This is a genomic window from Autumnicola musiva, assembly GCF_031846585.1.
Lineage (GTDB): Bacteria > Bacteroidota > Bacteroidia > Flavobacteriales > Flavobacteriaceae > Autumnicola > Autumnicola musiva.
In genome coordinates this window covers 1-57,671 of record NZ_JAVRHK010000013.1, presented here as the reverse complement: position 1 = coordinate 57,671, position 57,671 = coordinate 1, and the positions used below count along the sequence as shown (strand labels likewise).

The 57,671-nt window shown below is 38.1% G+C and carries 35 protein-coding genes and 5 pseudogenes (1 of these 40 running past the window's edge); 29 read left to right on the top strand and 11 right to left on the bottom strand.

Annotated elements, in window-relative coordinates; translation table 11 throughout:
- A protein-coding gene (locus tag RM539_RS15100; RefSeq protein WP_311504250.1) for a DUF2490 domain-containing protein crosses the window boundary here: on the top strand, positions 1 to 137 show its end. It extends 217 nt beyond the left edge of the window; only the last 137 of its 354 coding nucleotides appear in the window; the start codon falls outside the window, past its left edge; its stop codon occupies positions 135 to 137.
- On the opposite strand, the pseudogene RM539_RS15095 reads toward RM539_RS15100, so the two are convergent.
- The 3 genes and pseudogenes from RM539_RS15095 to RM539_RS15085 all read right to left on the bottom strand — a co-directional run bounded on the left by RM539_RS15095 (position 26) and on the right by RM539_RS15085 (position 2,229).
- Positions 26 to 1,505, bottom strand: a pseudogene (locus RM539_RS15095) (phosphoenolpyruvate carboxykinase (ATP)). The gene RM539_RS15100 and the pseudogene RM539_RS15095 overlap by 112 nt on opposite strands.
- Before the next feature lie 81 nt (positions 1,506 to 1,586).
- On the bottom strand, positions 1,587 to 1,877 hold the full coding sequence (locus RM539_RS15090; RefSeq protein WP_311504249.1) for an SLC13 family permease: 291 nt from the start codon (positions 1,875 to 1,877) through the stop codon (positions 1,587 to 1,589).
- Positions 1,861 to 2,229 (bottom strand): SLC13 family permease, encoded by a 369-nt coding sequence (locus RM539_RS15085; protein ID WP_311504304.1) that lies wholly within the window; start codon positions 2,227 to 2,229, stop codon positions 1,861 to 1,863. Before RM539_RS15085 ends, RM539_RS15090 begins: the two co-directional genes overlap by 17 nt.
- Here RM539_RS15085 and RM539_RS15080 point away from each other — a divergent pair.
- From RM539_RS15080 to RM539_RS15065, 4 genes and pseudogenes are all read left to right on the top strand, one after another.
- Positions 2,139 to 2,729: pseudogene (locus RM539_RS15080) on the top strand (DUF6920 family protein). The gene RM539_RS15085 and the pseudogene RM539_RS15080 overlap by 91 nt on opposite strands.
- Positions 2,730 to 2,862: 133 nt before the next feature.
- The gene (locus RM539_RS15075) at positions 2,863 to 3,495 is read left to right on the top strand and encodes a Crp/Fnr family transcriptional regulator (protein WP_311504248.1); all 633 of its coding nucleotides are present in this window, start codon (positions 2,863 to 2,865) and stop codon (positions 3,493 to 3,495) included.
- 126 nt (positions 3,496 to 3,621) lie between these two features.
- Positions 3,622 to 4,306: pseudogene (locus tag RM539_RS15070) on the top strand (sulfite exporter TauE/SafE family protein).
- 357 nt (positions 4,307 to 4,663) lie between these two features.
- Positions 4,664 to 6,001, top strand: coding sequence for an MBL fold metallo-hydrolase (locus RM539_RS15065; protein WP_311504247.1), 1,338 nt, complete (start codon positions 4,664 to 4,666; stop codon positions 5,999 to 6,001).
- Positions 6,002 to 6,144: 143 nt separating this feature from the next.
- Here RM539_RS15065 and RM539_RS15060 read toward each other — a convergent pair whose 3' ends face one another.
- From RM539_RS15060 to RM539_RS15045, 4 genes are all read right to left on the bottom strand, one after another.
- Positions 6,145 to 6,501, bottom strand: a complete 357-nt coding sequence (locus tag RM539_RS15060; RefSeq protein ID WP_311504246.1) for a BLUF domain-containing protein — start codon at positions 6,499 to 6,501, stop codon at positions 6,145 to 6,147.
- Between the two features lie 677 nt (positions 6,502 to 7,178).
- The gene (locus RM539_RS15055) at positions 7,179 to 8,393 is read right to left on the bottom strand and encodes a PQQ-dependent sugar dehydrogenase (RefSeq protein WP_311504245.1); all 1,215 of its coding nucleotides are present in this window, start codon (positions 8,391 to 8,393) and stop codon (positions 7,179 to 7,181) included.
- Between the two features lie 941 nt (positions 8,394 to 9,334).
- The gene (locus RM539_RS15050) at positions 9,335 to 10,903 is read right to left on the bottom strand and encodes a hypothetical protein (protein WP_311504244.1); all 1,569 of its coding nucleotides are present in this window, start codon (positions 10,901 to 10,903) and stop codon (positions 9,335 to 9,337) included.
- A 339-nt stretch (positions 10,904 to 11,242) separates the two neighbouring features.
- A complete protein-coding gene (locus RM539_RS15045; RefSeq protein WP_311504243.1) occupies positions 11,243 to 12,799 on the bottom strand; it encodes a sulfatase family protein in 1,557 nt (518 codons plus the stop codon).
- A 160-nt stretch (positions 12,800 to 12,959) separates the two neighbouring features.
- Between RM539_RS15045 and RM539_RS15040 the strand changes: the two genes are divergently transcribed.
- On the top strand, positions 12,960 to 14,156 hold the full coding sequence (locus tag RM539_RS15040; protein WP_311504242.1) for an aldose epimerase family protein: 1,197 nt from the start codon (positions 12,960 to 12,962) through the stop codon (positions 14,154 to 14,156).
- A 12-nt stretch (positions 14,157 to 14,168) separates the two neighbouring features.
- Here the strand turns inward: RM539_RS15040 and RM539_RS15035 are convergent, their stop codons facing one another.
- The gene (locus RM539_RS15035; protein ID WP_311504241.1) at positions 14,169 to 18,215 is read right to left on the bottom strand and encodes a two-component regulator propeller domain-containing protein; all 4,047 of its coding nucleotides are present in this window, start codon (positions 18,213 to 18,215) and stop codon (positions 14,169 to 14,171) included.
- 186 nt (positions 18,216 to 18,401) lie between these two features.
- Here RM539_RS15035 and RM539_RS15030 point away from each other — a divergent pair, with 186 nt between their 5' ends.
- From RM539_RS15030 to RM539_RS15000, 7 genes are all read left to right on the top strand, one after another.
- The gene (locus RM539_RS15030) at positions 18,402 to 20,120 is read left to right on the top strand and encodes an arylsulfatase (RefSeq protein ID WP_311504240.1); all 1,719 of its coding nucleotides are present in this window, start codon (positions 18,402 to 18,404) and stop codon (positions 20,118 to 20,120) included.
- Positions 20,121 to 20,132: 12 nt separating this feature from the next.
- Positions 20,133 to 22,451: a glycoside hydrolase family 2 protein gene (locus tag RM539_RS15025; RefSeq protein WP_311504239.1), complete on the top strand. Its 2,319-nt coding sequence runs from the start codon at positions 20,133 to 20,135 to the stop codon at positions 22,449 to 22,451.
- Positions 22,452 to 22,474: 23 nt separating this feature from the next.
- Positions 22,475 to 23,689 carry a hypothetical protein gene (locus RM539_RS15020; RefSeq protein ID WP_311504238.1) on the top strand — a complete coding sequence of 405 codons (1,215 nt, stop codon included), beginning with the start codon at positions 22,475 to 22,477 and terminating at the stop codon, positions 23,687 to 23,689.
- Between the two features lie 29 nt (positions 23,690 to 23,718).
- Entirely contained in the window at positions 23,719 to 26,805 is a 3,087-nt protein-coding gene (locus tag RM539_RS15015) for a SusC/RagA family TonB-linked outer membrane protein (protein WP_311504237.1), read from the top strand.
- Positions 26,806 to 26,815: 10 nt separating this feature from the next.
- Positions 26,816 to 28,294, top strand: a complete 1,479-nt coding sequence (locus RM539_RS15010; protein ID WP_311504236.1) for a RagB/SusD family nutrient uptake outer membrane protein — start codon at positions 26,816 to 26,818, stop codon at positions 28,292 to 28,294.
- 199 nt (positions 28,295 to 28,493) lie between these two features.
- Positions 28,494 to 30,356 carry a hypothetical protein gene (locus RM539_RS15005; protein WP_311504235.1) on the top strand — a complete coding sequence of 621 codons (1,863 nt, stop codon included), beginning with the start codon at positions 28,494 to 28,496 and terminating at the stop codon, positions 30,354 to 30,356.
- 126 nt (positions 30,357 to 30,482) lie between these two features.
- Positions 30,483 to 30,617 carry a hypothetical protein gene (locus RM539_RS15000; protein ID WP_311504234.1) on the top strand — a complete coding sequence of 45 codons (135 nt, stop codon included), beginning with the start codon at positions 30,483 to 30,485 and terminating at the stop codon, positions 30,615 to 30,617.
- A gap of 87 nt (positions 30,618 to 30,704) precedes the next feature.
- Here the strand turns inward: RM539_RS15000 and RM539_RS14995 are convergent, their stop codons facing one another.
- Positions 30,705 to 31,226, bottom strand: coding sequence for a hypothetical protein (locus tag RM539_RS14995; protein ID WP_311504233.1), 522 nt, complete (start codon positions 31,224 to 31,226; stop codon positions 30,705 to 30,707).
- Positions 31,227 to 31,813: 587 nt separating this feature from the next.
- Between RM539_RS14995 and RM539_RS14990 the strand changes: the two genes are divergently transcribed.
- From RM539_RS14990 to RM539_RS14975, 4 genes and pseudogenes are all read left to right on the top strand, one after another.
- Positions 31,814 to 32,761, top strand: coding sequence for a hypothetical protein (locus RM539_RS14990; RefSeq protein ID WP_311504232.1), 948 nt, complete (start codon positions 31,814 to 31,816; stop codon positions 32,759 to 32,761).
- Between the two features lie 1,111 nt (positions 32,762 to 33,872).
- A complete protein-coding gene (locus tag RM539_RS14985) occupies positions 33,873 to 34,124 on the top strand; it encodes a hypothetical protein (RefSeq protein ID WP_311504231.1) in 252 nt (83 codons plus the stop codon).
- Positions 34,061 to 34,576: pseudogene (locus RM539_RS14980) on the top strand (hypothetical protein). Before RM539_RS14985 ends, RM539_RS14980 begins: the two are co-directional and overlap by 64 nt.
- Positions 34,563 to 36,305 (top strand): sulfatase family protein, encoded by a 1,743-nt coding sequence (locus RM539_RS14975; RefSeq protein WP_311504230.1) that lies wholly within the window; start codon positions 34,563 to 34,565, stop codon positions 36,303 to 36,305. Before RM539_RS14980 ends, RM539_RS14975 begins: the two are co-directional and overlap by 14 nt.
- A 58-nt stretch (positions 36,306 to 36,363) precedes the next feature.
- On the opposite strand, the gene RM539_RS20210 is transcribed toward RM539_RS14975, so the two are convergent.
- Together RM539_RS20210 and RM539_RS20135 are read right to left on the bottom strand one after the other, a co-directional pair.
- Positions 36,364 to 36,585 (bottom strand): hypothetical protein, encoded by a 222-nt coding sequence (locus RM539_RS20210; protein ID WP_489752682.1) that lies wholly within the window; start codon positions 36,583 to 36,585, stop codon positions 36,364 to 36,366.
- A 36-nt stretch (positions 36,586 to 36,621) separates the two neighbouring features.
- Positions 36,622 to 36,795 (bottom strand): annotated as a pseudogene (locus RM539_RS20135) (IS21 family transposase); the annotation flags it as partial.
- Between the two features lie 312 nt (positions 36,796 to 37,107).
- Between RM539_RS20135 and RM539_RS14970 the strand changes: the two are divergent.
- From RM539_RS14970 to RM539_RS14915, 12 genes are all read left to right on the top strand, one after another.
- Positions 37,108 to 37,836 carry a GntR family transcriptional regulator gene (locus RM539_RS14970; RefSeq protein ID WP_311504229.1) on the top strand — a complete coding sequence of 243 codons (729 nt, stop codon included), beginning with the start codon at positions 37,108 to 37,110 and terminating at the stop codon, positions 37,834 to 37,836.
- A gap of 277 nt (positions 37,837 to 38,113) precedes the next feature.
- Positions 38,114 to 40,483 carry a GH92 family glycosyl hydrolase gene (locus RM539_RS14965; protein WP_311504228.1) on the top strand — a complete coding sequence of 790 codons (2,370 nt, stop codon included), beginning with the start codon at positions 38,114 to 38,116 and terminating at the stop codon, positions 40,481 to 40,483.
- Between the two features lie 95 nt (positions 40,484 to 40,578).
- Positions 40,579 to 43,602: a SusC/RagA family TonB-linked outer membrane protein gene (locus RM539_RS14960; RefSeq protein ID WP_311504227.1), complete on the top strand. Its 3,024-nt coding sequence runs from the start codon at positions 40,579 to 40,581 to the stop codon at positions 43,600 to 43,602.
- A gap of 11 nt (positions 43,603 to 43,613) precedes the next feature.
- Positions 43,614 to 45,185: a RagB/SusD family nutrient uptake outer membrane protein gene (locus RM539_RS14955; RefSeq protein ID WP_311504226.1), complete on the top strand. Its 1,572-nt coding sequence runs from the start codon at positions 43,614 to 43,616 to the stop codon at positions 45,183 to 45,185.
- The gene (locus RM539_RS14950) at positions 45,185 to 46,417 is read left to right on the top strand and encodes a SusE domain-containing protein (protein ID WP_311504225.1); all 1,233 of its coding nucleotides are present in this window, start codon (positions 45,185 to 45,187) and stop codon (positions 46,415 to 46,417) included. Before RM539_RS14955 ends, RM539_RS14950 begins: the two co-directional genes overlap by 1 nt.
- Before the next feature lie 10 nt (positions 46,418 to 46,427).
- Positions 46,428 to 47,633, top strand: a complete 1,206-nt coding sequence (locus RM539_RS14945) for a glycoside hydrolase family 76 protein (protein WP_311504224.1) — start codon at positions 46,428 to 46,430, stop codon at positions 47,631 to 47,633.
- Positions 47,634 to 47,639: 6 nt separating this feature from the next.
- Positions 47,640 to 49,409 (top strand): class I mannose-6-phosphate isomerase, encoded by a 1,770-nt coding sequence (locus RM539_RS14940; RefSeq protein ID WP_311504223.1) that lies wholly within the window; start codon positions 47,640 to 47,642, stop codon positions 49,407 to 49,409.
- A 229-nt stretch (positions 49,410 to 49,638) separates the two neighbouring features.
- Positions 49,639 to 50,547 (top strand): ROK family protein, encoded by a 909-nt coding sequence (locus RM539_RS14935; protein WP_311504222.1) that lies wholly within the window; start codon positions 49,639 to 49,641, stop codon positions 50,545 to 50,547.
- The gene (locus tag RM539_RS14930) at positions 50,547 to 51,698 is read left to right on the top strand and encodes an MFS transporter (RefSeq protein WP_311504221.1); all 1,152 of its coding nucleotides are present in this window, start codon (positions 50,547 to 50,549) and stop codon (positions 51,696 to 51,698) included. The genes RM539_RS14935 and RM539_RS14930 overlap by 1 nt, the downstream gene beginning before the upstream one ends.
- Positions 51,699 to 51,842: 144 nt before the next feature.
- Positions 51,843 to 53,267 carry a glycoside hydrolase family 125 protein gene (locus tag RM539_RS14925; protein ID WP_311504220.1) on the top strand — a complete coding sequence of 475 codons (1,425 nt, stop codon included), beginning with the start codon at positions 51,843 to 51,845 and terminating at the stop codon, positions 53,265 to 53,267.
- A 34-nt stretch (positions 53,268 to 53,301) separates the two neighbouring features.
- Complete coding sequence (locus RM539_RS14920) at positions 53,302 to 55,503, top strand: GH92 family glycosyl hydrolase (RefSeq protein WP_311504219.1); 2,202 nt, start codon at positions 53,302 to 53,304, stop codon at positions 55,501 to 55,503.
- 235 nt (positions 55,504 to 55,738) lie between these two features.
- Positions 55,739 to 57,559, top strand: a complete 1,821-nt coding sequence (locus tag RM539_RS14915) for a glycoside hydrolase family 2 protein (protein WP_311504218.1) — start codon at positions 55,739 to 55,741, stop codon at positions 57,557 to 57,559.
- Positions 57,560 to 57,671: the final 112 nt, after the last annotated feature.

Sequence of the window (57,671 nt, the reverse complement as noted above, 5' to 3'; positions counted from 1 at the left end):
TGCAATATCCTGTTTACAGAAAACTTTATGGGACAGCCTTTGATGAAGTTTTTATCATGCTGGAAAAGCCGTATTTCAACCAAAACCGTTTACACCTGGGAATTGGATATGGGTTTAGCCCTGCTACAATCTCTTGAGTAGCTTTAGCTGCGAATTTTTCAAAATTAAGATGGAAGAAATGAGCCAGTTGAATGGCCTTTTGAATATATGCTTCTTTCTGAAGCCATGTGTTGATCGGGTTTAACATTTCAGAAGGTACCCCATGACAATATTTAGGCACTTTTAAACCGAATATTGGATGTGTTTCATAATCGACTTCCTGTAAACTACCTCTCAGTATTTCTGAAATCATGCTGCGGGTATATCTCAGCTTAATTCTCGAGCCTACATCATAAGGGCCGCCGCTCCAGCCTGTTTCAGTAATTCCCGCTTCAGTTCGGACTACTTTGGCGGTGTAGCCTGAAATAAAATGATAAGCGACCTGGCCTGGAGTGAGTTTTGAGACTGGCGGGAGTACTCCAAAAGCATCGCAGGTAAGAAAGAAAATATTTTTCGGATTTTCAGCATAAGAATTTTCCTGGATATTTTTAATATGATCTATTGGATAACTTACTATCGTGTGTTGGGTAATACTGCTGTCAAAATAGTCAACTTCTCCGGTTCCTTCATTAAAAATTATATTTTCAAGAAGTGCTCCCGGTTTAATGGCGCGGTAAATGTCCGGTTCGTTTTCTTCAGTCATACCAATGACCTTGGCATAACAACCACCTTCAAAATTAAATATCACATCATTCGGGGTCCAGCCATGTTCATCATCCCCTATCAGCTTTCTTTCGCGATCTGCGGAAAGTGTGGTTTTCCCGTACCGGAAAGCCCAAAGAAAATAGCCGTGTCACCGTCTTTTCCAACATTGGCAGAGCAGTGCATAGGAAGTACATCTTTTTCGAGAGGAAGAATAAGGTTCAATGCTGAAAAAATATCCTTTTTCATTTCTCCCGTATATGCAGAGCCTGCCACAAGGACAATTTTGTGGTGAAGTTAAGAATGCTGAAGTTGCCCTGGCGAAAACCGTATTTTTCAGGATTTTCTTCAAAGTATTTAAGAGCACATAAAACCAGCCAGTCTTCTTCAAAATTTTCCAGTTGTTCTTTATTCAACCTCAAAAACATGTTCTTTACAAAGAAGTTGGACTAGGGATATTCGGTAGTGGTTCTTACGTCCAGCCGGTATTCGGGATACGCACAAACATATCCGTCATGCACGTAAATTTCATTGCCTGAAAGATAAGCGGCCACTCTGTCATACAACAAATCAAAATTTTCGGGGGAAATGGGTTTGTTTATTTTCCCCACCAGACTTTGCTTGTGTAATCGTCCTGAACGAGAAACCTGATGAGATCTTCCGGTAAACCTCCCTGTATTTACAGCAAGAGGCCATTCTCTGTTTCTCTGCCCATTTCTTTTTTGATAGTGATTTTCTGAAGTTCTTCTCCGCTGAGATTCCACTGTATCACGTTATCCTTAAACCATACTTTTTAAGATTTCTGGCTTTTGGTTGGTTGAGAACATTTTCCATAATAGTTTATTTTAATATGGCCAGATTACCGGAACCAGTAGAATGGTGGTGGCAAACATTATTAAAAGCAGGGGAACTCCTACTTTAAAGTAATCCACAAATTTATAGTTGCCTGCAGACATTATCATGGCATTGGTAGGTGTGGCCACAGGGGTAAGACAGATAGTAGAAGCGCTGATGGCAACAGTTATTAAAAATAGTGCCGGTGAAACATCTAAAGTGGTAGAGGCAATAAGTGCAATTGGTGCCATCAAAATGGCAGTGGCAGAATTGCTGATCGTCTGGCTAAATAAAGAAGTCACTAAAAAGAACCCGGCCAGCAGAGCTGTTGGATGTATTTGCCCCCAGACTCTCTACAAGTGCCCCCGCGGTAATTTGTGCCAGGCCGATTTTTTCCAGTGCAGCACCCATTGGAATCATAGCGGCAATCATTACCACACTTGTCCAGCTAATATTGCTATAGCTTTTGGTAATGGGAACACAACCGGTCAACATCACCACTCCCGCACAAACTAATAATGGATTTACCAGGTGTAGTTCGGAAATGGCTAAGAAATAGCGGAATGGTTGGAAAAGAAGAAATAAAAACTGTTTATCTGGAACAAGACGCACAAATGTTGATGAAACCCCAACAGAAAGAGTGGAGTCAGGCAATTGCCAAACAATATTTCACTACTGACCCACCTGCTTTTAACTGGTCTGTTAAATTAAAAATGAATCCATTAATTAATGTGACCGGGAGAGATAAATTTTGAAACGGAAAGGGGGAAATGACAATCAAAATGTTTTCTTTTATTCCCGTTGTAAACGCAGGAAATAATGAAAAAGTAAATCAGGCAACATTACAGCCATAATTGGCTGAAATTGTTTGGTTTCCATTTGCCGCTTTGAGTCCTTATATAAGTTGGAATCCAATAAATAATAATTCTGCCCAGGCAACAATGGTTTATAATGGAACAACTGGTTCAGGTGTTTTCTATTCTGATCTAAGCGGTAATTTTCAAAAGTTCGTAGCCATGCGTTATAAAGATGCTAAACACACTATGCCTAAAGAATATACTGTTTCTATGATCAAAAGTGAAATGCAAAATGGAATGAAAATATCCGTGGATTGTAAGGTGAGTTGGTTATTAGAAATTAAAGATTGGACGTAGTTACAACTAAGGATAAAAAATATAAAGTATAACATAAAGTAAAAGCCGGTGGCTAATAGCAAAGATAATACTGGTTTTTTTGTAGTTTCGGGAAACCGATTATATCATGTAACTTCAAATTTTAAAGCAAATTATGTCACAAGAATTGAAAGAGGCTTATGGTTTTATTTTTGAAGAAGAACTAATAGCCGAAATTGAAAAGATCGGTATTCTAAAATCGGTAAAGGAAGGTGACATTATTATAGATATTAATGATTATATCAAGGCCATGCCTTTGTTATTGCAAGGAGCTATTAAAATTCTACGTGAAGATAAAGAAGGCAATGAATTGCTTTTGTATTTCCTGGAACGAGGCGATACTTGTGCGCTCACCTTATCTTGTTGTCTTGGAGAGACTAAAAGTGAAGTGAGGGCGGTAGTTGAAAGAGATACATCTTTTATTATGGTCCCTATTGCCAAAATTGAAGATTGGACAGTTAAATACAAAAGCTGGAGGAATTTTGTTTTTGAAAGTTACCACTCAAGACTTACTGAAATGCTTGAGACGATAGATACACTGGCTTTCATGAATATGGATGAACGTTTGTTGCGTTATCTTCAGGATAAAGCGAAGATTAATCAAGCTGAAAAACTTCAGGTTACTCATCAGCAGGTGGCCTATGATTTAAATACATCACGCGTGGTCATTTCAAGGCTTCTGAAGAAGCTGGAATTGGAGGGCAAAATTCTCCTCCAACGAAATCACATTTTGGTTTATGATCTTTAATCAGTAGTTCTGTAACTTTTGTTACTGTCGGGGAAGAGGTGCCAGATTACTTTTGCTTCAGAAATAAGAGACACTTTGGAAGTATTAGATTTTCTGGGCCTGATTGGAGGTGGTTCCATTCTTACCATGCCAGCACTCGTCTATCTATTATCAATAAATCCAGTCACAGCAACCGCTTATTCCTTATTTGTAGTGGGGGCCTCTTCTCTGGTAGGAGCGGTTAATAGCATGAAAAAAATTGGTGGATTTTCGAACTGCCACAGTATTTGCCATTCCTGCTTTTATGGCTGTTTATACCCACGAGAAAGTTTTTAATTCCTGCAATTCCGGAGCGCATATTCACTCTCGGGGGCTTTGAGTTAACAAAAGCTATTGGGATTATGTTATTTTTTGCTGTCATTATGATTTTTGCTTCTATCTCCATGGTAAAAAGCAATAAAAAGAAAGAACTACAGGAGACAAGGGTACAGTATAACTTTTTCTTTATTGTTCTTGAAGGTTTTGGTAGGAGTATTGACAGGAATTGTTGGAGCTGGTGGCGGATTTTTAATTATTCCTGCCCTTGTTTTGTTGACCAAATTACCTATGAAAAAGGCAGTGGCGACTTCTTTGCTTATCATAGCAGTGAAATCCCTTTTAGGATTTATAGGAGATATTCAAAACCTCAAGATGGGGCTTTCTTATAGTTTTTACTGGTCTGTCAAAACTGGGAATATTTGTTGGAGGATACCTTAACAGATTTATTGATAGCGAAAAACTTAAAAAAGGTTTTGGCTGGTTTGTCCTGGTAATGGGAATTTATATTTTCTGAAAAGAGATGCTGTGATTTTGTTTCAGAAAAGGTAGGAAGTACTATATGAATAATATAAATATTATTCCTGATTGTGAATTTGAATAGTGACAGCATGGATAGATTTTAACTGCCACAATAGTATGAGATTGGCTGAAATCCATACATATTCTAAGATTATTTAACCTATGCCTGATCTGCGATGTGAACATAGGAATGATAGGAGTGAACTCGTGCAATTAAATTTGCAGAAGATATCAATATGTAACAAATGTTACTGTATAATGCACTCTATGCAAGTATTTTTGCATTAAGAATCTTGAGGAGGGATTGGAAAATTAATCCTCATTTTGAAAATCAATATAAATCGGTGAAAACATGGAAATAGAACAATTTAAAGATGAATCATTAGCACACTACTCCTATGCCATAGTAAGTGAAGGAGAGATGGCTTTAATTGATCCTAGTCGAAACCCCAGGCAATATTATAAATTTGCAGAAGAAAATAAAGTAAAGATTGTAGCGGTTTTCGAGACTCATCCCCACGCCGATTTTGTGAGCGGTCATTTACAAATTCATCAGGAAACAGGAGCTATTATATACGTAAGTGAAAAAGTGGGAGTAAACTATCCTCATGAACCTTTTGACGAAGGAAATACTGTTACAATAGGAAAAGCAATCATTAGCCCCTTGCATACTCCCGGGCACTCTCCTGATAGTCTAACTTTTGTGGTTGAAGAAGGAAACAAGACCGTCTTGTTTACAGGAGATACGCTTTTCATTGGAAATGTAGGCCGTCCTGATCTTCGTGAAAAAGCAGGTAATATGAAAGCTAAAAGGGTAGAACTGGCAAAGGCTATGTACGAAACTATACAAACAAAATTTAATAGTTTTGCTGATGAAGTTTTAATATATCCCGCCCATGGTGCGGGATCCTTATGTGGTAAAAATATAGGTACCTCATCTTCAACTACGCTTGGAAATGAAAGAATGGCAAACTGGGCATTTAAAAAACAAACTGAAGAACAATTTGTGGAAGAGATCCTTAAAGATCAGTCTTTTATACCATCTTATTTTGGTTTTAATGTAGACCTTAACCGAAATGGTGCAGGTAATGTGCAGCAGGAAAAGTATCGCGTGCCCGTGAGCATAGCAGAAGATAAAGTGGAAGATGGAATTACAGTGGTAGATGTAAGACCTGCAGAATCTTATAAGATAGGACACCTGTCAAACAGTATAAATATTATGGCCCGTAGGGGAGAGGATAAGTATGAAACCTGGCTGGGCACTATTATTAGACCAAACGAACCTTTCTATCTTGTGGTGAATTCTGTAGAAGATATTGATGAGCTACTGGAAAGGACGGCGAAAATTGGTTATGAAAATCAAATGAAAGGAATATTAACCTTAAATAGTAAAGCTTTCATAACACCATATAACTTTAATTTGGAGTATTTTAAAAATAATCTTGGCGCATATACAATTGTAGACGTAAGGAATGAAAGTGAATGGACAGAAGATAAAATCTTTGATAATTCCGTAGAGATTCCGCTGAACGAATTGAGGGAGCGAATAAATGAAGTGCCTGGTAATAAACCTATTGTAGTACATTGTGCAGGCGGTTATCGTTCTGCAGCAGGAAGTAGTATCCTCGAGAACAAGTTCAAAGATCAAAAAGTGTTTGACCTTAGCGAAGCCATAAAGGACTTTAAATAACAGGAGTTCAGTTAAATACCAAAAAGTTCAATGCATTGGATGGGGGAGCATGAAAAACCACTACAGTAGAATACATTTTAGCTAAGGGAAATCCTGGTTTTTAGGAATGTCTTTAATATATTTTTCACTGTTTTTTGAACCTTCTAATCCATTCCCTTTAGTGGCTTCACATACTCTTCCAGAAGTTTAGGAGCGTCATATTTAATATCTTCTTCTAATACACGGGTTTCGTAACTATCGTAAGCTCCGTGAGAGATATCCTTTCCAACTATTTGAATTAGACCTTGATGTCTCGGGTCCTTTTCGATTTTTGAATATAATTGAAGTAAAAAAGATTTTTCTCCCTCCAGAACCTGGAAAAAGTTACCATCAGAGAAAAGTAATATTCCCTTGATATTATTTTTAAGATTTTGTTGGAGTGTTTGGTCCATTAAATTTTTCAATATGGTTTCATTTAAATCCATAGAGGCGGTACTAACATAACAAAAAGCATATTTCATAATATAGATGTCTTTTTTAATAATGGGCTTAGGGAGTATTCCTAATTTAAATAAAGAGGTATAAAACTAAGAGATAGAAATAATTATTTTTAATTACAGTTTCTAATTAACCTGTAATGATGATGAAAAGTATTTATTTTCATCAATTGAAATAAACCTCCTTTGCATATCTTTTCTTTAGTTTTTCTCTACAGTGCCTTCAGGTTCTCACCATCTTACCCCATAATCGGGTTCATTAAATTTCTAAACATGTTTCATTGATAACTATAAAGGGTACTTATATAATCAGAGCATATTAATGGTTTGCGTTTTTCATCAAATTGCAGGGGAACTATATTTAATATTAGAGAAATTTATTCCCGCCCATCTGACCATGATATTGCTTTTTTCAGCGAGTTTAATAAAATAAATACGGGCCATTTGTGAATATCTGCTCCCCAACAAATATCTTCAACACTTTTATAAAAGGTTTGTTCTAAGTTAAAACAAAATGCTCTGGTACCATTTCAAATGGTATCATTAACGATATTTAACCGCAGAGGTAATCCACCTTTGTTCTGTTATAATTATCGATCATAAATCTTACGGAGCCTACAAACTTGTTTAGCGAAATCTAAATTTTCTTTGCTAAAAGCTATAATGATAAAATAAAGATAGCACAGCAATCTTGAACTCTATTAATTATAAGATATACGGTACATTACACCATTGGTATCATCTGTGAGCAGCAATGAACCGTCCACATGAATTGCCAGGCCAACCAAACGACCAAAATGAGCGTTATTGTTATTTACAAGAAATCCGGTGAGGAAATCTTCAAAACCTACAGGCTGTCCATTTTCGAATATGAGTCGGGCAACTTTATACCCTACTGGATGGCTCCGGTTCCACGAACCTCTGAACACTACAAATGCATCATTTTGATATTCTGTCGGGAATTGATTGCCGGTATAGAATTCCATTTCCATAGGAGCAGCATGTGCTGTATAATGCACTTCAGGAAAGACCGACATTTCGGCAAATTCCACATAGGTCATATCCTCAGGTCTAGGGTTAGGATTGTACTGTCCATCATCAAATATATGCGGCCATCCATAATGTTCACCTTCCATGATCTCGTTCAGTTCTTCATTCTGTTCAGTATCTCCCAACATATCAATTCCATGATCCATTCCCCAAAGCACACCTGTATCCGGATGCCAGCCAAACCCGATAGTATTCCTAAGTCCTTCAGCATAAATACGCATATCACCAGCATTAGCATTGGCCTGTACCATGGTGGCATGAAGTTCATTTGGTTCAATACAGGCATTGCAGGTACTTCCAATGGTTACATACATCATTCCATCGGGTCCAAATTTTATTGTTCGGTTTGGATGTTGGCCACCATCAGGTAATGAGGAATTTAAAAGTTCCGGTTCTCCCAACGTACCATCCTCATTTATATCTGCGGCGTAAATTTCTTTAATGGTCACGATGTACAACCTGTTGTTATGGATGGCTAAACCATGAGCATTTTCCAGTGTGGCCACTGTCTCCCTGCGATCTGCCATTCCATCATTATTGGTATCTTCAAGTAAAAGTACTTCTCCCTCTGAACGAAGGGATACATACACATGCCCTGCCTCACTGGTTACAATGATCCTTGCTTCTCCGAGATTTTCAGCAAATTTTAGAATGCTAAATCCCTGAGGGAGCTTTAACTGATTTACGCGTTGGTCTGTAGCTTCCACCACTGCCGGTCTAAAAACGTAAGTGCTGTTTTGATCCCGGGTAGGGTCTTCTTCTGTTTCAGGGATAAAAGTGTCCCAAAAATCATCATCACTGGTGCAGGCGAAGAACAGTCCCATAAAACAAAATACCAATACCGAAGGAAATATGAATTTTTTCATAGCTAAAAGATTTAATGGTTTGCTTTTTATTTTTCTGTAAACCAGTAAATTAAATTACATGAAACTCTCTTGAAGAGGAAATGAATTATAATAACTTTAAGCAATTGGTTAAGAAACTCTTTTATTTGATTTCTAATGAAATCACTAGAAATTTTCTGATCTACGAAGTTAAAAAGACAAAATTTTTTCCATTTCTCATATCCGTAGAAGACAGAAGTTGGGACATAAAAAAATTACTACTGAACAATGAATAAAATCCAAACCGTCATACGCATGCCAGAAGTACCATTAATCGTACCTTTGTCTTGCTAGGTCCCAGCAGAAAGGTATACCATATAATTATGTCTAATTTCAATTTTTTGGCTACTTTATCATTACTTGTAGATTAGGAATTAAAAGAGGGTAAAGGATAGCTATAATATGTTACCCGCCTAAGGGATTACCTTCAAAATACATACGTGATCATCAGGTGATAAGTCCTTCTAAGGCAAATAATTTGCCCCTACGGAAGGGAAAATAAATGTATATCAGCGGGCAGGGAGGAGGTGGTTTTGTCAGGAAAGAGGTAGGAGCCCATACTTTTGGAGGAGCAGCTGCATTCCTTTTCACTGGATAGGAAAACAGTGATGTAGAAAATGACAAAATCAGAGAAAATGCTCCGCCGGCACGACTTATGGTTTAGAGAAAGATCCTTACGGATCTGTAAATGTTTATAGAAAATATCCCAGGATCGTGGAACAAATGGATGCACTCCTTACGGAGACACTAAAATCTCAGGCCTATAATATCAATACTCTTTGTAGCTATAATTGAGTTACTCATTCAAATTGATTTTTCGGAGCTTGTTAACCAGATAGCACTGGTAGAAACCTAATTGTTTCTGCTAATAGCAAATCCGAAACTCGCATTCCCAAGCTGGAGGGCCGTACGTTCTATTTTGATTACCTGATGTAACCATGAAATAAATAAATCGCACCATATGACCACTGGGGGCCCTGAATAGATGGATAATTGAACCTGTCCATCATTAAAGAAATATAGCGAAAAGGGTAATCCGCTGGAAGTTCAATGATATTAGGCCATATCCTGCTGCCTGAATTACTATTCCATGGGGGTAAATCTATGTTCAATATTCCTTTTTCGATTAGGTCAGGATAACTATAAATATAAATTTTTCGTTCGCTGCTACCGGAAAAACAATAACGCTTATTTCCGATTTTTTGTATGGATACACCGGTGGAATTATGTATGACAGGTCCGGATATTTTATGATACCCCCTGTTCCAATTTTCAGATTCCATCAGGACTGCTTTGTATCCATTAATATTTTCACAAGCAAGTATTCTCCACTTTTTAATCTGATGGTCATAGATTATGTGAGGGTCTTCAATATCTCCCTCTATACCCAGCGGGTTAGCTTTCATTACCGAAAAACCAAATCGGGGATCTTTTTTGCTATATACACTCAATAATTGTTTTTTTTCTCCAGGTTTAGCGAAAGCACTGAAACCTGTAGTTATGCCACGCCATATGGAATCTTTTCTATCATAAAATATATGTGATGCCACATCATTACGAAGCAGTCCATCTGCCCTGTCAAACACTATAACTCCTTCAAATTGGAGGTCAAAAACAGTTGGATCTAAGCTGAATACTCCCTGCAGTGGGTGAGGTAGTGCTCTCCCTCTCATAGTCATAGTGTACCAAACTCGATTTTGATCTATAAAAGGAGTTCCATCCTCGTATGTTATTGCTCGGATATCCGCCAAACCAACACCAGTGCTTAGTGTTGACTGTATTTTGTCAATTAAGATTTCGCCTTGCATATTGATATATAGATTGGACTGTAACGAGTGGAGATATTGTTTTTCTCGTAAATCAATATATTCGGCAAAATCAATTTGACCTATCGCAACGGGAAGATCCTTATTTTTGATGTATACAGTCAACCCACTTCCCAGTAGTTGTAAAATTATTTTCTTTGAATCAGATGATATAACTTGATCCAAATTGATAGCAATTGATTCATCAATGACTGTTTTGCCCTGACGATAAATCTTCTGTGTGACATCCGTAATGCTATCGTTTGCAAAAGAAATAGTTAATAAAAATCTTTCTGTATTTTCTGCGTCTGAAAAGTCAAAACCTATTTCTCCCAAACCTTTAAAAGAAGCCAAGTCGATGGTATAAGTGGCAAAGGGATTAAAGCCTCCAAACCAGAGAGCTGAAGGGGACTTTTTATCCGATGTTACCAAGAATCTGCCGTTTTTAATTCTTGTATTGATTGTTGAATCGGCATAATAAGTTACCGGATGCATGACGGGTAAACCTATTAGTTCAGATGGCTCTAAAAGTGAGAGTGGAATTTGTTGATTTTCATTAAAGATATATCGGCGTACACCTTGTCTTACGAAAGTTATTTCATCCGGATGAACCTCATTTTGAGCCATTAGTATACCACAATCAATCAAGAAGATCATTATAGTAATAAACTTAATGTAACTAATCATAGTCTATTTAATATCATCATAAAATAGCATTTTAATTATATTTCTAATTTTTTCTTTTATGGCTTTTGTTGTATTGATGATCTTAATATGAATCACCATCAATAGATTCCATTGTCTTCATCGAATTTTCCTACCAGTAAGTTCAGGAAGTAAAAAAGTATTAGGAACGTGACTATTGAAGGTGAATATGGTGAGGCTACACCTTTCTACCAACTACCATGATCACCATCATGGGATTTCTTCATTCTCCTTGTTGTAACATGTGGCGCGTTTGGAACAGTAAACTACTATAGGCATAAAGCACGAGCACCTGTTGCAAACGATCGAATTTGTAGTTAATTAGTTAGCAGAATGGTTTTTAATATCCTTTATCATCTGCTCATATTTTTTAACCATCTCAGGATTTTCATGTGCCAGGTTGTGTTGTTCAGCTTTGTCCCTAGAGAGGTCATACAATTGAGGTGCGGATTTCAGGCCCGCTTCAATATCCTTATTGGCCATCCAATCCGGGATAGATCCATCTGTAAAAGGTTGAATATATTTCCAATCTCCGTCTCTCAAAGCCAGTGTAAAGGCTTCTTCAAGCATAACCTCCCTACCTTTCTCAGTTCTCCCTAAAAGTGCATCAAGATGATTCTCACTATCTATAATCTGGCCTCCCATGTCCTGACCTACAAGTTCAGCTAAGGAAGCATAAAAATCCAATTGATTCATCATTGCAGCTGATTTTCGTGGTTCAACCGTTCCAGGCCAGTAGACAATCATGGGAACTCTTGTTCCTCCTTCGTATATACTGTATTTGCCACCTCTGAAAGGTCCGGCAGGGTCATGCTCCCCAACGAGTTCTACTGCTTTGTCATCATATCCATCATCTAATACAGGCCCATTGTCACTGGTGAAAATAATCATGGTATTTTCAGCCAGACCTTCCTTTTCTAGAATCTTTTTTATTTCTCCAACCACGTAATCCATCTGGACAATGGCATCTCCTCTGCGTCCCATATCACTTTTGCCCTGAAATCTTTCATTGGGTGCCCTTGGTACATGAATATCATGAAAACTAAAATATAAAAAGAATGGATTTGCTTTGTTCCTAGTAATAAAATTAGAAGCCTTTTCAGTAAATATAAAAGGGAATTCCTCATCTATCCATTCAGCACTTTCGCCTCCGCTCATGTAGCCTATGCGGCTTATGCCATTTACTATTGTCTGACTATGTTGCAAATCGGCTTTCATTTTGAGTAACTCCGGTTTTTCGGTTCCAAGGGGGCGATCACCCACTTTCTCTTCGTAACTAACCTTTATAGGATCGTCTTTAGAAAGATTTAGAACCTTGTCATCTTCAAGAAATACAGTAGGTACTCTGTCTCCAGTAGCAGGAAGTAAGAAACTATAGTCGAAGCCAACCTCTGCAGGGCCGGGAGTTACTGGTTCATTCCAGTTAACTTTTCCATACCCAAGACCGAGGTGCCATTTCCCAACTACGCCTGTAGTATAACCTGCATTTTGCAGCATTTTGGGAAGGGTGACCATACTCGTATCAATGAGTAAAGGCGCATCCCCCGGAAGGATTGCAGCATTATTCCTAAAAGCATAATTTCCCGTGAGTAATGAATAGCGTGAAGGAGTACAGGTGGCGGCAGAACTATGAGCATCTGTAAACATGACTCCATTTCTAGCAAGAGAATCCGTATGAGGGGTTTCCACACCTTTTGCTCCGTAAGAGCTTAAATCTGCATATCCCAAATCGTCAACGTATAATAAAACAATATTTGGTTTATTTGGTTTTTGAAGACTATCTTGTTTATCGGAGTTTTCGGGTTTCGTGGAAGAATCGTTTCTACATGAAATAGCTATCATAGCTATAAATATCCAAAGAAGATGTGAATTTTTCATAGCCCAAAAATATCTATGCTTCTCTCCGTTTCAAAGTAAATTTGTCCAAATGAAGTGTACAAATGTGCATTATTCATCAAAACTGCATGATTTTTTCAAAAACCTCCTGAACCTAAGACTAATTTTTGATGTTAATTGAAGCCTTAAAAATAAAGCGAGAATGAAATATAATCATCTTTTTTTCGGAGTAGCTGTGGCTACATTAATATTGGTCTCATCATGTAAAGACAATGTCAATAGGGATAATATTGAGAACATTTTTGAACAACAGGACAGCGTGATGCTTAAGGCTGATCTTGATCCCAAAAACTTTCAGCAAGAAATTAACGATAAGTACATAAACCTGTTTACTTTGAAGAATGATAACGGCTTGGAAGCGGTTTTTACTAATTATGGCCAAAGACTGGTATCTCTGTACGTTCCTGATTCCAAAGGAAATTTTGATGATGTTGTTTTAGGGTTTGGAAGTTTGCAACAATATCGAAAAGCCAAAGAAAAATTTTTTGGAGCTACAATAGGTAGGTATGGAAACCGTATAGCCAATGGGCAGTTTAAATTAGATGATTCTATTTACCAGCTGGCCAAAAATAACGGCGAAAACCATCTTCACGGTGGGAACAAAGGATTTGAAAGTGTTGTCTGGAATGCCCGTCAGATATCTGATTATAAGCTGGAATTTACCCGGACTTCACCCGATGGAGAAGAGGGTTATCCTGGTAACCTAAAAGTAAAAGTTCATTATGAACTCACTAATGAAAATGAACTCAAGATAAATTATTACGCGACTACGGATAAACCAACCCCCGTTAACCTTACTCACCATTCCTTTTTTAACCTTTCGGGAGCGGGAAACGGATCTATAAATAATCATAAATTAATGATTAATGCTGATGCTTTTACTCCCATTGATGAAGGGTTGATTCCTACCGGTGAATTGAAGAAGGTGACTAATACACCCTTCGATTTCAGGGAATTAAAGTCTATTGGAAAGGATTTGGATACTACTGCAAATGAACAACTGAGAAGAGCAAAAGGTTATGACCATAACTTTGTGCTTAATAATAAATCATTAGGTTCAAATGAAATTATACTTGCCGCTAGGGTAGTGGAGCCAATGTCTGGAAGGACTATGGAAGTCTTTACAAACGAACCCGGGTTACAGTTTTATGGAGGAAATTTTCTTAATGGTAAAACAAAAGGAAAATCTGGGAAACCCTATGATTTCAGGGGAGCTTTTTGTCTCGAAACACAGCATTTTCCAGATTCCCCAAATCAGGATAACTTTCCTTCAACTATATTAAAGCCAGATGAAGAATACCGCTCTGTCTGCATATATAAATTCGGAACTCTGCAATAGGGTAAGCACTGTTTAACTTTGATCTGCAAATTGGGTTGGAGTAAGATTAAATTCTTTTTTAAATGCTCTGCTGAAGTAGTTGGGATCACTGTATCCCACCTGATAAGCTACTTCAGAAATGTTTTTCCCTTCTTTAATGAGGCGGGTAGCCTTCTTCATGCGCTTTCGCTTGATGTATTCCAAAGCACTCAAACCGGTTATTTTTTTCATTTTAAGGTGTAGTAAAGAACGACTCATGCCTGCCTCATTGGCTAGGATTTCCACTCCAAATTTTGGATCGGAATGAAACTTTTCAACCAAGGAAGAAATTTTTCTCAAAAATTCCCTGTCCTGATTATTGGCCGGAATTGCTTCCTGTTCTTTGGAATTTATATCAGAAAAACGTTTTTCGAGGTTTTTACTGGTTTCCAGAAGGTTTGTGACTAACAAATCCAATTCCTTTAGATTAAAAGGTTTTGCCAAGTACGCGTTTGCTCCGGAACCTAGCGCATCTAATTTCAGGTTTTCATCATTCTTAGCCGTCAGAAGTAAAAACGGGATGTGCTTTGTTTCATTAGTAGATTTGATTTTTTTGCATAACTGTAAACCTGAAATTTTAGGCATTTTCATATCGGATATAATTACATCGGGGTAAGAATTCTCAATTTTTTGAAGCGCCTGTTCCCCATCTTTAGCGGTTATAACCTGAAATTTGCCAGAAAAATGTTTATGAAGGAATTTCATTAACTCAACGTTATCTTCAGCAATAAGTATTTTCAGGTTGCTTTTCTTTTCAATATCTGTAAATTGTGTAACTTCAAAATTGCTGATGATAAGATCTTTGGATACATTAAGAGATTTGTTGCCTTGAATTTCTTCCAATTTTTCTGTGCTTTTTGATTTTAAAATTAAAGGAAATTCCACATTAATTTCTGTACCCTTCAGCAGCTCGGATTTAACGGAAAGGTTTCCATTTAGAAATTTTGTAAGACTTTTTACCAAGGCTAATCCGAGACCAGAACCCCCTGTGTTATCTTCATTTGTAGATTTATAAAACGGTTCGAAAACTTTAGCAATAACTTCTTTACTCATACCAGAGCCGGTATCCGAAAAGGACATCATGATGCTGCTTCTTTTCTGTTCATCGAGGCTGTTGCTGATATTGATTTTTAATTCTACCGAGCCACCTTCCGAAGTGTTTTTTAAGCTATTAGATATAAGGTTCGTAGCGATCATTTCTACTTTCGAAGGATCAAAATAACAGCTATATTCCGTGAAATCTGTTTTAAAACTATATTTGATTTGTTTCCTTTCAAAGAGCGGATGGAATGCTTCGAAGGTATCCTTGAGAAACAGGATAATGTCTCCTTTTCGCAGTTCCAGCTGTGCATGGTCGGTTTCAATTTTTCTGAACTCAAGTAACTGCTGAATTAGCTGGTTTAATTTATCAGCACTTTTTTTTATAGAAATTAATTCTTCAGGTGGTTTGGAATTGTTTGTTTTTTCTCTAAAGAATTTTTCAGCAGAAGCAATGATTAAGGTCAAAGGAGTTTTGAACTCGTGAGAGATGAATGTGAAGAAATTGAGTTTGTGTTTGTTTAATTCACTGATCTTCTCTTTTTCAAGACGCTCCATCTGCACAGCCAACTTTTGTTTATGGATGAATCTCACAAATCTCCAGTATGCATATATGAGGAAGATGATAAAGATTAAATAAATAATATAAGCCGTATTTGTTTTCCAAAAGGGGGGTAGAACAGTAAGTTGTATGCTTCTTTCGTTTTCGTTGTTAAGTGGAAGCGTTTGCACCCTAAATCTATATTCGCCGGGAGCAAGATTTGTATATGTTGCGGTAGTTTTTGTTCCTACAGTATTCCATATTTCATCAAAACCATCCAATTTATAAGCATATTTTACCGCACCTTCGCTACCATAATTTATAGCTCCATATTTGAATGATATTACATCCTGCTTATGGTTAAGGACCAGGTCATTTTGTGAGTTGATATGTTGTCGAAGGATTCCCTTTTCTGTTATGGGAATTTCTTTGTTGAACAATTGAAAACCCGTAAATTGAATCTTTGGAGCTTCCGGAAATGAATCTAGTTTTGCCGGATCGATGATATTAAGGCCATAGATTGATCCAAAATATAAAACTCCATTATCATCTTTAAATGCTGATTTAAAATTGAACTGATTGGTTGTCAGGCCGTCTTCAATGCCGAGGTGTTTTAGATTGTTATTATTCGGATCAAAAATACTTATTCCCTTATTAGTGGAAATCCAGAATTTACCATATTCATCTTCCAATATACTATAGACATTGGTATTAGGAAGATCTTTATTTTCTGAAAACGGTTTTAAACTACTTTTATTTTTATTGCCTATAATAACGCCTTCATTAAGCGATCCAAACCATATATTGCCGCTGAGATCTTCATATGCGTTAACAATTTGAGCATTTTTACCATCATTAGGGAACGAATTGATTTTGCAATGGAATAATTGATTCGATTCAGCCTCCAGTTTAAAAATACCGGAATTGCGGGTACAAAACCAAAGATTATGATTGCTGTCTTCAAGAATGTCATAAATAAACTTGTCTCCTAGAACTTCAGGTTTAAAGAGGGAGAATTGCCCTGTTTGATAATCATAAATATTTAATCCAAACTGGGTACCTACCCACAACCTACCAGAGTGGTCTTTACATAAAGCGTAGACAAAATTGTTAGAAATGGAATGGGGGCTTTTTTTATCCGACTTCATTATTGTAACCTCTCCGGATTTTTTGTCAAACCTGTTAAGTCCTCCGAGAAATGTTCCTATCCAAATATAGCCGCTATCATCTTCTTCTAAAGCATGAATGTTGTTACTACTAAGGCCATCAGAAGTTTTGAGAAAACTAAACTTTTCTGTTGAGGGGTTGTAAATGCTAATCCCGCCGTCTTCCGTACCGATCCATATTTCGCCTTTTTTAGTTTTAATAATTTGACTTATCGCCTTACCGCTGATGGAATTTTTATAGTCACTCGGTAAGACCTGCTGAATACCTAAGGATTCAGGACTAGTGTAATTTACACCCCCGAAATAAGTTCCGATCCATGTAATTTCTTCATCACTTATAAAAATGCTGTAAATGGATTTATCCGAAAGGGTCTCTGGTTGTGAACTAAAAGATTGGGAATAATGAACTACCTTTTCTTCTTTGCTGTTATAAATGAAAATTCCACTCTCGGTACCAAGCCACAACCTGCCACTTTTGTCCTGATCTATGGAACGGATTACTTCGGCTTCAATCCGATTTGTGTTTCCTATTGGTATATGTTGAAATGTATCTTCTTGTGGATCAAATAGGAAAAGTCCTATGGAAGTTCCGAGCCAGATATTATCCCACCGATCTTTAAATAGGCAGTTAATTGTATAAATATTGCTATCAGGATTAGATGGAGGATTTGAATCAACTGGAGGTTTGTACTTCTTTATGATTTCTCCAAAATTGTTTATTAATAATAAACTTTGATTAAGAGCAATAATGTATACATTGCTTTTAAAACTTTCAATATCTACTATAGTCTTGTCTTTTAAATAGTGGTATTTCTTGCCTTCAGGTGTTATTTTGAATAAACCTTTTGTTGTTCCTGCATAGATATCATGAATATTTGTTTCAATGATAGAATTAACTGAACCAACGGAATTATTGAGAATATGTTCAAAAGAATGTGTTTCAGGCAAAAATCGGTCTAATCCCTCAAATGTCCCAATATATAATCCATCCGACAAAGCCTCTATTGTATTGATTTGGTTGTTAATTAAAGAAGTCTTGTCCTTCTCCTGATGATAAAAACTTTGAATTTCTTTCCCGTTAAAACTGTTTAAGCCTTCTCTTGTTCCAAACCACATCAAGCCATTTTCATCTTGAGCTATATCATAAACAGTGCTATGGGAAAGACCATCCTTGGCAGTAATCTTTTTAAATTTTATGTCTTGCCCTTTTAAGCTGGTAAAGGCAAACAAAGGCAAAATTACCAGAACTAATTTTATTAGGAAGATGGTGGAAAAGCGACAGGATAAAATAGTCATAATTTATTTTTCTTAAATGGTATCCTTTAATTAGACAAAAATGCTAGTAGAATGAACAAATATATAGGAAACAAAATTAATATTCATTTAACATTACAAAACAAATTTGATAGTTAACAGCTGAATTTAATTTTAAAGATTCAAAATATGAGGTGCTATATTAATAATTTATAAATAAAAAGGAAAATGAAGTTAATCTTTGCTGTTCATAAAGTCCTGATGAAATCCTCACCTGTAAAATTGATGATAAGCATTTTGCTCTTGTTCATTCCGCTACTTTTATGGAGTTTTAAAGATACGGAACTTGAAGATAGACCTAATATCATCATCATCATGGCAGATGATCTAGGTTTTTCAGATTTGGGCTGTTACGGTGGAGAGATCCATACCCCCAATATTGACAAACTAGGATATAACGGGGTGCGAATGAACGCTTTCTACAACACTTCCAGATGCTGCCCTTCTCGAGCATCTTTGCTGACAGGTTTATATCCTCACCAAGCGGGTTTAGGAAGAATGACCCATAAAACGGATTTGCCGGGATACCAGGGAACATTAGATAATAATACCGTGACGATTGCTGAAGTTCTAAAGAAATCTGGTTATCAAACGGGAATGGTGGGAAAATGGCATGTCTCCGAAACACCGGTACGGCGGACTGAGGAACAATTGGAATGGCTGGCACATCAAAATGATTATGGTGATTTTTCCGATACTTCTACATATCCTACTTCGAGAGGATTTGAAAAATACTATGGCAACATTTGGGGGGTTGTAGATTATTACGATCCTTTTAGTCTTGTAAATGATAAAAACCAGGTAAAAAGCGTTCCTCAAGATTATTATCACACTACAGCAATTGGGGATTCTGCCGTGGCATATGTACACCAGTTTTCAAAAAAGGATAATCCATTCTTTTTGTACGTAGCTCATACTGCTCCACATTGGCCCCTTCAGGCGCCGGATAGCGTTATTGCAAAATATGAGGAGAGGTATAAAATGGGATGGAAACAGATACGTGCCACCAGGTATCAAAGCCTAATAGAGAAAGGAGTCATTAGATCTGACACTTCGCTTCCTTATTTTATGTTTCCTGAACGGGAATGGAGAAAAAATAGGGATACCCTGTGGGATGTACATGCTATGGCCACTCATGCAGCTATGATAGATATACTTGATCAAACTGTTGGTAATCTTTTAAATGAACTTGAGAAAACAGGAGAATTAGATAATACGATTATCTTTTTTCTTTCTGATAATGGTGCCAGCTCTGAACGTCCCTCTGAATACGGACCAGGTTTCGACAGGCCAGGTGAAACCCGTACCGGAGAAAAAATACAATTTCCTGTAGAGAAGGACTTTCTTTCCGGCCCACAAACAGTCACTTCCGGGATTGGACCTGAATGGGCACATGTTGCTAACACCCCTTTCCGGTATTGGAAGGCCCGGGTATACGAAGGTGGAATTACCACGCCTTTCATTGCACACTGGCCTGCAGGTCTTACTAATAAAGGCGATGTCATCCAAAATACAGCAAGTCATATTACTGATCTGATGGCCACCTGCCTGGATTTGGCCGGAGCGGAATATCCAAAGAGTTTTCAAGGCAGATATATTAAACCTACTGTAGGCAAAAGCATAATGCCAATTCTAAAGCGTGGCGACAATCAAAATTCCCAAAAAGATTATTTCTGGGAACATTTCGGCGCAGCCGCACTGCGCAGTGGTGACTGGAAAATTGTGAGACTGGATGCACAGTCCGAATGGAACCTATACAACTTAAAACAAGATCGCACAGAAGTTCATAATCTGTCATATCAATACCCTCAAAGGCTAAATCTCATGAAGGAGCAATGGGAGAAATTAGCAAATCAATACCAGGTTTATCCTGCTCCAACTAATTAATATATAATGACAATGAAAAAAATCTTCCTCTTCATTTTATTGATTCCTTTTTTTGCAACTGCTCAGAAGGCAGAAGATGTTTTAAGATTTTCCATGAAAAGTAAATGGGCGAATCAGGTATCAGAAGATCATGTTTGGAATGTTTATCCAAGGCCTCAAATGAAAAGAGAAAATTGGAAAAACCTAAATGGTTTGTGGGAGTATGCTATCTTGCCTGTTACAAAACAAAAACCTACAAAGTTTCAAGGGGAAATTCTTGTTCCCTTTGCTGTAGAATCTGAATTGAGTGGGGTAAAAAAACTAGTAGGAGAAGATAGTAACCTCTGGTATCGTACTTCGTTTACCGTTCCTGATTATTCAAATACTGAAAGAATACAATTAAATTTTGGGGCGGTAGACTGGAAAGCGACTATTTATATAAATGGAAAGAAAGCTGGCGAGCATACCGGAGGCTTTACACCTTTTAGCCTGGATATCACACCGTACCTAAAGAAAGGTGAGCAGATTCTTACCATCAAAGTTTGGGATCCCAGTGATGCGGGAACTCAGCCAAGGGGGAAACAGGTGGCTAATCCAAAAGGAATCTGGTACACTCCTGTAACCGGAATATGGCAAACCGTCTGGCTGGAAAAGACTTCTAAAGAGTTTATTAGTTCTCTTAAAAACACTCCGGATATCGACAAGGCTATTCTTCATTCCGAAATTTTTCTTGAAGGTATCACGGCTAATAAGATTTTATTAATAGAAGCTTTGAGCGGTGAAGAAGTAATAGCCTCTTCTGAAATAGAATTACAGCCTGGGCAAGAAGAGGTAAAGGTAAACCTACAAATACCAGATCAGGTTTTATGGAGTCCCGACAATCCTCATTTGTATGATTTAAAAATAAAGTTACGGGATAAGGATTCTACACTGGATGAGGTTAGCGGATATTTCGGAATGAGAAAAGTGAGCCTGGGAAAGGATCAGAATGGCTATACAAGAATCATGATTAATGATGAGCCGCTTTTTCAATTTGGATTACTGGATCAGGGCTGGTGGCCAGATGGACTTTATACTGCTCCCAATAAAGAGGCGATGCTTTATGATGTGGAGATGACCGAAAAGTGGGGCTTTAATATGCTACGAAAACATGTTAAAGTGGAACCGGCCGTATTTTATTATGAGTGCGATAAACGTGGAATGCTGGTATGGCAGGATATGCCAAACGGTAATTACCTTGAAGATTTGAGGATACAAGCATGGGAAGAGAAAGATGCTGAAAGATCAGAAGAATCTTCCAGGCAATTTGAAAAAGAATTAAAAGAAATGATGGATTATTTTCATTCTTTTCCATCCATAGTTGTTTGGGTGCCATTTAATGAAGGTTGGGGGCAATATGATACAGAAAAGGTAACCAAATGGGTTGAAAATTATGACCCCAGCCGATTGATAGATTCTCCAAGTGGTTGGGCAGATAGAGGTGTGGGAGATATGATCGATGTGCATCTATACCCAGGACCTGGAATGGAATTGCCTGAAGAAAACAGGGCTGCGGTTCTAGGCGAATTTGGGGGAATTGGCTGGGCAGTTGAAGATCACATATGGTGGGATAAAAAGAATTGGGGATATCTCACCTACGATGGAGAGGTAGAATACAGACGGCGGTTTGAGGAGTTGATAAAGGATCTTGTTAGTTTAAAAAGTTTTGGACTATCTGCTGCAATTTACACCCAAACCACTGACGTGGAAGGAGAAGTTAATGGATTGATGACTTATGACCGTGAAGTGATTAAGATAGATCCGAAAGTGACTAAGGAATTAATAAATCCACTTTACCAGCAAGCGGATGATTTTAATACCATTATTTCAGATTCAGAGGAAGACTCCCATGTTTGGATGATAAGTTATAATCCCAAGAGAAATTGGAAGGATGGCATAAAAAGGTCTTCAGCATGGAAGGAAGCAGAAGCTCCTTTTAGCTCCTATGATAATTATTTTTTGCCTGAAGGATCAAATTGGAATTCAAAAAAAGATCTGTATCTCCAAAAGTCATTCAACCTTTCCTCTGTACCTGAAGAACTGACATTAAGATATTATCTGGATAAATCTTCAATGCAGGTGTTTATTAATGGAAAATTGGTTACCACGGAAAAGCATGAGGGGGGTAGGAAAAGACATTATAGAAACAAGGTTCTTGAGAATACTTCAGCTTATTTAAAGAAAGGAGAAAATACCATCTCTATAATTCTAAAAGCAGAAAGGGAAGACCATTCATTTGACCTGGGTATTTATGAGTCAGGTGTATCTGGAGGTAAAAACGAAAAAGCTATGCCGGTTTCCTCTGGCAAATAAATTATAAACGAAAAAAAATGAACATGCGATATATATATAGAACAAGCCTGTTAGTACTGATGATCTGTTTGTTTTGGAGCTGTGCTTCGTCGGACAATGATCCTGTGGACGCGACGGATGATTTGGGGCAAAGTGACGATGGTCCTGTGGATACTTCTTTTTTGGAGACGCAGAACCTCGGGGTGAACTTCAATGAGCAGTTAGACTATATAGACAACGATGCTTTATTGGCTCTTCATACGGATTGGGTTCGTGGTTTTGTGGATTTTTTCAGGTATTATGAGGATCCTACCTTAATTAGCAGCGATGCAAAGATCACCCGTTACCTAGGCCTTCAGACGTATGGATTTAAAACGGTATTAAATATCAAGTGGTTGTTCCGGGGGAGTGATTACCCTGCTGCTGGTTCTCCGGAGATGGCCTCTCAGATGGCCGTTCTAGAACAAATTCTTGCCCGGGTATGGGATAAGACCGATGTAATCGTAGTAGGCAATGAGCCTTTTATCGAGACGGATCCTGAGGATTACGGAGCGGCCATGTATGATTATTATGTTGAGGCCACCAATGTGGTAAAGGCTTACGGGGAGGAGCATGGGGAGCGGCCTATATTTTTCGGTTCTTTTGACAATATGTACCAATCCAGGCGTCAGAATCTGGAGGTGTTAAATGATTTATTGGATTTTTCGAGTAACACTTCCTGGATAGCTGGTGTAGATCTTCACATTCACCATTCCTCTACCCAGGAGATGCGAGATGCATTGGATTTTGTAAGTGCCCGGATACGTGATGACCAGAAAATGATGGTAAGCGAATTTTCTTTGATGAAACATTTCCGGAGCAATCTTACGGGCAGCATTCCTGTGGAATTTGCCAATGAATATGGTTTCTCGGATAGCTGGATGAATTATGAATATATCGATTATGCTTTAAAGAATGAGGTGGATCGTTCACAGTGGGTGGATTTTCTGAGCCAGAGCAGCTGGTTTGAAAACCGGAAGCATTATCTGAGCAACAGTTTTTACGATGTATTCTCAAGTTATGACAAATTTTTTCTGGGCACCTACGCCTTCAGGCAGAGTTATCCTGAGACGGCGGATTTTACGGCCACGACAGATCCCTGGGTTCTCAACGGGTTGTATGCCAATCGCAGTGTGGAACCTGATCCTGCCAATGGTCGATTTCAATTTAATTATGCCTGGGCGGAAGATTTCCTATCCATTCAAAATAGTTCGAACTAACAATCAAAAATTATCTAAAATCAATTATTATGATAAAAGCCAACTACTGGAAGCTCCTTGTTTCTTGTTTTTCGATGCTCGCTTTTCTTTTTACTGGTCCCACGGCCAGTGCTCAAAACATAAGCATATCGGGGAATGTAACTTCTTTTGATGACGGCACTCCTTTACCGGGAGTAAATGTTGCTGTCAAAGGGACCAACAAAGGAGCTCAAACAGATTTTGACGGGAATTATACTATTCCCTCTGTTTCGGGTGACGCCACCTTAATATTCAGTTATTTAGGATTTGTGACCCAGGAGATTCCCGTTGATGATCGTACCACCATTAATGTAGCGTTGAAGACGGATCAGGAAGCCCTGGATGAAGTGGTTGTAATCGGTTATGGAACGGTAAGAAAGAGTGATTTGACGGGGGCGGTTTCTTCTATTAAGGCAGAAGAGCTGAACCCGGGAGCCAATGCTTCTGTTGAACAGGCATTGCAAGGTAGGGTTGCCGGGGTACAGATCAGCCAGAAAAGCAATGAGCCCGGTGGGGGGTTAAGTGTCAATATTCGCGGAGCCGGCTCAATAAATGCGGGAACCGAGCCTTTATATGTTATAGACGGGGTAATTGTCAATAACGGTTCTATCGCGGCTACCGGAGGTGCGGGATTTACAGGCAACCAGAATCCAAGAAATCCTCTGAACACGCTGAACCCTGCGGATATCCAGTCGATAGAAATTTTAAAAGACGCCTCGAGTACGGCCATTTATGGTTCTCGGGGCTCAAACGGAGTAGTGTTGATTACCACCAAAAAAGGGAAGACAGGATTGCTACGAGTGAATTACGATTCTTACTATGGTATTCAGCAGGCTGCTGAAACGCTTGACGTGCTAAGCCCCACGGAATATCAAACGGTGTTGAATTCTATTATTGACGCCGGAGGGGGTGATCCCGGACAGCGGATAGAAGAGATTCAGGGGGATGGTACCCAGTGGATGGATCTTGTTCTTCACGAAGCGCCTACCCAGAACCACAACCTTTCTTTTTCGGGAGCTACGGATAATATTAATTATTATTCTTCCTTAAATTACTTTAACCAGGAAGGGCTTGTGAAAGGTTCCGGGATAGAGCGTTATAATGTGAGGCTGAATCTTGGTTCTGATTCTTCAGAAAAGTATAATTACGGTATTAACACGAATATTTCCTATATAAAGGATGATTTTGCTTCTACCGGGACGGGTATCAATGAAAACGGGGGTGCGCTTTATTCTGCCATAAATTATGATCCCACCCTTGAACCTTATAATGATGATGGGACTTACCAGCTTTCAGAGTTTATTACCATAGATAATCCTTTAGCGATTCTAAATGGGCAGAGTGCCAGGGGAGAGACTTTCCGGTTTTATGGAAATACGTTTTTCGAATATTTTCTTATTCCTTCTTTATCGGCAAAACTACAGTTAGGCGGAGATGTTCAGGATGTGCGAAGAGATATTTTCGTACAACCTTATACGCTTTCGGGAGCTGGTACAGGTGGGATAGCCACTATTCAAACCGGTCGTAAGGATTATGTTTCAGTAGAAGGGACCTTGAATTACAATAAAGAATTTGGGGATGATAATTTAACTGGTTTGGTAGGGGCTACTTATGAATATTTTCAAACGAAATCGTTTTCTGGGAATGCCCGGGGATTTGCTTTACCGGATTTGACGACCAATGCGATAGGCTCAGGTAACCCGGAGTTGAATAACCTTGGTAGTGGCAGAACGCAGGCTAGGTTTATCTCTTACCTGGCGCGGGTAAATTACTCTCTGAACAACAAATATCTTTTTACGGCTTCCATCAGGGCAGACGGCTCCTCGAGGTTCGGGGACAACAATAAGTTCGGCTATTTCCCTTCAGGTGCTATAGCCTGGAAAATGCATGAGGAAGATTTTCTAAAAGACAACTCCTGGATCAATCAATTAAAACCCCGTGCCAGTATTGGAAGTACGGGTAATGCCAATATTGGCAATTCCCTTACTTTCCAGACTTTTTCGGCTGGGGGCGATCTTTTGTTCGGGAATAATTTCTATAATACGATCTTTCCTTCGCGGCTTCCCAATCCTGACCTTACCTGGGAGAAAGCCGTCCAGTATGATATTGGGCTGGACTTTGGATTTTTTGAAAACAGGATTACCGGTTCTTTGGATTATTTTAATAAAGAAACCACGGATTTGCTTTTGGTGGTTCCACAAGCTCCTAATACCGGATTTACCGGGCAGACGCAGAACCTTGGGGGAGTGAGGAACCAGGGCTTTGAACTGGGAGTGAATGTCAATGTGTTTAGAAAGGATAATTTCACCTGGGATCTATCCGGGAACTTAGCCACGCTTGAGAATGAAGTGTTGGATATCGGCGAGCGTGGAGATATCATCCGTGGCGCTCAGGCGCAGATCCCGGATTTTACCATAGTGAGCCCGGGAGAGACCATCGACAGTTACTACGGTTTTATTGTAGATGGGGTTTGGCAGCAGGGTGATAATTTTAGTGTTACCGAATCCCAAGTGCAGCCCGGGGATGTCAAATATCGTGATATTAATGGTGATGGGGTAATCAACACAGATGACCGTGTGATTATAGGAAACTCCATTCCTGATCTTACCTGGGGTCTTAGCAGTAACATACGGTTTTTTGATTTTACGCTGGATGTGGCTCTTCAGGGCGTGGAAGGAGTAGAACGATTAAACGGGAACCTGATCAATACGTACTCTCCTAATAACTTTAGAAGAAACAGGATTGCGGGACCTTTATTAAACCGATGGACTCCTGATAATCCTACCAATGAATATCCTTCTTTTGTCAATCCTACTTCGCAGGGAGGGGCCAATGCGCTGATCAATACCCGGACGGTGGAAGATGCCTCTTATTTAAGGTTACAGTCGGTACGTTTGGGGTATAACCTTCCGGTGGAAAACATCAGCTTTTTAAACAGGTGCTCCTTGTATGTAACGGGTCAGAACCTTTTGACGATTACAGATTACAGCGGGGTTGATCCTGCGGCCAATGCCAGTGGGAGTAACACCATAGCATTAGATTTTAATGCCTATCCTGTTCCCAGAACGTATTTACTAGGTATCAATGTTGAATTTTAAAAAAAACGCAATGAATAAATCATATTTAAAGATAGTAACCCGGGCAATTGTAGCCTGTCTGCTGTTTAGTTCTTGCGAGGCGGAACTGGACTTGCCCCCCGTAGATGAATTCTCTCCCGAAAATGTTTTACAGACAGAGGCGGGGATCGAGTCGCTTTTGTTTTCGGCCTATGCCAATGACATTTTGCCCCAGGGTAATGTCAAGAATGAAATTTTGGTCAATGAAATCACCACGGATATGAGTTACGTGAGGATCGGAGCTGTAGAGCGGGAATTGACACCTTTTTTAAACTTTAACTGGGATGCTTCTGATCCTTTTTTCCAGGCCCCCATCTGGAACACTCGTTATCAGGCTATAAGGGATGCCAATACGGTGTTGGAGAATATAGAAAATACTTCGATTGAAGCCTCCGAGCAGCAACGGATTATAGCCGAAGCCCGGTATTTAAGAGCAGCGCAATATGCCTACCTCTACCGGTATTTTGGAGTGGTGCCTCTGCGTACCACGACGGACCAGGAGGAACAGCCCCAGGCCTTGCCGCTTCCTTCCCAGGAAGAATTTAATTCTTTTTTGGAAACCGAACTCCTGGCCGCAGCAGAAAACCTTTTACCTCCTGCAGAGCAGGCGCAAAGGGGTCGTGCCACGAAAGGTCATGCTTACGCGGTATTGACCAAGTTCCTGATGCAAACCCGGCAATGGCAAAAGGTGGTGGATATGACCGGGGAGCTGATGGACCTGAATTATTATGAACTCTACCCTGATTACCGCGAATTGTTTTTCGTGGAGAACGAAGGGAATAACAGGGAAATCATCGTGACCTGGTCGTATGCCAATGAAGCGGGGTTTGGGAACCAGTTTCAAAACGGGGCATTCCCTCCTGGTTTTCTTGAGGCGGATAAGATCCCTGAATTTACCTGGGATCCTTCCATGGCTAACTGGGCCACGCAGTTTAGTATAAAAGACGGATTTTATGATTCTTTTGCTGCAGGAGATGATCGTAAACAGGCCATAATAGAGACCTATACCAACAGGGCAGGAGATATGGTAAACCTGAGGACCACCCCTGATAATTTGAGGAGCCTGAAGTATTTTGACAATAACCAGGTGGGGAACTTCTCGGGTTCGGACTTTCCTTATATCCGTTATGCCGATATCTTGCTCTCTCGGGCAGAAGCTTTAAACCGGCTGAACGGTCCTACCCAGGAGGCGGTGGATCTTGTTAACCAGGTACGAACCCGCTCGATAGATGCCCCGTATACCTTGTCCGAAGTAGGGGATCGGGACAGCTTTAATGAAATTATCCTACAGGAGCGGAGCTGGGAATTCTACAGTGAAGGCAAGCGAAGGGAGGATTTGATCCGACATGATAAATTTATAGACTATGCCCGGGCCAGGGGACTTAATGCACAATCCCACCAGATATTCTTCCCGTACCCACAGGGAGAAATCAATACCAATCCAGAGCTTACGCAAAAAGAAGGTTACTAATGAAAGAATGTTTAAAAGCGAAATATTCTTACTTTTTCATTCGAGGTGGTCAGAACCAGACCGACAATTAGATCTAAAATATAGATAACCATAGCATTGATCTTTCTGTAGCATGTTGCTCGGCAGGTATAATTCGAAGAAATTTAAAAGAATATATTTTAAAAAGATTCATATAAAACAGAACATCAAACTTAAAATTATGAAAAATCTAATCACAAGATTCACTGTTATAGTCATGGCGTTTGCAATTGTTATGGCTTGTTCCGATGATGATTCAATACCGCAAAATCCCATTGTAAAAATTACCGGTACTTCTCTTAACTTTGGTAATGTGGACGTTACCGAAAGCTCGCAGGTGAGATCATACACTATTGCTGCAGAAGATCTCAGCAGTCCAATAAATATTTCTGTAGAAGCACCCTTTTATTTATCCCTCGATGCAAATGGCGAATTTGCAAATTCTGTGTCCTTAAGTCCTGATGACTTTGGAAATGAAGCCACACCGGTTTTTGTGAAATTTGAACCTTCCTCTTCAGATGAAGGTTTAATGGAGAAAGAAATAGTACATGTTAGTGAAGACCGCGATAATATTCCAAACATTTCAGTTTCAGGAGTTGCAACCATTCCGGGAGAAGCTATGGTCACGCCTGATAAAGCTTCTATTGAGTTCGGAGATGTAGTAATTGACCAGGTTTCAGAAATTCAAAGTTATATTTTATCCGGATCTGAACTGGAGGGAGATATAGCATTAGAGGTTACCGGTCCATTTACTATTTCGGCAACAGAGGATGGAGAATACTCAAATCTTTTAAGTCTAAGTGCTTCCGATGTTATAGATAATAAAGTGATTTATGTCAGGTTTGAACCCACAGAAGAAGGAGATACTACGGGAACAATAAGTCACTCCTCTGATGATTTTGACGAGACGGTAGAAATTGCTTTAAGCGGCACAGGAGAACCTCTTCCAGCTGTGTCAATAGGTGTAACCCCCACAAGTCTTGACTTCGGAGCCGTACCTATGGACCAATCTTCCGAAGTGCTTTCTTATACGCTTTCAGGAAGAGGTTTAAATTCAGAAGTGGCTATAGAAGCACCGGCTAATTTTATGATCTCCAGAGCCACGGATGCGGAATTTTCAGAAATTCTTACCATTCCGGTAGAAGATTTTTCTTCAGAGGTTGAAATTTTCGTACGATTTGATTCTACTGGCGAAACCGGTGAAAAAACGGGTGAAATTACTCATACAAGTGCCGATGTGGAAATGATCGAAAGTGTACTACTCAGGGCCAGTACTTTGTCTGCTGAAACTAAATTGTTTATAGAGGATTTTGACTATACAGCGGGTGCCCCTCTCCCTTCTACTGATAGGACAGGAGATGGAACTCAGAATGCGTCAATGGATGGATGGCTCAAAGTAAGGGCTGCAAATACAGATATTCCCGTTATTGATGATGGATTGAGCTATGACGGATATCCTGGTTCTGGAGTAGGAAACGCAGTTTTCTTAGATATGGATGAACCAGGAAGTAACAGTAATGTTTATGCTCATAATCTTAGCCAGCAGCAAAACAACGAATTCGCTGGAGCTTATTATACATCATTCCTATTAAAAGTCGATGCACTTCCGGATGATACTGGCGGTGGATTTAATAGGACAGTTATGATGGTTGACTGGATGCCTAATGGTGCTACAAAATTTCTTAGTAGCGTTCAGGTGAATTATAATGCGGGAAATCCGAAAATAGGTGTGATGTACGAGGGGGCTTTTAGCCTTACCGATATTACTCCTGAAGTAGGCGAGACATATTTAATAGTACTTAAACACAATGTTCCGGATGCAGATCAGGCTAACAGTAATAACTCTGCTTCAGTTTATATATTTGAAGAAGGAGGCCTTCCTGCTATGGAACCTGAAGAAGCAGATGCAACAATAGATATCGCAGAAACAGGTGATGAATTCTTTGTGAAGGCTGTTACGGTTGTAAGAGATAATAGTTTTAGTGGAGCTTATGTGGTAGATGGAATACGCGTTGCTACACTATGGAACGACTTATTTGAATAGTTAGTTTAGTTTTTTAGTGAAAAAGCCGTGTCACATCACGGCTTTTTTATTCCTAAAAAAGGAAATTAGGGTAATATATGGTTAGTTTAAAAATATATCTGGGTTTCTACCGTGTGAAGTGTACCTATGAACCAAATATTCACCGATGGCAGCAATATTGCAGATGCTGAACGTAAAACCATTTGGACTCCTTCCGAAGGCACGATGTATTCTAAACTTCACCGTCTCGGAATTCATTTTTTGATATTCCGATTTATATGATCAAGATTGTGTAAAGATTTTGAACAATTCTTTCGATATATTAATTTCTTCGGCTCTATCAAGAGAAATATTGGAGCCATCTTTCAGTTAAAGAGGCTTAATACTATCTATCGTAATTCCTATAAAACAATCATCAGCACAATTATCTTCAACATAACCGCAATTGGAAATTATTCCATTGTTCTCATTTTCAAAATATATTGTAGCATTGCCTCTCTCAATAAGCCATTCCTGTTCCGCTTTATTATATATTTCATCAATAGTCATAGGTTCAGCTCCATTATGATGCGTACCAATTTCAGTTTCCGCTTCAGTCCATTGAAGTTCACTTTCTGGGATATCTTCAGATAAACCTTCTGTAGAAGTATATTCAAAATGTCTTTGTATTATTTCTCCACTCTCTACTGTTATGGTGGTTTCCCAACTAAATCCAACCCAAGAGCCATTCACTACTGTATATTGATATGAATTACCAGAAGATTCTTTAAACTCAAGCCAGACGTTTTTGCTAGCTTCAAACTCGTTTTGATACTCTAAATCATCTGAATCGCAAGAATAAAATATGTTTCCGATTAGTGCTAATACAATTAAAAAGTTTTTGAGTTTCATAACTTCTATGCGTTTTAAGGATGTTTTTAAGATCTGGTAAATGGTTTTCAAGATATTAAGAACTGATCTTGCGACATTTGGTGGGACACTAAGTTATTTATTCCCGAATAGCACAATTGTAGTAATCAACTTTGTAGAAGGATGTTTAAAGTTTATTTCTAAGACCTTATAGATTAGATGCAACTTCTCTTAATTGGTTGCGTCAAATTGCCAATAAACTATTAGCAAATCCTAATTTTAACACCTCTTTTTTTGTTGCAATTATTGGGACAACCAAAATTGTGCCCACAGGTACACATCCTCCTTTGTTTTAATTCATATATCATTTACCAGTTACTACTTAAGAAAGACAGCCGTACTAGAAAAATATAAAAGACCTTGATAAAGATCACCTTTTGGCAAAAAAACCTTTACTACCTTCTCAAATTTAAAAGAAAAACTAAGAAATAAAGGATAGCTTTTGTGAGACAAAATAAAACCTGTTGAACATCATAAGTTGAAAAAATTTGTAACAATGGTGAAAAACTATAGTCTAAACATAGTGGAACTATTACTAAACCAACACCGTAAGATTAAAAGCACTTAAAATGAAAAACAGTATATTTTCAAAAATTTTCGTCGGATTATTTTTATCAATTGGATTGGTCTCTTGCAGTAATGATGATGAAATGTCTACTATACAACCATCAACTAGCTTAATTGAAATGGAAGCTGAAGGTGGTGAAACAGAAATATATTTTTCCAATGGTGACTGGCAAATTGCTAAGGTCCGTAACCAGAATAGCAATATAGCTATCCAGGGAAACATCTATTCACAAGAAGGGGAAATGTTAAAGGAAAATTCTATGTTATCTTTAGAAGACCAAGGCAAAATCGAAGCTTTGTGGGATAGTAAAGGTTTTACAATTATCAGAGACACTCCATCTTCACTTGACATCATGTTAAAAGAAAACAGTACGGGCGAAGAATTTCATTTTATTGTAGTGTTAAAATCAGGAGAGGAAGTCAAAGAGATTGAGGTATTTCAGAAAAAATCTCAGGGATACCATTTTAATAGTATAGAGTTCATCTTGGAAGAAGAAGATGGAGATTCTCTTTTTGTAAAGAAAGGAACAACTTATAGGCACAGTGTATCGGAATCCCAAGAACTCACTGTCTCGCCCTATGGAGGTATTGATGTTCATAAGCAATCTCTTTTTTTAAGTTCCGAAAAGGATGCATTTGTATGGATAGAGAATGATTCAATTATGGTTGAAGTTCCTACTGATATTAATAACAATGAACTTTCTTTTGACGGGGAACAGAGGTTGTACGGCAGATATTCTTCAATAAACCCCCACGGTTTTGAAGAAATGGCAACAGTTACTATTCCTGCTGGACAGTCTGTATTTTTCTTTGAACAGGAATGGCGAAAACGCCAGGTGTCGTACAAACTAAGCTTAATTAACAATAGAACCGGGGAAGAAAAAATTATAGAAGGTAAGTGGATTGAGACTGCACCTACAGGGAGATATTCTATACATTGGGAAGACTAATAATAATAGAATGCTTGATTTAAAATCACATGAAAATGAAGGGGAAAAATTTAATTTCCAGCATAAAGGAGAACTTCACAAAATTCTGTTCAATTCTGTTGTTGCTAATTCTGACTTCTCCCCTTTCTTGCGCTCCCCTCCAGTATAAAAGACCCCATTAGTAATTATGCAGCCAACATCTCCGCCAAAAGCTTTAAGTCCTCTATTAATTGGTTCGAATTTTGTTCCATAAGTGTCGCATTGTGTGAATTTAATTAATAGCAACAGTCTTTTTTTAAATATGTTGCGATTTTTTTTATTGAAAAGTTTAAATTTTAAGTCCATTTAGTCCATGCTGAATTTATATGACAATTTTGTGTGGAAGGTGAACTTACGAAGCCTTTACTAAATTTTTTCAGCTCAGGCCTAAGAATGAATTGAAGCAATTTAAAAGATCTCTTATTAGTTCTATTTTAGCTGACAATTCCTCCTTCTTCATTCTGTAATAAATAAGATCAAAAGACAATCTTTTACATTATTTAAAAACAATTCAGCATAAATGGTTTGGAGAATTTATATTGATAAAGGTATAAATTGCCATAAATTAACTTTTCTTACCATAACTGCGCAGTGGCTCCCTGATTTCAATCTATGTTTTCAGTGGATGGAAATCTTTGGAAGTTCAATTCCTGAAATTTCAGAAGCCTTTCAAGAAAAGTTTCAATCCTAATTTTTCAGTGGATATATCTGGAAGGGTTTCGGGTTTGGATGAGCGGCCCCCAGCTCCTCAAATTTCAATCCTAGTTTCTCAGTGGATCTGTCTGGAAGTGGTTTTTTATGTATTTTAATTATTAAGAATTCTGTCAAAGCATGAAATTTTTGATAAGAATCCCCATATCGAAAATCCATCTTAAAATTCGATTATTATGAAAACAATAAAATTTTAAATAGTCGTCCTGTTACTTCATAAAAAATATGATTGAAATTAGGAAAAGTTTAATAACATATATATGTTTGTACATATAAACATTAATAATTTTTTCACAATTGCGAAATGGTTTGAGAATGTGTTTCAGTTGACCTTAATTCTTTTTCCGGTTATTACAGCACATTCAAAAACAACAATTGAATCATGAATAAAAATTTTCCAGTAATAATATTACTTCTTCTCATTCTTGCAGGTTGCAAAGAAAATAAAATAGTAACTAATAATCCATTACATACTGCAGGTGGAAAAGATCCTATTGCTTATGTTGATCATAATATTGTTATCGCCCATAGCCGCTGGTTTTTCTATACACCGCAGCAGTGCCATTTGGAATGGCAAAACTTGGTCCTTCAACTAATGGTAGTTATGGTAATGAAAATGGATGGGAAGCTGTAGGATATGATGAAAGACATCAAAGTATCGAGGGTTTTGCTAATCTTCATGAATTTAAGGTAGGGGTATTTTTGTTTACCGGGATGACCGAGGATTTAAAAACAACTCCGGGATCATTAAAAATTCCTGATGAGGGATACAGATCAAGATTTAAAAAGGAAGATGAGCATGCCAGCCCTGGCTATTATAAAGTTAAATTATAAGATTATTAAATACAAGTAGAGCTTACAGCGACAAAAAAAGTAGGTTTTCAGAAATATACCTTTCCGGAAAATGAAGATTCCTACATGATTTTTGATGTTGGCAATCAGCTTGGGGAGAGTGGGAAAGTTAAGGATGCTTCAGTATGGTTTAATAAAGAAACGAATACAATTGTAGGCAGGGTTATCACCTATCCTGAATATGTAACTTTATCGAATTGGCACCTGAAAAGAAAAGCAATTGGAAGCCAATAAGATAAACGATTTGAAAAAAGTAATAAACAGTAGAGATGGTCAGGATGGGGGTAACTTCCGATTCAAGAAAGAAAGATATACTAAACTATTTAGAAAAATCAAAAGTGATATGAATAAACTATTTTTATTTAAAATTTTGACGGGGGTAACAACCCTTCTTTTGACATTTAATAATTGTTTAGGCCAAAATAAAACCCCCAACATTGTAATTATTTATGCTGATGACTTGGGGTATGGCGATGTTCAGTCATACAATCCAGAGCGGGGAAAAATACCTACTCCACACATCGATCGTTTGGCGGCAGAAGGAATGTCTTTTAACGATGCGCATTCTTCTTCGGCTGTTTGTTCACCTTCGCGCTATACCATGCTTACCGGCCGCTATCACTGGCGCAGCCGTTTACAAAATGGGGTTGTGGGAATGTACGGAGATCCTTTAATTACTCCCCACAGGCTAACCATTGCTGGTTTGGCAAAGCAAAACGGCTACCAGACGGCCTGCATTGGCAAGTGGCATTTGGGTTGGAACTGGCCCATCCCCAATGACCAGATGGAACTATTCCGGCCGGGAAAGAAAGATGTAACGGCAACGGAAGAACACCGTAATGCGTGGCGTGAGGTCTTTTCACTTCCTATTCCCGGTGGGCCGACAGATGTGGGTTTCGATGAATATTTTGGAACCGATATTCCCAATTATCCTCCCTTTTGTTTTATCGAAAATGACCGGACGGTGGGGATACCCTCGGAATTTGGCGCTCCGAGGTTATTTGGGTGGAACCAGGCTAGCATACAGGGGCCGGCAAGAGAACTTTGGTCCCTTGAAGATATTTTACCCGCTTTAGCCGCCCGGTCGGCAGCCTTTATTGAGCGGGAATCGGAATCTTCGCGTCCGTTTTTGCTTTATCTGCCCCTGACATCACCTCATACTCCCCTTGCCGTGAATGATCAGTGGCTGGGCAAAAGCAACCTGTCGCTGTATGCCGATTTCGTTATGGAAACCGATGCTGTGGTTGGCCGGGTGCTTGATGCACTTGAGAAAAGTGGAGCAGAAGAAAATACCCTGGTAATCTTTACTAGCGACAATGGCTGTGCTCCTCATGTTGGTGATACCACACGCGAAGAAGCAAATGGGCAAAGTAGACTGTCAACGGATCACGATCATCGTTCTGTGTCTGTCATGGAAGCGAAAGGCCACTATCCCAGCGGGCCCTTCAGGGGCTATAAATCGGACGTCTGGGAAGGTGGGCACCGGGTACCATTTATTATAAAATGGCCTGGAAATGTTCAGCCAGGGAGTCACTGTGCGCAACTTGTTCACCAGGCCGACCTGATCGCAACTATTGCGGACATCCTAAATGTTTCGTTGCCGGCCAATGTAGGAGAGGACAGCTTTAGCCTGCTACCCCTGATGCACGGAAGCAATGCGCCTATGAGGCAAAATGCTATAAGTACATCGATAAGTGGAGTACCGGGTCTGCGTCGAGGGAATTGGAAATACATCGCGGGTCCCGGTTCAGGTGGCTGGACACCCGGGGAAAGCGACCTGCCGGTGCAACTCTACAATTTGGCTGCTGACCCGGGTGAAACCCAAAATCTCGCCAGTGAAGAATCCGACCTTGTGAAACAGATGCAAAACCTTCTGGAAAAACTGATCGCTGAAGGCAGGAGTACTTCTGGGCCAACTCAGGAAAATGATGTAGAAGTGATCCGCTATCCTGTAAAGCAATAAAAGAATTCTATTTGAATTAAAAAAATGATACGGAAAGAATCAAAACTGTATTGTAAAATTAGACTGGATGAACAAGGGCTGAACTCATGTAGAATCCGACAGGATGCCTTTCAGCGACTTTTTCTGGGGAAGTTTTATTATAAATGTTGGCGCAAAGAATGTAATTGCAGACGGTAGTGTAGCCAATAGCAATGCCAATGTCTTGCTCTTGTAATAGGCTATGAATATCACATTTTTTAAGAACTTGCTTTCGAAGTCCTTGCAGCTTTTTTCTCTTCATTAGCTGTAAGCAGCTCATCGATGAACTGTTGTACTTCTACAGTAAGTTTAATTTTTTATGTTTCTCCCGATGGTAGGTAGGGGGATTTGATAAATACTGAATTATGGCCTCTTGTGGAGAGGATCCAGACTGTAACCGGGCTTCAAATTGGGTGATATAATTCTTTATGGTCTTCCTGCTGATCCCAAGCTCCCTGCTGATTACTCGTTGACTTTTGCCTTCACGATGACACTTTCAATGGATAGAGACCTGGTACAATACCAGAAGAAGACATTCTTATTTGGGGAACAGAACTATATAGAATTTGAATTAAATATGTATAATCACAAACTAGCAGCATAGTCACTCAACTTAAAGTCCAGTTTTTTGTTGCAAGTCCAAAACAACTGGGTTCTGTAGAAAAAGCTGGAAATTGAGTATAATATTTCTATTTGCAGTACTAGAATACATATTTGATTTAATGTGTAGACAATATTACTTTAAAAAAATTAGTACTATTGCACATTCATTGGATAAAGAAATATGAAATTCAACATTGATCATAAAAGCCCTGTGCCCTTACATGCACAGGTAGAGAAACTACTGCGGGAACTTATTCAAGAGGAGGAATACAGTAAGGGAAAAATACTGCCGAGCGAGGTAGAATTGTCTAAAAAACTTGCCATTTCGCGTTCAACAGTAAGACAAGCTATTAAAAAATTAGTTTTTGAAGGATTATTGGTGCGTAAGAAAAGGGCTGGAACCAAAGTTGCTCCTCGACCTGTAAGTTCAAAATCTAATAATTGGTTAAGTTTTTCTCAGGAGATGAAGCTTCGTGGCATACCCATAAAAAATTTCGAACTTCATATAAGTTGGGTTTCTGCCGATGATGAATTGGCCACTTTCTTCGAAATACAAAAAGGACGTAAAGTTTTCAAGATGGAACGGGTGAGGGGTAAACCGGAAGAACCATTTGTTTATTTCGCTTCCTATTTTCACCCCAGGGTAGAGTTAACGGGTGAAGAGGATTTTAAGCGTCCATTATATGAAATGCTTGAACAGGAACATTCAGTCATTGCCACACTTTCTAAAGAGGAAATAAGTGCTACTGCTGCTACAGCATTTATTGCCGTGAAGTTAGAGATTGAACAGGGTTCGCCGGTACTGTTTAGGAAACGATTTGTTTTTGATCAAGGGGAAAGACCCATTGAGTACAACTTAGGCTATTACAAGGCAGATAGTTTCCTTTATACTGTAGAAAGTACTCGCTAAAAGTTGATTCTGTCAACCAAGCGATGGGGATTCATTAAATTGAAAAATTGTTTTTTATTACACCCGATAAAGCAATATTCAGAAAATTCCTCCATATTAATCACTTAATTTTATAAAAAATATAATTCAAAATTAGGAATATATTAATTTAATTTTTTATGTTTGTACATATGAACATTAATAATTTTCATTTGCGAAAAGGTTTGAGAGAGGATTTAAGGTTGCCTTAATTCTTTTCTGTTTATTACAGCACATTCAAAAACTACAAAATTAAATCATGAATAAAATTTTTCCCTCCATAATTTCACTTCTTCTCATTTTTATAGGTTGCAAGGAAAATAAAGTTGCAACTGAAAACAGAACTAATTCTAGTAGAGGAAAAGATCCTATGGCTTATGTTGATCCTAATATTGGAACCGCTCATAGCCGCTGGTTTTTCTATACGCCGGCAGCAGTGCCCTTTGGTATGGCAAAACTTGGTCCATCAACTAATGGCAGTTATGGTAACGTACAAGGCTGGGAAGCTGTAGGTTATGATGAAAGGCATGAAAGTATTGAAGGTTTTGCAAATCTTCATGAGTTTCAGGTAGGGGGATTTTTGTTTACAGGGATGACAGGAGATTTGAAGACAATCCCCGGATCCTTAGAAAATCCAGATGAGGGATACCGGTCAAGATTCAATAAGGAAGACGAATATGCAAGACCTGGATATTACAAAGTTAAATTGCTGGATTATGAAATAGAGGTAGAGCTGACGGCTACAAAAAGAGTAGGTTTTCAGAAATACATTTTTCCAAAAAATGAAGATTCCTATCTAATTTTTGATGTTGGAAATCAGCTTGGGGAAAGCGGGGAAGTGAAGGACGCTTCAGTCTCTTATAACAAAGAAACAAATACCATTGAAGGCTGGGTTATAACTTATCCCGAATATGTAAAAAAGTATCAGCCAGATGGAGAGGTTCATATGTTCTTTTCAGGTGTTGTAAGTAAAACTCCGTCTTCTGTAGGAACTTTCAAATCTGAACAAACTTTTGCCGATTCCGCATCAGTAAAAGGCAAAGGAGCAGGATTATTTTTGAAGTTTTCAACAGAGGAAAATGAATCTATAGAAATCAAAACGGGGTTTTCCTATACTTCTATAGAGAACGCCAGGAAAAATTATTCTGAAGAAGCGAGTAACTTGAATTTTGAAATGGCAAAAAATCGGGCAGAAGAGATATGGTCTGAAGAATTAAATAAAATTAATATTACAGATAGTTCAGAAGTTAATAAAACTAAATTTTATACAGGCTTATATCATGCCCTTTTAGGAAGAGGTTTGGCTAGTGACGTTAATGGTAGTTTTCCTGAAAATGATGGCACGATAGGTCAGATTCCTCTGGATCAAAACGGTAAGCCAGAATTTAATTTCTATAACACAGATTCCGTTTGGGGTGCTTACTGGAATCTTACTCAGTTATGGGCGTTGGTATGGCCTGAATATTTTAACGATTTTGTGCAGACTCATTTATTAGTTTATAAAAATTCAGGATGGTTAGGAGATGGATTGGCAAACTCCAAATTTGTTTCAGGTGTCGGTACTAATTTCGTAGGCTTAGTCATTGCTTCTGCTTATCAAGCTGGTATTAGGGATTATGATATTGAATTAGCATTTAAGGCGGCGTATGAAAATGAAATGAAATATAAGGATAGAAATGAGGGAGCCGGAAAGACTGATCTTGGCCAATTTGTTAATAAAGGTTATATAGATTATGTTCCCGGATGGGAGACCACTCCTGAAGGCTCTGGTTTTTCAGTATCACATGCTTTAGAATACAGCTATAGCAGTTATGCAGTAGCTCAATTTGCTAAAGCTTTGGGTAAGGAAAAGGAGTATAAGGAACTTATGGAATTATCTGATAACTGGAAAAATATTTATGATGAAGAGATAGATTTCGTTCGGCCAAAATTAGCTTCTGGTGAATTTTTAGAAGATTTTGATCCATTCCAGCCCTGGGCTGGCTTCCAGGAAGGCAATGCCTGGCAGTATACTTTTTATGTGCCGCATACTCCGCGGCAGCTTGTTAATACCATGGGAGAAGAGAAGTTTGTAAAGAGATTGGATTCCATATTTACAGTTTCTGAAAAAACTAAATTTGGAGGGGAAGAAATAGATGCTTTTGCGGGAGTGAAATATCTGTATAACCAGGGAAATCAACCCAACTTGCACATCGCGTGGCTCTTTAATTTTACTGATCATCCATGGCTTACCCAGAAATGGGTGCGAAAAATCTGCAATGACTTCTATGGTACAGAAGGTATTCATGGATATGGATATGGGCAAGATGAAGATCAGGGGCAACTTGGTTCCTGGTACGTAATGTCTTCTATGGGATTATTTGATGTCAAAGGATTGACGGAGATAGATCCTTCTTTTCAGATAGGAAGTCCCTTGTTTGATAAAATTGTTATTAACAATGGTTACGGAAACAACATTGTAATAACCACCGAAAACAATAAACCAGGGAATTATTACCTGCAATCTATTAGGCTAAACGGAGAACAATTTAAAGAACATCAAATTAAATTCTCAACCTTAAAGAATGGTGCTACTATAAACATGACCTTAGGGGAAAAACCAAATGAAGATTTATTTTTGAAATGGTAAAATAGGCTTCTGACCCTCTTTATATCAGCATTTTAGCCCCATCGCTTTTTAATAATTTTTAATATGTATAAACATATGAACTTAAATTTATAATTATGAGGAATAAATATTCAAAGTTAATCCTGATCTTCTTATTGCTCGTTTTTTCTAAATCGTTTGCGCAAGATAGAGTCATCACAGGAACTATCAGTGATCAGTCTGGACCTTTACCAGGTGCATCAATTATCCAAAAAGGCACTGATAACGGAATTGTTACAGATTTCGAAGGAAACTTCAGTTTAAATTTAAGAGGCAACAACGCTAATGTCCTCGTGATAAGTTTTGTAGGCTATCAAACCCAGGAAATAGAAATCTTACCGGGTAAAGATGATTATGAAATAATTCTTGAAGGTGATTTAAATGAACTGCAAGATGTAGTTGTTGTGGGATATGGTACTGAAAAAAGGGCCAATCTTACAGGAGCTGTTAGTACTATAGAAGAGGAGGCCATTGAAGGAAAGCCTGTATCTAATGCTTACCAGGCTTTACAGGGAGAATCTGCGGGATTAACTATTCAAAACACTACCTCTAAACCGGGTTCCATACCACGAATAAATATTCGGGGAATCAGTACAATTAACGGAAATACGCCGTTAATTGTAGTAGATGGTGTAATAAGCTCCTTAAACAACATTAATCCCAATAACATTGAAAGTATTAGTGTTTTGAAGGATGCCGCTTCAGCATCAATATATGGATCTAGAGCTGCTAATGGAGTAATATTGGTTACCACTAAAAATGGTAAGGAGGGAAAACCCCGCTTTTCGTACCAGGCAATGTTTGGGGTTCAGCAGCCAACCAACTTCCCAAAATTCGCGAAATCATGGGAGTATGCAACTTTAAGAAATGAGGCCTTAATTAATTCAGGGATGGCTGCCGCCTTTACACCTGAACAGATATTGGATTTTAAGGAAAATGGACCTGATGTTAATTGGAATCGTGAGATTTATAAAGATATGGCCCTTCAAAGTAGTCATAACCTTTCTATGAGCGGAGCGGACAATGGACTGAATTATCTATTATCACTGGGTTACCTAGACCAGGAGAGTATGTTTAAAGGCCCTGATTATGGATATCAGCGATATAACGCAAGACTAAATTTAGACAAGCGAATAAATGAAAAATTTAAAATGGGAGGTAGAATGTCTTTTGCAAGAAATGATATTAAAGAGCATGCTTTTTATGAAGAATGGATAATAGAGCCAACGGTACGAATCCCCCCTATTTACAATATTATCGATGAAGAAGGTAATTACACTTTGGCAAGCGGTAGTAATAGTAATCCCCTGGCACAATTGGAGCAGGGAGGCGTTACTGATATTCAGAATGATGAAATGCTGGGTAACTTTAGTTTAGAGTATACACCCGTTGAAAATCTTGTATTGAGAGCCGTGCTGGGAGGAAATATAACCAGCAATAAAAGGCATCAATTTCGTAAAGCTATAGAGTTTGCTTACCCAGGTGGGGGAAATAATGAGAATTCTGTGACAGATGACTATAACAGGTCTTTATATCTCAATCCTTACCTAACTGCAACATATAATAAAACATTTGCAGAAAAGCATGATTTTAATATTTTACTGGGAGGCTCATCTGAGAAATTCAAAAGTGAATTTTTTGGAGTAACAGGAATAGATATTCCCGGAAATGATTTTGGAGTAATAGATAATGCCGGAGATATTCAGAGTGCTTTTGGTTCTGGATATGAATGGTCTATTCAATCTGTCTTCGGAAAATTTGGATATACCTATGACGATAAATATCTGATAAATGGTAATATACGCTATGATGGATCATCTAGGTTTTCATCTGATAATCGCTGGGGTGTATTTCCATCATTTTCCGCAGGATGGATATTGAGTGAAGAAGATTTTCTTAAACCTATTGAAGACGTGGTGTCTTTTGCCAAAATAAGGGCTTCCTGGGGGCAATTAGGTAATCAAGATATAACAGATTCACAAGGTAATGGGGATTATTATGGTTATCAAAGCTTAGTGAGCCCCGGTACTAACGTCTATAGCTTTGGAGGTGTAGGTGTTTCCGGTTCCTATTATTCTGTTTCAAATCAAAACCGTACCTGGGAGACCTCAACCATGAAAAATTTAGGTGTCGATTTATCATTTTTCAAGAGAAAATTAGATGTGACTTTTGAGGTTTTTGATAATCTGACTGAAGACATCCTTTTGCAACTTCCTGTACCGGCAACTTATGGTTTAGGGCAACCTTTTCAAAATGCCGGTTCGGTAAGGAATAGAGGATGGGAACTCAGTATGAATTATCAATTTGAAACAGGAGCAGTAAACCACTCATTCAATTTCAACATTGCTGATAATAAAAATGAAATAGAGGATTTAAGAGGAAGGGAATTTATAAATGGAACCGATGTTGTAACAATCTTACGTGAAGGCTATTCCATAAATTCTTATTATGCACTGAAATCAGATGGATTATTTAATTCAGAAGAAGAAATAGCCAATAGCGCCAAACCTATTTTTGTAAATGATGTGGATCCGGGAGATATAAGATATCTTGATCGCAATGGTGATGGTGAAATTGACTATGGAAATGATCGTTTTGTGTTGGGGAATGCATTTCCAAGATATACCTATGGTGCCACTTATGCGATGGACTGGAATGGATTTGATTTTTCAATATTTATCCAGGGCGTAGGGAAAAGACAACAATGGTTACGTGGAGAAATAGTAGAAGCATTTCACAATAATAATGAAGGACCTGTTTTTGAAAGGCATTTAGACCGTTGGACCCCTCAAAATTTAGACGCTTCTTATCCAAGGTTAACTGTAGGATCCGAGTCCGTAAACAATGCAGCAAGATCCGATTTCTATATTTTCGATGCCCAATATTTAAGGATTAAAAATATTCAATTAGGATATACTTTGCCTTCTACAGCAATGAATAGTCTTGGTATTGAGAGCACGCGCTTTTACCTTACAGGATTAAACCTGTTAACATTTAGTCCATTAAACGAATTGGGTGTAGATCCTGAAAATGTAGATGCTAATGGTAGGATTTATCCGGTTTCAAGAGTTTTCTCCCTTGGTTTGAATATCAATTTTTAAAAAGAAAGAAAATGAAAAAAATTATATTAATAATAACGATTCTCTCATTGCACATTGGGTGCACTTCCGATTTAGACCTTGCGCCCGTAGATTCTCAAAGTGAATTAAATTATTGGGAGACCGAGGAAGATGCACGCATATTTCTAAATTCGATGTATGCAGATCTTATGGATGCTGATAGGTATTTATTTTTAAGTACGCTTTCAGATGATGCCTACACAAAGGGTAGGGAAGATTTTAGAAATATCGCCAGCGGAAGCTATGGCCCCACAAATGGTGTTGTGACAGGAGTTTGGACTTCAAGATATGAGGCCATAAGGAGAGCAAATATCTTTTTTAACAATATTGATGATGTAACGGAAATGACTGAAGAGCAAAGAGAATCTTTGAAAGCCCAGGGAAGGTTTATTAGGGCGTTGCATTACTTTTATTTAATAGACCTCTATGGCGATGTTCCTCTTATTACCGATGAAATAAGCATAGAAGAATCCTTAACCTTGGAAAGGACTGATGAATCCACGGTTTTATCCTTTATTTATGATGAACTGGAGCAATCAATAGCTGGTTTGCCAGAAAGTTATCCCAGCGAACAAAATGGTAGGATTACTAAAGGAGCCGCAATTGCCTTAAAATCAAGAATTCATTTATATAATGAAGAATATGAGGAAGCGGCAAATTTAGCACAGGAACTTATAGGGCAATATTCGTTATTTCCAGATTATGGAGCTCTTTTTAAGACTGAAAATGAAACAGCAGATGAAATTATTCTGAGTCTCCAATACATTCCTATAGATCGGGAACATAACAATCAATATTCTCTAATTCCACCTAGCCTTGGGGGTAATGCAATTTTTTCTCCGCTTCAGGAACTAATCAATAGCTATCCAACTATAAATGGGTATGCTATTGATGACCCTTCGGCAGTGTACGATGAGAATAACCCTTACGAAAACAGAGATCCCAGGTTAGAGGCTACTATTATCTATGATGAATATCAAATGACCAATTTCGATGGAAATCAGGTTACAATAGATACTTCTCCGGGTGCCGCACCTGATGGATTAAACTATTCTTCGAATTCAACTCCAACCGGGTATTATGTTCATAAGTATTTTGATCCTCAGGCTCGAAACCAGACAAATTCCGGTTTAAATCTTATTCTTATCCGATACGCTGAAGTCCTCTTAAATTACGCTGAAGCAAAAATAGAATTAGGAACATTTAATCAACAAGATTGGAATACCACAATTAGAGCTATTAGGGCGCGAGCAGGCCTTCAGGGGCAGGCTCTTGAATTTCCCGGTAATAATCAGGACCTGCTTAGGGATATTGTGAGAAATGAACGAAGGATCGAATTAGCCTTTGAAGCAGGCCATCGCTTTTTCGACATCCGCAGGTGGAGGGTCGCCGAAGATGTTTTAAATGGATGGACCCACGGAATTAAAACCGATGAATCTACAGAAGATAACGGTTACATCAGGATTAGTTTAAGAAACTTTGATCCTGCAAAACATTATCTGTGGCCTATACCTCAAAGTGAAAGAGATATCAATAATAATCTAACTCAAAACCCAAACTGGTGATGAAAGCAATATCTAATAAAATAATGATAATGTTAGCCGTTATACTGGCATTATCATCCTGCGATAACGAAGATTACGATTTAAATCCTGAAATTGTTGAAATGGGGACATTGGCTTCTCCAGCAGATAATGAGACTGTATTGCTTGATACTGAAAATGATGAACGGGTTATCTTTTCCTGGACACTCGCTAAATCAGCTGATGGTGGAGCAATAAGCTATAGAATTTTGTTTGACGAACAAGGAGGGGATTTTCAGGATCCTTTATTTTCAGCGGTATCAGATAATGGAGGTAGTTCTCCTTCTTATACAGCCAGTGCTGCACGATTAAACGTTATGGCTGCTGAAGCAGGTATTCCGCAATTGGAAACAGGTAATATTATCTGGACCGTGGAAGCAATTAGTAGTTATCACCGTGAGCAATTTGGTACCTCTTCTATAGTCCAGTTAAGTAGGCCGGAAGGATTGGCAATTTTCCCGGAATTTATGTATATCTATGGGAGTGCCACCGAATCAGCCAATATTGAAAACGCGATTGCATTCAAGGAAATATCCAGCCAATTACCTAATCAGGATATTCAACCGGGGGTATTTGAATCTATTACTAAACTTACCCCAGGAGAATTTTATATAGCGAACTCTGATGACACCAATGAAGAGGATTTTACTTACTACTATGTTAATGATCAGGGTAAAATTAGAATTGGTGAACAACCTTCAACTTTCAATATGGAAGAAGGAGTGTACAGAGTTAGAATGAATTTATCACAAGCCACTATTTCATTCAGTAAAATTTCAAATATTCAGTTGTATATAATGGCTAATCAAGAGGTAAAGGCTGATTTAGCATATGTAGGTAATCATACATTCGAGTCTACAAATGGATATTTTGATTTCTTAGTACCAGGTGGCCCTGGGGCTCCAGATTGGCTTGGAGGGGAAGAAGAGAGATATCGTTTTATGTTTACCTTAGGAGAACAAACCTCCTACATCGGAAGTTTTCATACTGATGATATGAACGGATCTTTAGTTCAAGGTCTAAACGCTTACAATGTAAGACCAAATGGAGGTGAACCTGATTATTATTACAATGTTTACTTTTTAGGTCCTGATGCAGGATACTGGCAGGGTGCCTGGAAGTTTCCTGATGAATTGAACGGGAAAAGCTTTACCGTAAGAATTGTTTTTGATCCCAAAGCCGATCATTATTATCATGAACTTGAAATAAATTAAAATAAACGCTATGAATATTAAAGGAATGCATGTAATTGTAATTACTCTTCTGCTGGGAATATTTAGCTGTAGCAGTGATCCTTCTATAGAAGATCAAATGGTAGACCCTACAAAAGAAGATGGAGGTGAAAACCCTCCCGAAGAAACATTAAGCCATAAAGAAAAAGCTATGGCTACTTATGAAATGATACAGGAGCTATACAAAAATGGAGATTTATATAAAGAAAATTTTCCGGAGCAAAGCGGCGAAAGGGAATATAGCTATTTATGGCCATACGTGGGAATGCTTACCGCCGGAAACATTTTGTACGAACTTGGTTATGAACGTTCAATTTTAGACAAGGAATTTGAAGGGCTGAACGCTTACTATGATGACAGGAGCAATCTTCCAACATACCAGGCTTATCCCGTATCTGGAGGTAGTACAGACCATTATTATGACGATAGTGCAATAGTTGCCATGGAACTAATCAAGGCCTACGAACTTACAAATGACTCCTTTTATCTGGATAGAGCTAAAAAAGTAACTGAATTTATAATGTCTGGAGAAGATTCCAGGATGGGTGGCGGCCTTTACTGGTTTGAAGGACAATCTGAAAATTGTACAAGTGGGCCAAATTGCATGAAGGCTGCAAATACAAGCGCCTATGCAGCATATGTTGCCACTGAAATGTATCAGTTAACTAATGACACACAATATTTGACTTTTGCAAAAAGGGTTTATGACTGGACTTATAATACCCTCAGGGATCCTTCTGATAATTTGTACTGGAATGACATCAATATTGGATCTGAGGAAATAAATACTACAAAATGGACCTATAATGCAGCCATGATGATTATGTCTGGGATTAATCTTTATGAAATATCAGATGATCAGGAATATTTGAATCAGGCCATTAGCACTGCAAGAGCGGCATATTCTAAATTCACCAAAGTTATTAATGGTAGAATTTTTTATCAGACCAATGACTCCTGGTTCAATGTAGAATTATTGACAGCTTTCATTCAGTTGTCAGAATATGATTCAAAATCTGATGAATATGTAGAGGTTTTTATTGATAATATGGACTATGCCTGGGAAAATGCAAGAAATGATGAGGGGCAGTTTTATGAAGATTGGTCTGGAAACAACCAAGGAAGATATTACTGGTTGTTACATCAAGCTGCTTTAGTAGAAGCTTATGGTAGAGCCGCTATTTATGAAAAACAATAAGAAATAATGATTAATACAAAAGAAAAAATTCGGGAGACAAGTCAATTTGAGTTACCAGTAAAAAAGGATTCTGTTGCTTCGGAATATGATATTTACCCCACCTTTAATATTGGCTCCAATGTTATACATAAAGGCTATGACTCCTTTGTTAAGAACTTAGCTGATTCTCCTATTATCAAAATAGATGGATATGTGGGAATTATTTTTGAATCGGTAAGACAGAATCTTAATGAAGCTCTGAATAAAATAGGCGTTTACCCGAAGTGGGTGAATGTAGAAGAGGCCTATAAGAGTGAAGAAGATATTAATGAAATGGTCAACCCATTTTTAGGCGGGGATGATCCTGTATTTGGAAAGCTGACCACCTTGGAGTTAATTGATTTTTTCGATAAACATAGGTTAACGGCCTTAAGTAAAACCAATACAAAAACTCCGGTTATATTTTACGGCATTGGAGCGGAATTGGTTCCTGTAAAGGGTACAAGTATTTTTATTGATATCAGCAAGAATGAAATTCAGTACCGTTCCCGCGCAGAATCTGTGTTTAATTTAGGAGCTTCAAAAGCCTTCCATCCAAAGCAGATGTATAAAAGATTTTACTTTGTGGATTGGGTGGTCCTAAATAAACACAAAAACGCTATTAAAAATGATATTGACTTTCTTATTGATGGGCAAAGAACCACCGAAATTACCTGGACAAAGGGAGATACCTGGAGGAAAGGTATTGAAGAATATGTAAAAACTCCTATCAGGGTAAGACCATGGTTTGAGCCAGGAGCTTGGGGAGGACACTGGATTGAAGATCAGATAAAAGGTCTTTCTGATGATGTGATTAATTACGCATGGTCATTCGAACTTATTGTTCCTGAAAATGGGGTGATATTTGAAAGTTCCGGGCTACTGTTGGAATTTTCATTTGACTTTTTAATGTACCATGCTGGCCAGGAAATACTCGGTGAAGATTTTAATATTTACAAATATGAATTTCCCATCCGCTTCGATTTTCTTGATACGTTCGATGGAGGAAATTTATCCATACAATGTCATCCTCAAAAGGATTACATGAAGAAGCATTTCGGAGAAAGCATTACACAGGAAGAAACCTATTATATCCTCGATAAAAAGGACGACGCCCAGGTTTATCTGGGTTTTCAGGATGGTGTTACCCCAAATTGTTTTCAGTTAGCTCTTGAGAAGAGTGTTCAGAACAATGAAGAATTAGAAATTACAGATTATGTTCAGGCTTTTGACGCAAGCAAACATGGCCTTTATTTAATTCCGCCAGGAACTATTCATGGATCTGGTAAAAACAATCTTGTATTAGAGATTAGTTCAACTCCCTATATCTATACTTTCAAAATGTATGATTGGTTGCGAGTGGACCTGGATGGAAAGCCACGCCCTATAAATATAGAACGGGGAATGGATAATTTAGTGTTTGAGCGTGCTGGAAGCAAGGTTGAAAAAGAATTAATTTCATCACCACAGGTGATTGAGAATGAAAAGGGCTGGAAACTTGAACATTTACCAACTCACAAAGAACACCTTTATGATGTGCACAGGTATACTATTAAACATGAAGTTAAGGTATCTACAAATAATAGAACTCACATTTTGAGTCTTGTAGAAGGGCAAAAAGTAAGAATTGAAATTTCAGGGGAGTCCTTTGTTTTTCATTATGCAGAATCATTCATAATTCCTGCAGTAGTAAAAAATTATACTATTGAAAATCTAAACAATCTGCCCATTAAAGTTTTAAAAGCATTTATAAAATAATATTTGTTCGGAAGGAGACGTGTTCTGCTAATTCTAAGGGAGACTCATTCTTTTTTCCTCTATTATTAGTAGGAAGAAAGCATGGATTTTAGCACAAAGTTTCAGCCGTGCATTAGATGCTTTTTCTAAATAACTAATTGTTCTAATAACTTGAACTATTCATTGGATTATCTGGTGAACAGAGAGCGGGTTATATTTTGTAAAGCATCAAAACAATAAAACTAAGGCTATGTATAGTATAGGAGTAGACATTGGCGGAAGCCACATTTCAGCATGTCTATATAACCACAACAAGAAAGAAGTTAATAAAGAGAGTTTAATATATCGCAAAATAGATTCTAAAGGATCCAAAAAAGAGATTATCCATGGTTGGGTGGATGCTTTGGAAACATGCCGCCAAACAACAGAAGAAGAAGTAGTTGGAATTGGAATCGCCATGCCGGGGCCTTTTGATTATTATAATGGAATAAGTCTCATTAAGGATGTAGATAAACTAACTGCACTCTATAAGATCAATATTCGTGTAGAATTATCCGAGAAATTAGGAATACAACCTTTAAACATCCGCTTTATTAATGATGCGACTGCCTTTTCTATTGCCGAGGCCATGGTAGGATGTGCAGCACAATATAAGCGTGTGGTGGCTGTGACTCTGGGTACCGGCCTTGGATCTAGTTTCCTTATTGATGGTAAGCCAATTATTTTGGATAAAAGAGTACCTGAAGGAGGCTTTTTATATAATCAATTTTATCATAACGAAATGGCAGATGATGTCTTTTCCACACGAGGAATTTTAAATCGGTATAAATCATTGAGTGGGAATAATATTCCAAACGTTCGAGCAATATGCGATAGGGTAGAGGAAGATGATTCAGCTAAAAAATCTTTGCTACAATTTGGAGGAGAACTAGGAGATTTCTTAAAGCCATATTTGCATGAATTTGATGCAGAAGTACTAGTGCTGGGAGGGAATATTGCTAAAGCTTTCCCTTATTTTGGAAAGGCACTTAGTGCATATCTTCCAGACATTCCGGTAAAAGTTTCCAATTTAGGGGAACAGGCTGCGATTACAGGAAGTGCATTACTGGTAGATAACGGATATTATAATACAATAAAATCCACCTTAAAACTTATGTAATGGCAAATAATCAATTAAAGATCAAAGTACTTCTTCCAGTATTGCTTTGTTATATAGTAATGGGCTTTGTGGATATTGTGGGGGTGAGCACGGGATATGCGCAGCGGGATTTTGATCTTTCTCCTGAATTAGCGCAGTTAATACCTTCTATGGTATTTATATGGTTTTTTGTTCTTTCTATTCCCGTTGGAATCTTGCAAAATAACTACGGAAAAAGAAAATTGCTTTTATCTGGTATTGGCTTCACAGCTATAGGAATGTTTATCCCGTTTGCTGTTTATACCTATACTTCGTTATTAGGATGTTTTGTTCTTTTAGGAATAGGGAATACCATTATACAGGTGGCTTCGAATCCTTTGCTTCAGGATGTGGTAAGTAAAGAGAAATTCTCAAGTTTTATGAGTCTTTCCCAGTTCATCAAAGCAGTTAGCTCATTGCTGGGGCCAATAATGGTAACTTATATGGTTACAGAGTTTGGAGACTGGAAACTCGTTTTTTTAGTGTATGGGGTGACCTCTATAATCACAGGAGTATGGCTTGCTATTACTCCAATTGTAGAAACCAAATCTACTGTAAAGGCCTCTTTCAAAACTTCGTTTAATTTGCTTAAGAATCCTTTTGTTGCCAGTATGGTGCTGGCTATTTTCCTCATTGTAGGACTAGATGTGGGTATGAATACGAATATTCAGAGTCTACTAGTACAGCGTTTTGATATTTCCCTTGAGAGTGCATCTCTTGGTATAAGTATATATTTTAGTGCTTTGATGGTAAGCAGGCTTCTTGGCGCCTTGTTGTTGGCTCGTTTAGATAATCTTCGATTTTTATTATGGTCAGCACTCTTAACTGTTATATTTCTCATTCTGCTGATCTTTTCTCAAAATTCCGTAATTGCCAATATTTTTATTTTTCTTATTGGTTTAAGCTCCGGAAATCTTTTTCCCTTAATATTTTCCCTTACCATAAATAAAATGCCGGGAAGATCAAATGAGATTTCAGGTTTAATGATTATGGCAGTAGTAGGAGGGGCAATTATACCTCCTATAATGGGGTTTATCAATAGCCTAGCAGGAATAGAATTGAGTTTTGGTTTACTGGTATTATGTAGTTTATATGTAGTATTCACTTACTTTATTTTAAAGAAGTACAGTTAAAATAAGAGATTTCTTGGTGAAAATGGGCATTTTGGTTGCATTTCCTTAAATAAATGTCATGGCTTTTCAAAATACTGGGAGGTAAACTTAAAAACGGATTAAATTGACAGGAGAAGCTTAATCCTTGAAAATAAAATATCAGATATGCAAAGAAGAAAGTTTATTCGAAATACGGCTCTCTTTGGAGGGTTAACACTGATTAATCCTATGGATATATTTGCAGGCTCTTTATATCAAGAATTTCCTGTTGTAAGAATTCCTGAAAATGAAAGAAATTTTCGAAGTGAGATCATTGAAAATATGATTGGAGAATTTAGGAAGAATGTTAATGATGAAGAACTTGGGTGGTTATTTAACAATTGCTTTCCAAATACCCTAGATACCACAGTAACATATTCCAAGAAAAACGGAAAACCGGATACCTATGTTATAACTGGTGATATAGATGCGATGTGGCTACGTGATAGCTCTGCTCAGATATGGCCGTATATGCCTTTTACAGGTAAGGATGAAAAGCTTAAGCAGTTAATTGCTGGAGTAATTAATAGACAAACAGAGTATATCCTTAAAGATCCTTATGCCAATGCCTTTTATGATGATCCGGATAAAAAAGGAGAATGGTTCAGTGATTACACTGATATGGAACCCGGTGTTCACGAAAGAAAGTGGGAAATTGATTCTTTATGTTATCCAATTCGTTTAGGATATCATTATTGGAAAACTACTGGGGATACCTCTCCTTTTGATGCAGAATGGAAGAAGGCAATGAAGTCTATTCTTGCTGTATTTAAAGATCAACAGAAGAAAGAAGATCGAGGAGAATATTCTTTTCAAAGGGAAACGCCGAAAGCCACCGATACCAGGGCTCTTCAGGGGTATGGTTATCCGGTAAATCCTGTAGGACTTATTTGTTCGGCTTTTAGACCGAGTGATGATGCGAGTGTATTTTCCTTTCTAATTCCCTCAAACTTTTTTGCAGTTGTGAGTCTGGAGCAGGCAGCGGAAATGATGACCGAAATCGCAAATGATTCAGACACTGCTGCTGAACTAAATGCAATGAAAGAGGAGGTAGAGGCTGCCTTGGAAAAGCATGCGGTTGTTGATCATGAAAAATATGGGAAAATTTATGCCTTTGAGGTTGATGGTTTCGGAAACCGTCTAATGATGGATGATGCTAATGTACCAAGTTTATTATCGCTTCCTTATTTGGGAGCAATGAAGGTGTCTGATGAGATTTATCGGAATACCCGAAGATTCGTTCTTTCTAAAGACAACCTCTTTTATTTTGAAGGGAAAGCTGCCAGCGGAATAGGTGGTCCTCATGTAGGTATGGAAATGATATGGCCAATGGCCATAACTATGCAGGGCTTAACCAGTATAGATGATGAAGAAATAAGAAACTGTATTAAAACTTTAAAAAATACGCATGCAGGTACCGGATTTATGCATGAAACCTTTCATAAGGATGATCCATCTAATTTTACCAGATCATGGTTTGCATGGGCCAATACTCTGTTCGGTGAATTCCTGTGGGAAACTTATCAAAAGAATCCTTCGCTGTTAAGTTAAAAACAGGAAGAAATCAAATTCAAAAAAGAAGATCATGAAAAATTATATTATGAATATTAAACAACCTGTTCTTTTTTTGGGTGTATTGATGTTATTCTTTTCCTGCAAAACTGTTGTTGGACAGGAAAATGATGAATCAGGTGAAGAAGGAAAATCTGCATACTATTATGTGAATACGTTTATAGGTACCGCTCCATTGCTGAATAAAGATATTATAGGTTATACGCCTCCAAAGGACTGGAGAGTATGGGCCGGTCTTACTTATCCCGGATCTTCTCTACCCAATGCCATGGTACAGGTGAGTCCTATTACCGAATATGGTACGGGAGCAGGTTACGAATATGAAGATAATGAGATACTGGGCTTTGCGCATACTAATAAAGGACATTGGAATCTATGTAATCTTCCAATTCTACCACTTTCTACAGAGGCAGAAGCACCTTATAAAGCCACATTTACTCATGAAGAGGAGAACGCTTCGCCAGACTATTATCAGGTTAAACTGCAAAACTATGATATTAATGTACGCTTGACCTCTACTTTAAGAGCCGCCGTTCATGAATATCTTTATAACGAAGAGGGAGAAAAAAGGATATTATTCGACTTGGGAACAGCTAACCACATGGTTTCAGATTGGGAAATATCCAAAGTTTCCTCCAATGAGCTAAACGGATTCCAAAGAGTAGGAGGAGATAAAATTCACTTTTTTGCAGAAATTGACCATGACATAAAAGAGATAGAATTAAAAGAGAAGGGCAGTCGTGGCGGATATGCTCTTGTTAGCTTGAATGAATCTGAGATGAATAAGGTAACCATGAAAATAGGATTATCATATGTAAGTATAGAAAATGCCAGAATGAATCTGAAAAAAGAAGTAGGCGAAAAATCCTTTGATGACGTCTTTCAGGAAGGAAAACAAATATGGTCTGAATTCTTAAACCATATCCAGGTAGAAGGAGGTTCGGAAAAAGAAAAGGAAATGTTTTACTCTTCTTTATACAGGTCTTTTTTATGGCCTGCTTTACGTAGTGATATCAATGGAGATTTTGTAGATATTGCCGGAAATGTTAGAAATGAAGGTTTTCGCTATTACACAAAACCTTCGTTATGGGATACCTATAGGAATAAAGTGGTATTGCTGGAAATAATGAGACCAGATGTAACTTCAGATATTATTAAATCACTAATAAATCGCGGCGAGATCACAGGATTTATCCCTACATTTTTCCATGGTGATCACGCTGCGTCTTTCATTACCGGTTCCTATAAAAGAGGTATAAAAGACTTTGATGTAGAAAAAGCATATGAACTCTTGCTGAATAATGCTTACAAGGAAGGAGGAACACGCCCCCACATACAAGAATACATCGAACTTGGGTATGTGCCGGAACCGAGCATAGAGAATCCAAAAACCGAATCAAAGGGTAATGCCGGTGTATCCAAGACATTAGAATATGCCTATGACGATTATTCGCTATCTCTTCTTGCAGAAGAAATGAATGATGCGGAACGTCAACAGGATTTATTTAAACGTTCCCTAAATTATAAAAACGTCTTTGATAAGAACACCAATTTTATGAGGGGAAAAATGGCAAATGGTGACTGGGTTTCTCCATTCGATCCTCAATATCCGTATTATGAATATATGTATAGGGAGGCCAATGCATGGCAGGTATCTTTCTTTGCTCCACACGATATGCCGGGACTCGTTGAGCAGTATGGAGGAAAAGAAAAATTTGAGAAAAAACTTGATTCTCTCTTTAGTTATAAATGGAATCCAGAACATAGAGCGCGGAATGTTTCTGGATTTTTAGGGCAGTATAGCCAAGGAAATCAGCCAAATCATGAGGCTCCATTTTCCTATTATTTCATTGACAAACCGGAAAAATCTCAGGCTATTATTGATAAACTTTTATCGGATTATTATGGTATTGGAGATGAGGGTCTTGCTCTTTCAGGTATGGATGATGCGGGAGAAATGTCTTCTTGGTATGTTTTTAGTGCGTTAGGATTATACCCTTTTTCTCCTTCAGATCCTGAATATCTTGTAACAGTTCCAATCTTTAATTCTGTTACATGGAAATTAAAAGATGGGAAGACATTGCAGATAATTCATCAGGGAAATTCACGTGAATTGAAGAATATTTTAATTAACGGTACCAATACAGATGAATATTTCGTCAATCATAGTTTGTTTGAAAACGGAGGGGAAATTATTGTTGAAACCAAAAATTAAGAAATAAATCCCATTATAAATGAAGTGTTTAGGGAGACTCTACCATTGCTTTTACTTTTCTGATTGCTGTTGATGCATCTGCTCAGGATACATCCTATCGGGAAGTAAAAATATCTCCTTTTACGAAAATGTCGAGCCTTCTGAATATAGAGATAACCAGTGCAACCTTGTTAAAATCTATTTTAAACAATGTACAGGAGTGAGAGTAATAGTTATTAATTAAACGTTTTATTAAATGAATACAAATGAAAAAATCAAACTCTTTTTAATATGCCTGATCTTATTCTCTCAGAGTGCTACTTATGCTCAGTGGGAACCTGCAGGAGATAAGATAAAAACGAAATGGGCAGAGAATATCGATCCCGATAATATATTAAAAGAATATCCCAGGCCAATTATGAAGCGTGCCCAATGGGAAAATTTAAACGGCCTTTGGGACTATAGTATTGTAAAAAAAGGACAGGCTAAACCTTCAGATTTTAATGGAGAAATACTTGTTCCATTTGCTGTGGAATCTAGTCTGTCTGGGGTAATGAAGCCAGTGGGAAGTGATTATGAATTATGGTATGATACCAGTTTCACAGTTCCAAATAACTGGAAAAACAAAAATATTCTTCTGCATTTTGGTGCGGTAGACTGGAGAGCTGAGGTATGGGTTAATGATATTAAAGTGGGGACCCATGAAGGAGGGTATGATCCTTTTTCTTTTGATATAACACCATTTCTGAATAAAAACAAAGGTCAGAAATTAACTGTTAAGGTTTGGGACCCCAGTGATAACGGACCTCAGCCTAGAGGAAAACAGGTTAAAAATCCGGAAGGTATCTGGTATACTCCGGTGACAGGAATCTGGCAAACAGTCTGGATGGAACCTGTAAATGATAAAAGTTTCGAAGATCTCCGGTTCACCCCAGATATTGATAATAATCTGATTAAGATTTCTGGTAATGCTAGAAACTCATCCTATGGCGATATTATAGAAGTTACTGTTTATGATGAAAATAGGGAGGTTAGCAAAACCCGATCAGCTATTGGTCAGGAATTTTCGATTAATGTTGAGGATCCCAAATTATGGTCTCCAGAATTACCATTTTTATACCGAACTACGGTAAAGCTAATTAGTGATGGAAAAGTAAGAGATGAAGTGGATAGCTATTTTGCCATGCGTAAAATCTCAACCGAAAGAGATGAAAACGGCCTTATAAGAATGCAATTGAATAATGAAGATTATTTCCATTTTGGCCCGCTTGATCAGGGTTGGTGGCCTGATGGGCTTTATACAGCCCCTACTGATGAGGCTTTAAAATATGATATTGTGAAAACCAAGCAACTTGGTTTTAATATGATACGTAAACATGTGAAGGTTGAACCTGCCAGGTGGTATACGCATTGTGATGAATTAGGAATTTTGGTGTGGCAGGATATGCCAAATGGAGATGCACAACCTACATGGCAAATGCGAAAGTATTTTGAAGGAAATGAATTAAAACGCTCTGCGGAATCGGAAAAGATCTATCGTAAAGAATGGAAAAGAATTATGGATTACCTCTATTCATATCCGAGTATTGTAGTGTGGGTACCATTTAATGAAGGTTGGGGACAGTTTAAGACGATGGAAATTACTGAATGGACCGAAAACTATGATCCTTCAAGATTGATTAATTCTGCTAGTGGAGGAAATCATTTCCAAACTGGAGATATTCTAGATCTTCATAATTACCCCGATCCTTCCTTATACCTTTATGATGCACAAAGAGTAACTGTTTTGGGAGAATATGGAGGTATAGGGCTTGCATTGGAGGATCATCTATGGGCAACAGGCAGGAATTGGGGATATGTCCAATTTAAGAGTTCTAAAGAAGTTACAGATAAGTATGTGGAATACGCAGAGAAGCTGAAAAGGCTTGTTAAAGCAGGTTTTTCCGCAGCTATTTATACCCAGACTACCGATGTGGAAGGTGAAGTAAACGGTTTGATGACCTACGACAGAAAGATAGATAAGGTAAATGTAGAAAGGGTAAGGGAAGCCAACCAGAAAGTAATTAATACACTGTAATAGCTTCTGAATAGAAAGATTGATATGAAAAGAAATGGCTATCATGATATTTGTGTCCCCTAATGAAGTGAATCATTGGCTCAGCTCAATGTCGGGGAAGAATTACTTTGAA

Bases quoted from the DNA above. Each gene is read 5' to 3' on its own strand.
- RM539_RS15075 (WP_311504248.1), top strand. From the start codon at position 2,863: ATGTCACAAGAATTGAAAGAGGCTTATGGTTTTATTTTTGAAGAAGAA.
- RM539_RS15065 (WP_311504247.1), top strand. From the start codon at position 4,664: ATGGAAATAGAACAATTTAAAGATGAATCATTAGCACACTACTCCTAT.
- RM539_RS15060 (WP_311504246.1), bottom strand. From the start codon at position 6,501: ATGAAATATGCTTTTTGTTATGTTAGTACCGCCTCTATGGATTTAAAT.
- RM539_RS15055 (WP_311504245.1), bottom strand. From the start codon at position 8,393: ATGAAAAAATTCATATTTCCTTCGGTATTGGTATTTTGTTTTATGGGA.
- RM539_RS15050 (WP_311504244.1), bottom strand. From the start codon at position 10,903: ATGATTAGTTACATTAAGTTTATTACTATAATGATCTTCTTGATTGAT.
- RM539_RS15045 (WP_311504243.1), bottom strand. From the start codon at position 12,799: ATGAAAAATTCACATCTTCTTTGGATATTTATAGCTATGATAGCTATT.
- RM539_RS15040 (WP_311504242.1), top strand. From the start codon at position 12,960: ATGAAATATAATCATCTTTTTTTCGGAGTAGCTGTGGCTACATTAATA.
- RM539_RS15035 (WP_311504241.1), bottom strand. From the start codon at position 18,215: ATGACTATTTTATCCTGTCGCTTTTCCACCATCTTCCTAATAAAATTA.
- RM539_RS15030 (WP_311504240.1), top strand. From the start codon at position 18,402: ATGAAGTTAATCTTTGCTGTTCATAAAGTCCTGATGAAATCCTCACCT.
- RM539_RS15025 (WP_311504239.1), top strand. From the start codon at position 20,133: ATGAAAAAAATCTTCCTCTTCATTTTATTGATTCCTTTTTTTGCAACT.
- RM539_RS15020 (WP_311504238.1), top strand. From the start codon at position 22,475: ATGCGATATATATATAGAACAAGCCTGTTAGTACTGATGATCTGTTTG.
- RM539_RS15015 (WP_311504237.1), top strand. From the start codon at position 23,719: ATGATAAAAGCCAACTACTGGAAGCTCCTTGTTTCTTGTTTTTCGATG.
- RM539_RS15010 (WP_311504236.1), top strand. From the start codon at position 26,816: ATGAATAAATCATATTTAAAGATAGTAACCCGGGCAATTGTAGCCTGT.
- RM539_RS15005 (WP_311504235.1), top strand. From the start codon at position 28,494: ATGAAAAATCTAATCACAAGATTCACTGTTATAGTCATGGCGTTTGCA.
- RM539_RS15000 (WP_311504234.1), top strand. From the start codon at position 30,483: ATGAACCAAATATTCACCGATGGCAGCAATATTGCAGATGCTGAACGT.
- RM539_RS14995 (WP_311504233.1), bottom strand. From the start codon at position 31,226: ATGAAACTCAAAAACTTTTTAATTGTATTAGCACTAATCGGAAACATA.
- RM539_RS14990 (WP_311504232.1), top strand. From the start codon at position 31,814: ATGAAAAACAGTATATTTTCAAAAATTTTCGTCGGATTATTTTTATCA.
- RM539_RS14985 (WP_311504231.1), top strand. From the start codon at position 33,873: ATGAATAAAAATTTTCCAGTAATAATATTACTTCTTCTCATTCTTGCA.
- RM539_RS20210 (WP_489752682.1), bottom strand. From the start codon at position 36,585: ATGAAGAGAAAAAAGCTGCAAGGACTTCGAAAGCAAGTTCTTAAAAAA.
- RM539_RS14970 (WP_311504229.1), top strand. From the start codon at position 37,108: ATGAAATTCAACATTGATCATAAAAGCCCTGTGCCCTTACATGCACAG.
- RM539_RS14965 (WP_311504228.1), top strand. From the start codon at position 38,114: ATGAATAAAATTTTTCCCTCCATAATTTCACTTCTTCTCATTTTTATA.
- RM539_RS14960 (WP_311504227.1), top strand. From the start codon at position 40,579: ATGAGGAATAAATATTCAAAGTTAATCCTGATCTTCTTATTGCTCGTT.
- RM539_RS14955 (WP_311504226.1), top strand. From the start codon at position 43,614: ATGAAAAAAATTATATTAATAATAACGATTCTCTCATTGCACATTGGG.
- RM539_RS14950 (WP_311504225.1), top strand. From the start codon at position 45,185: ATGAAAGCAATATCTAATAAAATAATGATAATGTTAGCCGTTATACTG.
- RM539_RS14945 (WP_311504224.1), top strand. From the start codon at position 46,428: ATGAATATTAAAGGAATGCATGTAATTGTAATTACTCTTCTGCTGGGA.
- RM539_RS14940 (WP_311504223.1), top strand. From the start codon at position 47,640: ATGATTAATACAAAAGAAAAAATTCGGGAGACAAGTCAATTTGAGTTA.
- RM539_RS14935 (WP_311504222.1), top strand. From the start codon at position 49,639: ATGTATAGTATAGGAGTAGACATTGGCGGAAGCCACATTTCAGCATGT.
- RM539_RS14930 (WP_311504221.1), top strand. From the start codon at position 50,547: ATGGCAAATAATCAATTAAAGATCAAAGTACTTCTTCCAGTATTGCTT.
- RM539_RS14925 (WP_311504220.1), top strand. From the start codon at position 51,843: ATGCAAAGAAGAAAGTTTATTCGAAATACGGCTCTCTTTGGAGGGTTA.
- RM539_RS14920 (WP_311504219.1), top strand. From the start codon at position 53,302: ATGAAAAATTATATTATGAATATTAAACAACCTGTTCTTTTTTTGGGT.
- RM539_RS14915 (WP_311504218.1), top strand. From the start codon at position 55,739: ATGAATACAAATGAAAAAATCAAACTCTTTTTAATATGCCTGATCTTA.